Here is a 55,440-nt window from a genome sequence, read left to right on the forward strand (position 1 = left end):
GCACCTGGATGAGATCAACCACATCCAGCTGGCGGACAACCCGGGGCGTAACGAGCCGGGAACCGGGGAGATCAACTATCGCTTCCTGTTCGAGCATCTGGACCGCATTGGTTATACGGGTTGGGTCGGCTGTGAATACAAGCCGTTGACCACGACTGAAGCGGGTCTTGGCTGGCTCAAGAGCCACAACGCTATCTGATTGAACAAACACGGACCAAATGTGGGAGCGGGCTTGCTCGCGAAAGCGGTGTATCAGTCGACATCAATGCTGAGTGTCAGACTGCCTTCGCGAGCAAGCCCGCTCCCACATTGGATGTCCTGTGTTTAGACGGCCGTGCCAGGCCCATACACCTAATAAAAAGAGGATTTTGATCATGGCTAAAATCGGATTTATCGGCACCGGCATCATGGGCGAACCCATGGCTGCGAACCTGCAGAAAGCAGGTCACCAACTGTTCCTCTCCGAACACCACGGCAAAGCCCCGCAGGCCCTGATCGACGCGGGCGCAGTGGCCCTGGCCAACCCGCAGCAAGTGGCGCAGGAAGCCGAGTTCATCATCGTCATGGTGCCCGACACTCCGCAGGTCGATGACGTGCTGTTCCGCAAGGATGGCGTCGCGGCCGGCCTGTCGCCGAACAAGGTGGTGATCGACATGAGTTCGATCTCGCCCACCGCCACCAAGGCGTTCGCGGCGAAGATCAACGAAACCGGCGCGCAGTACCTTGACGCCCCGGTGTCCGGCGGTGAAGTCGGCGCCAAGGCCGGCACCTTGAGCATCATGGTCGGTGGCGAGCCGCAGACCTTCGAACGCGCTTTGCCCCTGTTCCAGAGCATGGGCAAGAACATCACCCTGGTCGGCGGCAACGGCGATGGCCAGACCGCCAAGGTCGCCAACCAGATCATCGTCGCGCTGAATATTCAGGCGGTGGCCGAAGCGCTGCTGTTCGCCTCGAAAAACGGCGCCGACCCGGCCAAGGTGCGTGAAGCGCTGATGGGCGGCTTTGCTTCCTCGAAGATTCTGGAAGTGCATGGCGAGCGCATGATCAAAGGCACCTTCGATCCGGGCTTCCGCATCAACCTGCACCAGAAGGATTTGAACCTGGCACTGGCCGGTGCCAAGGAGCTGGGCATCAACCTGCCGAACACCGCCGGTACGCAGCAGGTGTTCAGTACCTGCACGGCGATTGGCGGCGGCAATTGGGACCATTCGGCGCTGATCAAGGGCCTGGAGCACATGGCGAATTTTTCGATTCGCGATAAGTAACCCACACCGCTCCTCCCGTTGAAATGCGGTCGAATGTGGGAGCGGGCTTGCTCGCGAATGCGCCAGGTCAGTCAGCACGGATGTTGAATGAAAGACCGCATTCGCGGGCAAGCCCGCTCCCACATTTGATCGCATTCCACATTCGACATTGATGCACCTCTAATAACAAAAATTTCCGGGAGCCCGCTTATGTCGGTCGATCCGCAACACCTGCTTCGCGAGCTGTTTGCCACAGCCATCGACGCCGCCCACCCCCGGCAAGTGCTTGAACCTTATCTGCCCGCCGACCGCAGCGGCCGTGTGATCGTGATCGGCGCCGGCAAAGCCGCGGCGGCCATGGCTCTCGTGGTCGAGGAGTGCTGGCAAGGCGACGTCTCGGGCCTGGTGGTCACCCGCTACGGCCACGGCGCACCGTGCAAAAAAATCGAAGTGGTCGAAGCCGCGCATCCGGTGCCCGATGCCGCCGGCCTGGCGGTGGCCAAACGCGTGCTGGCACTGATCGGCAACCTCACCGAAGACGACCGCGTGATCTTCCTGCTCTCCGGTGGCGGTTCGGCCTTGCTGGCCTTGCCCGCCGAAGGCATCACCCTGGCCGACAAGCAGACCGTCAACAAAGCCCTGCTCAAATCCGGCGCGACCATTGGCGAGATGAATTGCGTGCGCAAGCACCTCTCGGCGATCAAGGGCGGGCGCCTGGCCAAGGCGGCTTGGCCGGCAACGGTCTACACCTACGCGATCTCCGACGTGCCGGGCGATCAGGCCACCGTCATCGCCTCCGGCCCCACCGTCGGCGACCCCAGCACCTCGCAGCAAGCCCTGGCAATCCTCAAGCGTTACAGCATCGACGCGCCCGCTTCGGTGCGCAGCTGGTTGCAAGACCCCGCGTCGGAAACCGTCAAGCCCGGCGACCCGGTGCTCGCGCGCAGCCACTTCCAACTGATCGCCCGCCCACAGCAGTCGCTGGAAGCCGTGGCGGTGAAAGTGCGCCAGGCCGGGTTCAGCCCGCTGATCCTCGGCGACCTCGAAGGCGAAGCGCGGGATGTGGCCAAGGTGCACGCCGGCATTGCCCGGCAGATCGTGCAGCATGGCCAGCCGCTGGCGGCACCGTGCGTGATCCTCTCCGGCGGTGAAACCACCGTCACCGTGCGCGGCGATGGCCGTGGTGGGCGCAATGCCGAGTTCCTGCTCAGCCTCACCGACAGCCTCAAGGGCCTGCCCGGCGTCTACGCCCTGGCCGGCGACACCGACGGCATCGACGGCTCGGAAGACAACGCCGGCGCGATCATGACCCCCACCAGCTACGCCCGCGCCGAAGCCCTGGGCCTGTCGGCCAGCGACGAGCTGGACAACAACAATGGCTACGGCTATTTCGCCGCCCTCGACGGCTTGATCATCACCGAGCCGACCCGCACCAACGTCAATGACTTCCGCGCCATCCTGATTCTTGAGACTGCCAAACATGACGCCTGACAAGAAGGTCAAAATCCTCGCCACCCTGGGCCCGGCCACCGACGGCATCGATGACATCCGCGAGCTGGTGGAGGCCGGGGTGAATATCTTTCGCCTCAACTTCAGCCATGGCGACCACGCCGATCATGCCCAACGCTACCAGTGGATCCGCCAGGTGGAGCGCCAGCTCAATTACCCGCTGGGCATCCTGATGGACCTGCAAGGGCCGAAGCTGCGCGTCGGCACGTTTGCCGAGGGCAAGGTGCAACTGGTGCGTGGCCAGGCGTTGCGCCTGGACCTGGACCCAACGCCGGGCGATCAATGCCGGGTCAACCTGCCCCACCCGGAAATCATCGCGGCGCTGGAGCCGGGCATGGACCTGCTGCTCGACGACGGCAAGCTGCGCCTGCGGGTGATCACCAAACATGCCGAGGCCATCGACACCACCGTGCTCAATGGCGGCGAACTGTCCGACCGCAAAGGCGTGAACGTGCCACAAGCCTTGCTGGAACTCAGCCCGCTGACCGCCAAGGACCGCCGCGACCTGAGCTTCGGCCTGGAGCTGGGCGTGGACTGGGTGGCGCTGTCATTCGTGCAGCGCCCGGAAGATATCCGCGAGGCCCGCGAGTTGATCGGCGACAAGGCGTTTTTGATGGCCAAGATCGAAAAACCGTCTGCCGTCCTACGCTTGCAGGAAATCGCTGAGCTGAGTGACGCAATCATGGTGGCCAGAGGCGACCTGGGCGTGGAAGTGCCCGCCGAAAGCGTGCCGCAGATCCAGAAAGACATCATCAGCACCTGCCGCCAGCTGGGCAAACCGGTGGTGGTGGCCACGCAGATGCTCGAATCCATGCGCTTTTCGCCTGCGCCAACCCGCGCCGAAGTGACGGATGTGGCCAACGCGGTGGCCGAAGGCGCCGACGCGGTGATGCTGTCGGCGGAAACCGCTTCGGGTGAATACCCGCTGGAAGCCGTGCAGATGATGAGCAAGATCATCCGCCAAGTGGAAAACGGCCCGGACTACCAGACGCAGCTGGACGTCAGCCGGCCGAAGGCGGACGCCACGGTGTCAGACGCGATCAGCTGCGCGATTCGGCGTATCAGCAGCATTCTGCCGGTGGCGGTGCTGGTCAACTACAGCGAGTCCGGCAGCTCCAGCCTGCGCGCGGCGCGGGAGCGGCCGGTGGCGCCGATCCTCAACCTTACGCCAAACCTGTCCACAGCGCGGCGCTTGAGCGTGGCGTGGGGCGTGCATTCGGTGGTCAACGATCGACTGCGCCAGGTGGATGAGGTGTGTTCCACGGCGCTGGAGATTGCTCAGGCGCAAGGCATGGCGCAGCGCGGGGATACGTTGGTGATTACGGCGGGGGTGCCGTTCGGGCAGCCGGGGTCGACCAACTCGTTGCGCATCGAAACGTTGATTTAGCGTCTGTAAGTGCCCCATCGCGAGCAAGCCCGCTCCCACATTTTGATCTGTAATGCATTCAAATGTGGGAGCTGGCTTGCCTGCGATTGGGGACGACTCCGTCTCACTGACTAACCACCATGCACAACCCAACCTGCCCCGACTGGGCCGAAGCCCTGCTCAACGGTTTCAGCCAGATCTTCCTGCAACGCCAGCCACTGTGTGGCTTGCTGTGCCTGCTGGCCATCCTGATCGGCGCCCCGGCCTTATTCGGCGGCGCATTATTGGGTGGCGTCGCCGGTTTGCTCACGGCCCAGCGCCGGGGTTATCCCAAGGCCGAACGCCAAGCTGGCCTTTACAGCTACAACGGCGTGCTGCTGGGCTTGCTGATCAGCCAGCACTTCGCCTGGTCGGCCTTATTGCCGCCGCTGATCCTGGCGTGCGGCGGCCTGAGTGCGATGCTCACGCGGCAATGGTTGAAACACGCCACTGCGCCGCATGACTTGCCCGCCTACACCGCGCCCTTTGTGGGCCTCGGCTGGTTGCTGGTGGGCACAGTGCCTGACAGCACATTCACGCTCACCGCACCCGACACCCTGGACGTGCTCACCGCACCCTTCACCGGGCTTGCGCAAATCATGCTGCTGGACCGGCCGTTGGCTGGCGCGCTGATTGCGCTTGGCCTGTTGCTGGCCAACCGCCGCGCCGCGCTATGGGCACTCACGGGCGCCGCTACCGGCGTGTTGATCGCCCTGTGGCTGGACGAACCGGCCAGCGCCCTCCTCGGTCTACACAGCTATAACCCGGCGCTGGCCGCGCTGGCGTTAAGCCAGTCATGCCGCCGACCCTGGCAGCCGCTGCTCGGCATCCTTCTGGCGGTCATCCTCACGCCCGGTTTCACCGCCCTGCACCTGCCCGCATTGACGGCCCCGTTTGTCCTGGCCTGCTGGCTGGTACGCGCCAGCCAGCGGATGTTCAAAGCCCGCGTGGACAGCCCGTTCGAATCCCCCTAGGCTTGCCCGATATTCGATTTGGGCGGGTTTTATGGACAGCAACAACGACTGGCGTCAGCGCCTCTATGTAATGGTGTTCCAAAGCGACACCGTGGCCGGCCGGCGCTTCGACAGCACCCTGTTGCTGATCATCCTCGCCAGCCTTGTGATCGTGATCCTCGACAGTATCCAGACCGTCCACGATAACTACGCCGACGTGCTGGCCTATATCGAGTGGGGCTTTACCGTCATCTTCGCCATCGAATACGGCCTGCGGCTGTATTGCTCGCCCAAGCCGTTGCGCTATGCGTTCAGTTTTTATGGGCTGGTGGATTTACTCGCCATCGTGCCCGGCATCCTCGCGCTGTATTACAGCGACGCGCAGTACCTGCTGATCATCCGCATTATCCGGATGCTGCGGATTTTCCGCGTGCTCAAGCTCAGCCCGTACCTCAAGCAAGCCAACTATCTGATGGCGGCGCTGCGTGGCAGCAAGCAGAAGATCGTGGTGTTTCTGCTGAGCGTGTGCACCCTGGTGACCGTATTCGGCACGCTGATGTACGTGATCGAAGGCCCGGAACACGGGTTTACCAGTATTCCCAAAGGCATCTACTGGGCGATCGTGACGCTGACCACCGTGGGCTTTGGCGACATCGTGCCGAAGACTCCGCTGGGCCAGGTCATCTCGTCGCTGGTGATGATCACCGGTTATTCGATCATCGCCGTGCCCACGGGGATTTTTACCGCTGAATTGGCCAGTGCGATGCGCGGCGAACAGCTGCAGCACGATTGCCCGGTGTGCAAGAAAGACAACCACGAGCCCAACGCAGCGTTTTGCTCGCGCTGTGGCAGCAATCTGTTTCGCAAAGTGGAATAAGCAAAGTTCGTTTTAATCTTTAAACGTCTATACGGGCGCGGCTATAGTCGGTGGCAAAATGCCCCCCACTCAATCGACAACCTTCTCGAACAACAAGGAATGAGCAGTGAAAAAACTCGTTAGCGCCTCTTTACTGGCCGCCGGCCTAGCCCTGGCGGGCGCCGTACAGGCTGCCCCCGTCACACTGCTCAACGTCTCCTATGACGTGATGCGCGACTTCTACAAAGACTATAACGCCGCCTTCCAGAAGCACTGGGAAGCCGAGCACCCGAACGACAAGCTGACCTTGCAGATGTCCTTCGGCGGCTCCAGTAAACAGGCGCGCTCGGTGATCGACGGCCTGCCGGCTGACGTGATCACCATGAACATGGCCACCGACATCAATGCCCTGGCGGACAACGGCAAGCTGGTGCCGGACAACTGGGTCACCCGCCTGCCGAACAACAGCGCGCCGTTTACCTCCGCCACGGTGTTTATCGTGCGCAAGGGCAACCCCAAGGCCCTCAAAGACTGGCCGGACCTGCTCAAGGATGGCGTGCAAGTGATCGTGCCCAACCCGAAAACCTCGGGTAATGGCCGCTACACCTACCTGTCGGCCTGGGGTTATGTGCTCAAGAACGGCGGCGATGAAGACAAGGCGAAGAAGTTCGTTGGCGAATTGTTCAAACACGCGCCAGTGCTGGACACCGGCGGCCGTGCAGCCACCACCACGTTCATGACCAACCAGATCGGCGACGTGCTGGTGACCTTTGAAAACGAGGCAGAAATGATCGCGCGTGAGTTCGGCCGTGATCAGTTCGAAGTGATCTACCCAAGCGTTTCCGCCGAAGCGGAGCCACCGGTGTCGGTGGTCGACAAAGTGGTTGAGAAAAAAGGCACCCGCGTGGCGGCCGAAGATTACTTGAAGTACCTGTGGTCGCCTGAAGGTCAGGAAATCGCAGCCAACAACTATCTGCGTCCCCGCGACCCGAAGGTGTTGGCCAAGTACACCGACCGCTTCCCGAAAGTCGACTTCCTGTCGGTGGAGAAGACCTTTGGTGACTGGCGCACCGTGCAGAAAACCCACTTCAATGATGGTGGGATTTTTGATCAGATCTACAGCGGTCAGTAACTGAATAAATGCGGTAAACAATGTGGGAGCGGGCTTGCTCGCGAAGGCGGTGGTTCAATCGATTGATTCGATGACTGACACTGCGCTTTCGCGAGCAAGCCCGCTTCCACATTTGGCTCTGTGTTTTGGCCGTTACATCGGCGGTGTCACGCCGTCCTTACCAGCCGAAATCGCCTGAGCGGTAACCGTCCCATCCGCCGCCTGCGATGCAAACATCACCACCTTCACACCGGGCTTCAACAAACTGCGATCCCCTGGCTCCAGGTTGACGATCGGCACATCATCCGGCACCACAATCTTCTGCTCGCCGCCTTTGTACTTCACGGTCAAGGTGCGCCCGTTGCTGACCACCAGATCGCCGACGGTGCCGTTGGTCATGCTGCTGCCTTCTTTCAAGTCAAACGCACGGTGCCCATCGCCCGTGCCGGCCATGGCCGGTGGAAACACGTGAACTTCCAGAGCAGTCAGGGTGCCATCGGCATTCGGCATGGCGGCCGACCCGATGTAGCTGCCGGGTTTGATTTCATCAATCTTGGCCAGGGTGACGGCGCGGACCTGGGTGTCTTTGGTCAGGTGCACGGTGACGTCTGCGCCGCTGTTGACCTTGACGTGCATTGCGTCGCCATCGATCGCCGTAATGGCGCCGCGCACACCGACCCGCGGAGCCTCGGCGGCATTGGCCAAGCCAATGGCCATGGCGGCGGCCAGGGTTGAAGCCAGGATCATCTTGTTCAGCGAAATTTTCATGAAAGTGGATTTCCTGTTTCGGCAGTTGTGACTGAATGTATCATTGCCGTTCGACTCAAAAGTTAACGATTCAGTCATTAATTTGCGGCATGAGTGTTATCACCCACAGCGCCCTACTCCGGCCATGCGATTGTCTTTACTCTCGCACGCCCTCTTCCTTCGCTTTAACGAGAACACCATGAACGCTACCCCACACGCTTCAAGCACCATGACCCGAGGCATGGTGATGCTGTTTGCGTTCTGTTGCGGCGCCATTGTTGCCAACATCTACTACGCCCAACCGATCATCGAACTGATTGCACCCGACATTGGCCTGACGCCGGCGATGGCCAGCCTGATCGTGTCCCTGACACAAATCGGCTACGCCTTGGGCCTGTTTTTTCTGGTGCCGCTGGGTGACTTGCTGGAAAACCGCAAGCTGATGATCGCCACCACCGTGTTGGCCATCGCCAGCCTACTGGGTGCTGCCTTTACCGAGCAGCCGAATTTGTTCCTGCTTGTGTCGTTGCTGATCGGCTTCAGTTCTGTCTCGGTGCAAATCCTGATCCCGCTGGCGGCGCACCTGGCGCCCGCCGAATCCCGGGGCCGCGTGGTTGGCAGCATCATGGGCGGCCTGTTGCTCGGCATTCTGCTGGCACGGCCGGTGTCCAGCGTGGTGGCCGACCACTTCGGCTGGCGCGCGATGTTCATGGCCGCCGCGGCATTGATGGCCTTCATCAGCGTGGTCCTGCTGATGACCATCCCCAAGCGCCAGCCCGACCACAGCGCCAGCTACGGCCAGCTGCTGCGCTCCCTTGGCACGCTGCTGCGCCAGCAACCGGTCCTGCGCCAGCGCGCGTTCTACCAGGGTTGCATGTTCGCCACGTTCAGCCTGTTCTGGACTGCCGCCCCGCTGGAACTGTCGCGCAACCACGGCTTGAGCCAAAGCGAGATCGCGCTGTTCGCCCTGGTCGGTGCCTTGGGCGCCATCGCCGCGCCTATCGCTGGCCGCCTGGCCGACGCCGGCCACACGCACCGCGCTTCGCTGCTGGCGATGCTGTTTGCCGCCTTGAGCTTTTTGCCCGCCTTCGTGCATCCGCTGTACAGCGTGATCGGCCTGGCCGTCACCGGTGTGGTGCTGGACTTCTGCGTGCAGATGAACATGGTCCTCGGCCAACGCGCCATCTACGCCCTCGACGCCAACAGCCGCAGCCGCTTGAACGCGCTGTACATGACCAGCATCTTCATCGGCGGCGCCTTCGGCTCGGCGATTGCCAGCAGTGTGTATGAACACGGCGGCTGGCTGGGCGTGATGCTGGTGGGCAGTGCGTTCCCACTGGTGGCGTTGTTGCGGTTCCTGAGTGCTTCGCGCACGGTGGCCGTTGCCACAGCCTGACCGCAACCAGGCGCGCACCAACTTCTCCAGGGCCGCATCCGCCAGAAATGACGAGCGGCTTTTAACCTTGTGCTCGCGCACATAGCGGTCGATTCGTTGGTTGCATGAATGCTCTGCTCAACACTGAAACAGCCCGGCGCGTTTCCTGATGCTTTTGACGGTGCCCAGGGGCACGTCCTTCTTGGCCCGGCTTGATAAACGTAACCCTGGAGTTATTTGCTCAAGCGCAGATTGCTTTAACGGGAGTGGCGGCTGTATGTCTAAAGGGTAGAAATAAGCGGTGTTTATTCCCGCAGGGCATAATTGCTATGCGCCTCACCCTGCTTCTTCGCCCGCCCCGCCGCGCCCATTATCCCTCCCGCCAACTCGGCTTATCTCCTGAGGGAATATCGCAATGACACTTCAAGCCACACTTGATGCCTTCCGTGCTGACTTCAAAGCCGGCAAGCCTCCCTACAACGCGCCGGCGCATATCCATCCGATCATGGAACGCGCCACAGCCGAGCTGATTGCGTCCGGCGCCGCACAGCGTGCGTTGAAGGTGGGTGACAAGGCGCCGTTGTTCAGTCTCAAGGATGCCAACGGTACGTGGGTGTCTTCAGCCGATCTGTTGGCCAACGGCCCCTTGGTGCTGACGTTCTACCGCGGCGTGTGGTGCCCGTATTGCAATATGGAGCTGCAAGCGCTGCAAACCTTTTTGCCGACGTTGAAAGACCACGGCGCGAGCCTGCTGGCCCTGTCGCCGCAGACTGCCGCCAACAGCCGTAAATCCGAACGCATCACCGAGCTGGGTTTCCCGATCCTCAGCGATACCCACAACGACGTTGCCGATGCATTCGGCCTGCGCTTTCAACTGCCGGACTACCTGATCGAACTCTACAAGGCCCTGGGCAACAACTTGCCGCTGATCAATGACGACCCGGCCTGGACCCTGCCGATGCCAGCGCGCTACGTGATCGGCCAGGACAGCGTGATTCGTTACGCCGAGGTCAACCCGGATTACACTCAACGCCCAGAACCGTCGGCGATGCTCGACGCCCTCACCCAATAACCCAAGGACACCCGATGGACCGCCTCACCGCCATGGAAACCTTCGTGAACGTGGTCGAAACCGGCTCGTTCTCAGCTGCCGCCAAACGCTTGGGGATAGGCCAGCCTGCTGTCTCCAAAAGCATCGCGCAATTGGAAGCGCGCCTGGCGGTGCGGTTGGTGTTGCGCTCCACGCGCGGCCTGACACCGACCGAGGCAGGCCTGGTGTTTTTCGAAAAAGCCAGGCGCGCCATCGACGAAGCCAACGAGGCCGACGACGCCGCGCGCGGTGCAGGCGCCGGGCTGTCGGGCAACTTGCGCATCAGCGCCGCAACCACCTTCGCCCGGTTGCACATCATTCCTCACCTGGGCGCGTTCCTGGCGCAATACCCCGCCGTGAACGTCGAAGTGGTGCTCAACGACCACAGCCTCAACCTGGTGGAAGAAGGCATCGACGTTGCCCTGCGCATGGGCAACTTGAGCGACTCGGGCCTTACCGCCCGCAAGATCGGCCAATCCCCGCGGCAAATCCTCGCCACCCCGGCCTACTTCGAACGCTGTGGCGAGCCGGCCACCCCGGCGGATTTGCTGCAACACCAGGCAATCATCTACAGCCTGGGCGGCGGCTCAAACTGGACGTTCAGCCAGGGCGACAGTCACTACCCGGTCGTCGCCCGCGGCCGCATCCGCGTCACCGCCGCAGAGGGCGTGCGCGCCGCGGTGCTGAACCATTTGGGCCTGACCATGGCATCGACCTGGATGTTTGCCCCGGAACTGGCGAGTGGTGAGGTCAAGCCCGTGCTGACCGATTGGCAACTGCCGCCGATTGATTTATGGGCAGTGTTCCCCACTGGCAGGATGGCGAGTGCCAAGGCACGCGCGTTTGTGGAGTATGTGCAAACCCTGATCAGCGCCGATGCGCAGTCAGGCCAAGCACATCCTGGGGCTTGATCAAACGCGCGCTCTTGATCAGGAAGTCAGACCGGCGGTGGCCCAGCAGGTCGATGCCCACAACGTAGCGGCCGCTCTGTGGGTGGTAGTTGATCACGGTGTCGCCAACGTGCCCCGTATAGTCTTGCACCAGGCGCAAGGGGGTTGCGTACTGTTTGGCCAGTGCCCTCAGATCGACAGTGTCCTCGCCACTGGCGAAATCCATGAGCACATCGGCATCGTGACCGGTCGAGTCACTGGCCTGGTCATATTTGAACGTGTTTCTACCGCCCACACCCCAGAGCACATCGCCGCCAGCACCGCCAGTGAGGACGTTGTCCACCGCGTTGCCAATGAGCGTGTCCTGGCCGGAGCCGCCAATCGCATTCTCCACGACAACGCCTTTGGCGATGGCGACGTTGTTGCGCAGACCGCCCACACTGGAGGCGGAGTTATGGCGCAAATCGATGGTTTGGTGATGCTCGAAACCGGAAAAATCCAGGGTGTCATTGCCACCCGCGTCCTGTACCAGGAAACGCGGCGCGCCGCTGCCGGCATGCAGGCTGCTTGAGCGGTCACCGCTGTTGGCGTTGAAGCCATAGACGGTATCGTGCGCCTTGAGGCCCGATGGAAGCCCCGGCGTGGAGCTGCGTTGGCGTTTGATGCCCGTCAGCCCAAGCCCGGACCCGGTGCCCGTGACAATGTCACTGGCGCGAATCCTCCCCACACTGTTGAGAAACAAATCGGCTTTGCCCTGGCCGGTAAGGTCAAGGCTCAAACTGCCAGCGCCACTGCTCTGGTCATGGCTGAGGACGATCTCGCCGGCTCGTCCCGTGAACTGCTCAACCACGTAAAAATGCCTGAAGGAGGTATTTTTCAACAGGCCGGAAAGATCGATTCTGTCGGTGCCACTGCTGAAATCAAGAATCTCGTCTGGCTGGCCAAGCGTAGAATCGCTTGCCCTGTCGTACACAAAAACATCCGCGCCGCCACCGCCGCGCAACCTGTCCGCGCCCGCGCCACCGCGGAGCCTGTTGCCCACCTCGTTGCCGTTGATTTGGTCGTTGCCCGAACCGCCGACAGCGTTTTCCAGCGTAACGCCTTTGGCGATGGATACATTGCCCTTCAAGCTGCCCACACTGGAAAACGACTCAGCGTGCAGGTTGATGACCTGATCCTGGGAAAACCCGGAAACGTCCAGCGTGTCATTGCCGCCCCCATCCCAAATGCAAAAGATCGGCGCATCGTTCGCGGACTCAAGGCTCAAGTGATCACGGCCCGTGTTGGAGTTGAACCCGTAGGTCGTGTCGGTAGGTCGCGTATTGAAATTGGCACCGTAGAGTTTTTGTATCGCGCCAATGTCATCTTTCATCGGCACGCACGGATGGCGCCGTTGGAAGTCATGGCCCGGTTGATTGGTTTCATCCCAATAACTCATTACGCTGCAGGCCTTGGTGTCTTGCTCGTATGCGGTCTGTGCATAGGTGTGCACTCGCTTGCCATATTCGCCAGGGTGACCAAGGCCCAGGGCGTGCCCCAACTCATGAACTGCGGTAAATAAAAAGTAATCGCCGTGAGCGGGGACTTCGCGAGCGCCCTGCGTTCCAATGGTGGTTTTCATGTCACCGTAATACTGATTGGGTAACTGTGACACGCCACCACTGGTACGAGGATCGGCTGCAATGGTTATTGAACCGTCGGCGCAGGTTGAATTTTCTTTGAATATAATCGTGGTCACGTCTTGCCACATTTGAAGTGCCTGGCGAATGGACACTTTTTGTTGGGCAGAGAACTTTTCGTCAAGGGTAAAAGACAATTCGATTTTACCGTCGCCATCGCGATCGTAATGGCGATAGCCTCCCCGCAGGATCTGGTTGGCGGCCTCCTGCGTGCCAAAAGCGGGCTTCTGGGCTGGCGCCATGGAGACGTGGGCAGGGTGTGTGAAAGCCGGTGCACTGGATTCAGGCAATTTAGGCTGATGTAGATGATGGGCAACAAATGAAGTGGCAACGCGCATATAACATCCTTTGAAAACATTAAGCCGACCCGAAACAGGGCCCAGGACGCGGCAACCCACTTAACCGCCAAACTAACCTCCCACATCAAAAAACCGCGCACCAGCCCTGACTATGTTTCACGCCCAAACATATAACAACTGGATACATACACTTCACATCCACACACAAGAATAATCATATACGCGCACTACACACTCAAACCCTCGCCCGAAAACAGGGACTTTAAAACACTGTAAAACATATAAAGTTTAGAAAACCCTCACGCGTCAAACTCGGCATGGAAACAAAGCCCTACACACTTGATCGCCTGGAAGCGGCTCGCGTTACGGATATAGGCCTGCACATTCAAACCGCGGGATGCGCCCATTCAGCGACGGCCAGTAACCGCATTGGCGAGCATCGGCCCAGACGCTCGGCTGGCGCAATAATTCGCGCAGCGCTTGCGATGCGATGTTCAACGCGAGCGCTTGCCCAGGGCAGTGGTGTTTGCCAACGCCAAAGCTGAACAAGCGCCGGCCGGGTCGCTCAAGCAGAATGCTGTCCGGGTCAGGGTTTGCATCGGGGTCCCGGTTCGCAGCGGCCAGCAACACGAGAACGGTATCGCCCTTCTCTAGAAAGCGATTGCCAATCGAGCAGGGCCCGGCCGCAAATCGCCGCGTGTTCTGCACCGGCGAGTCATAGCGGGCCACCTCCTCCACCAGCGCTGGCACCAAAGCCGGCATGCGCTGGATGTGCGCCAGCAGGTCAGGCCGCCGGGTGAGTGTGACCAGCGTATTGCCAATCAGGCCGGCACTCGCTTCACACGTCTGGGAGAGCAAGCCGATCAGGTTAGGCGTCAGTGCATTCGGGTCACCCCACTCGCCGTGGAGAAGCTGCTCGAGCAACCCGGTCTGCTCGAGCACCGCACCGAACAGCTGCCCCAGGTGTACAGCGCCAGCATCGGCGGCGCGCAAATGAGCCTGGCTGCTCAGCGGCGAAAGACACGCGACAAAATCCCGGGTCAACGCGGCGACTCTGTGCAACCGCTCGCCAGGCACACCCAGCAGCGAACCCACCACAGCGACCGGCAATGTAAACATCCACTCATCGAGGCTGTGCAGGCGCCTGCTGACTTGCCTCACCACCCTGGCGATATGCACCGCGTCCAACCTGGCCAGTGCAGGTTCGACCACCGCCCTGGGGCACTGGTGGGCCGCGCCCTCGTTCATGCGCATCAACCTGGCGAACACCTGACCCGCCGCACCGTTCGCGATCGCCGCAGGCACCGGCTCGTGTGACGGGCGTACCAGGCAGTCAGGGTGCGTCAGCACGGCCTCGACAGTCCTGGCGCTACTGGCGATCCACAGTCCCAGTTCAGCATCGAACGACAGCTCATCGTTGCGCCTGAGGGCCGCGTAATAGGCGTAAGGGTCGGCATGGGTCGCGGCTTGCAGCGGTGTCATCGGGCACGTCCTGTTTGCAAAAGAAGCGTTACTATCTGCCCTCTCACATGGCAACGATTCGCTCAGGAACGAAATATGCACGCTCAGAACGAGGACACGGCGCTTTCACACGTGGCGGGTGCGATTGCGGAGCCCGCGCGAACGAAAATGCTCTGTGCGCTGATGGATGGCCACGCACGAACCAGCACCGAGATGGCGGCAATTGCCCAGGTCAGCGCCTCGACCGCCAGTGCCCATTTGGCCAGGCTCAAGAACGATGGCCTGCTTACGCTGCACACCCAGGGACGTCATCGCTATTACAGCCTGGCTGGGCCGCACGTGGCGCAGGCCATCGAGGGCCTGATGCAGATCAGCCGTAACACCAGCAGGGGTTTCGTCTCGACCACGCCCACGCGTTTGCAGTTTGCGCGCACCTGCTACGACCACATGGCCGGTACCCTGGCCGTGCACCTGCACGACCATTTCATCGCTAGCGGCTGGTTGATGGGCGACGGCACTTACCAGCTCAGCGCGCCTGGCGAACAAGCCATGACCGAGCTGGGCATCGATGTGCCCGCACTGCGCACGCAGCGCCGACGTTTCGCCTGTTCGTGCCTGGACTGGAGCATGCGCCGCCCGCACCTGGCCGGTGCTTTGGGCGCGGCATTGCTGCAAAGTGTTATCCGCCGTGGATGGGTGACCCAAGACCTGGACAGTCGCGCGTTGGGGTTGACGGCCAAGGGACGCAAGGCGCTGGCAAGCCGATTTGGAATGGAAATCTGCAGACAATAAAGATCACAGTGTGGGAGCGGGCTTGCTCGCGAAAGCGCGGGATCAGTGAAGAATCCCTCAACTGACACACCGCATTCGCGAGCAAGCCCGCTCCCACAGACGTCATGCTGTGTTCAAAGAACCCGGCCATCCCACGCCACTGTCACATGCCTGGGCAACTCGCGCCGATGTTCCAGCAACCACGCGTCCAGCGTATGCCCCACGTGCGTCAGTACGCCCAATTGCGCACCTGTTTGCTCAATGCTGCGCAATGCCAGCGTCACGTCATTGTGATTGCGCGGTGCCTGGGGCTGCGGCGGCATGGAGCAATCGAGCACCAACACCTCCAGTGGCGCGCGTTGCAGCCAGGCCAGGGTGGCAGGCGGCAGGCCGACCGTGTCGGTGAGGTAGGCGATGCGCCGACCTTCGCCTTCCAGCAGATAACCGAAGGTGGGTTTGGAGTGCTGCAATGGCAGCGCCGTCACGCGCAACTCGCCAAATTCGCGGGTTTCGAATGCGCTAAACGGCTGGCTGAAATCCAGAATCCCCGGGTGCTTGTAAAGGTCGGACAACCCTTGCGGGTCCGCCGGCCCGTGCACCGGAATCACCAGCCCCTGGCCCCAGCGCAAATGCAGCAAACCTTGCGCATGGTCAGCGTGGTAGTGGGTCTGGAAAATCCCGTTGAAACTGCGCGGCGGGAAGCGTTCGGTCAGGTCCGGCAAACCGCTGTCGATCAACCAGCGCTGGTCGCCACATTCGATCAACGCGCTGCACGGTCGGCGGCGTAACCCTTCATCGCTGTGCGCCAGGGCGCAGGCAGCGCATTCGCAGCCGTACACCGGAACTTGCCGCGCGTCACCGGTGCCAAGCAAGGTCAGGCGCATGCCGAGTGCCCGTGATCCAGGCAGCACAGCAAGCGCTCGACGGTATGCACCAGCGGGCCGGAGTTATCCAGCACCAACAGCCCTGCACCATTGCCGGCGATCAGGTCTGCGGTGAACCGTGCATTGCGTGCCAGGCGCTCCTCGATATCGGCCAACGACTCACGCCCCCGCGCGATCAAGCGCTGGCGCAACACGGTTTGATCGACCGTCAGCAACAGCACCAGCACCGAGGGATAGCGTTCGCGGGTTTGTGCCAGGTGCGCGCGGGACCCATTGACCAGCACGTCTTCCCCCGCCGCCAGCCAGTCGTCGATCACACGCGGGATGCCGTACGACAACCCATTGGCGTGCCAGCTGAGGGCAAACGCGTCCTCGGCCTGCATCGCGGCGAACTGCTCCGGGCTCACACCCTGGGCCGCCTCGCCCACCGCTTCGGCCGAACGGGTGATCACCCGCCGCACAATGCGGCAGCCGCGCTCGGTCAAGCGCGGGCGGGCGGCATCCAGCAGGCTGTCCTTGCCCGAACCCGATGGCCCGATGAGATAGATCAACCTGCCTGCCATCAAAACACCCTCTTCGCTTGTCGCCACACTTGTTGCACCACGGGCAGCCCTTCGCGGCGCTTGGCCTGGACCAGATCAGCACGCAGGCCCACCGCAATTTCACCGCGATCGGTCAGGCCCGCCGCGTGCGCCGGTGCCAGGCTGATCATCTTGACCGCGCGCGCCAGGTCGCCGCCGTCCTGCTCATCGGCCAGCACGAACGCGGCCTGCAACAGGCTGGCCGGGTAGTAGTCGCTGGAAAGTATATCCAGCAATCCCTGCGCAGCCAGGCCGGCGGCGGCCACATTACCCGAGTGTGACCCGCCGCGCACCACGTTCGGCGCACCCATCAACACTTTCATGTTCAGCGCCTGGCAGCCCTGGGCTGCTTCAAGCGTAGTGGGGAATTCGGCAATGGTCATGCCGTAGCGCGCCGACTCTTCAACATGCGCCAACGTGGCGTCATCGTGGCTGGCTACCGACAACCCACGCCCCAGGCAATGTTCGACGATGGCCGCGCGATAGCGGTCGCTGTACTCGCGGGAGTTGGCCATTTGCAACACGATAAACGCGTCCATGGTTTCGTCGTTGAGGTGGTACTTGCCCATGTAGTACTCACGGTACTTGGCTTCGAGAACGAACTGGCGCTGACCCGGCGAATGGTCCATCACCGACACCAGACGCACCAGCGGGTTTTCCACCAGGTCGCGGAACACGCTCAGGGTGTCCGGGTGGCACAGCTCGCAGCGCAGGTGCAAGTGGTGCTCGGCGCGGGTCAGCCCGGCGCCCTCGGCCGAGGCGATGGCGTCGAGCATCGCCGGCAGTTTCTTCATGCGGTTGCCCTTGGGGTTCACATCGCCGATGGACACCGCGTCGAACACCGTGGTGATGCCCGCCGCGATGATCTGCGCGTCATGGCTGAGCACCGCCGAGGTCGACGGCCAGTCCACGCCGGGGCGCGGGGTCATGTGTTTTTCCAGGTTGTCGGTGTGCAACTCCACCAGCCCCGGCAGCAGGCAATCACCGCCCAGGTCCTGGGCCTGGGGCAACTGGCTGCGGCCTTCGGCAATGTCGACGATCTGGCCGTCGCGCAGCACCACCGAACCGAGGAACACACGCTCAGCCGTAACGACCTGGGCATTACTGAGGATCTGTTCAGCGGGCATGGGCGTATTCCTCTGCGGCAACGGGCGTGGGGGTCATGTCGAAATGGCGGTCGGCAACCGCTTCACGGGCGGCGCGGTCGTGGAAGATGCCGATCAGTGCGGCGCCGCCAGCCTTGGCTTCGTTCATCAGTTCCAGCACCACCTGGCGATTGTTGTCGTCAAGAGACGCGGTGGGTTCGTCCAGCAGCATCACTGGCCACTCGACCATGAAGCCACGGGCGATATTCACGCGCTGTTGCTCGCCACCGGAGAAGGTGCCGGGCGCCAGTTGCCACAGGCGTTGGGGAATATTCAGGCGTGTCAGCAAGTGCTCGGCGCGTGACTGCGCATTGGCCTTCGACCAACCACGGGCGAGCGCGGGCTCCATCACCACGTCCAGGCAGGCCACGCGTGGGATCACCCGCAAGAATTGACTGACGTAACCCAGGGTTTGCTGGCGCACCTGCAAAATGTCACGCGGCTCGGCGCCGACCAGCTCCAGCCACTCACCGGCATGCCTTACGCGAATGCTGCCACCTGCCGGTAGATAGTTGCCGTACAGCGTGCGCAGCAAGGTGCTTTTACCCGCGCCGGACTGGCCGTGCAGCACCAGGCATTCGCCGCCCTGCACACTGAATTCCACGCCGCGCAGCACGTTGAGCACCACGCCGTTCTGCTGGTGCAAGGTGAAGGTTTTCGAGAGGTCGCGAACCTCGATCAAGGCATTCATCATGGCTGCAATACCGAAGACACCAGCAGTTGAGAGTAAGGGTGCTGTGGATCGTCGAGGATCTGGTCGGTGAGCCCCGTTTCCACCACGCGCGAACGGCGCATCACCATCAGGCGGTCGGCCAACAGACGGGCCACGGCCAGGTCATGAGTGACAATCACCACCGCCAAATCCAGCTCACGTACCAGGCCGCGCAGCAGGTCGAGCAAACGCGCTTGCACCGACACGTCCAGACCGCCGGTGGGTTCGTCCATGAACACCAGGCGTGGGCTGGAGACGAGGTTGCGGGCGATTTGCAGGCGCTGCTGCATGCCGCCCGAGAAGGTGCGCGGCAGGTCATCGATGCGCTGCGGGTCGATTTCCACCTGGCCCAGCCAATCCAGACCGGCGCCGCGCAGTTGCGCATAGTTGCGCACGCCCTGGGCCATCAGGCGCTCGCCAATATTGGCGCCGGCCGACACACCCATGCGCAGGCCGTCACGGGGGTTCTGCTCGACAAAGCCCCACTCAGTGCGCAGCAAGGTGCGGCGCTCGGCTTCACTGGCGCTGTAAAGATCGAGCCATTCGCCGTCCTTGCTGCGGTAGCCGATCGTCCCGTCTTGCGGTGGCAGACGCCCGCTCAACAGCGACAGCAAGGTGGATTTACCCGAGCCGGATTCGCCGACAATCCCCAGTACTTCGCCGGGGTACAGGTCGAAGCTGACACCCTGGCAACCCTTCTCCGGGCCGTACAGCAGGGACAGGTCACGCACGTGCAATAACGGCTGGCTCACTGGCTGTTCTCCTTCACCCGTTGGGCGCAATACCACGTGTCAGAACACACGAAACTCTGGGTACCCGCGTCGTCGAGAATCAGCTCATCGAGAAACGACTCATGGCTGCCGCAGATCGCGCAGTTGTGTGCCCACTTCTGCACCTCGAACGGGTGGTCTTCAAAGTCGAGGCTGGTGACTTGGGTGTACGGCGGCACTGCGTAGAGGCGCTTTTCACGCCCGGCGCCAAACAGCATCAGTGCCGGGCTCATGTCGAGCTTGGGGTTGTCGAATTTGGGGATCGGTGATGGGTCCATCACGTAGCGCTCATCGACCATTACCGGATAGGCGTAGCTGGTGGCGATGTGGCCGAAAGTGGCGATGTCTTCGTAGAGTTTTACGTGCATCACCCCGTAATCGTTGAGCGCGTGCATGGTGCGCGTCTCGGTTTCCGACGGTTCGATAAAGCGCAGCGGCTCCGGGATGGGCACTTGGTAGACCATGATCTGGTCGGCCTGCAGCGGCGTTTCCGGGATGCGGTGGCGGGTCTGGATCACGCTCGCCTCCGGCGTGGCTTCGGTGGTGGCGACACCGGCCGTGCGCGCAAAGAAGCGCCGGATCGACACGGCGTTGGTGGTGTCGTCGGCGCCCTGGTCGATGACCTTGAGCACGTCATCGGCGCCGAGGATCGCGGCGGTCAATTGCATGCCGCCGGTGCCCCAGCCGTACGGCAACGGCATCTCGCGGCCCCCGAACGGCACTTGGTAACCGGGGATGGCCACGGCCTTGAGCAAGGCGCGGCGGATCATGCGTTTGGTCTGCTCGTCGAGGTAGGCAAAGTTGTACGCCGGGTCACGCGCAGGTGTTTGAGTCAGGTCATTCATGGCGCGTGCCCTCGGCCGGTTTGCGCAGTTTGCGGATCAATTCCAGCTCGGACTGGAAGTCCACGTAGTGAGGCAATTTGAGGTGCGAAACAAAGCCCGCGGCCTCGACGTTGTCGCAATGGGCCAGCACGAACTCTTCGCGCTGAGCCGGCGACACCACCTCTTCGTTGTATTCCTCGGCGCGCAGCGAGCGGTCCACCAGCGCCATGCCCATCGCCTTGCGCTCGGCATGCCCGAACGCCAGGCCATAGCCACGCGTGAACTGCGCCAGCTGCGTGGCCGAACCAACGAACTGGTTGACCATCTCGCACTCGGTCACTTCGATGCTGCCCAGGCACACCGGGAAGCCCAGTTCTTCGGGGTCGATCCACACCTCTACGTCGCCGATGCGAATCTCGCCGGCAAACGGGTGATTGCGGCCATAGCCGCGTTGGGTCGAGTAACCCAGCGCCAACAGAAACCCCTCGTCGCCACGGGCCAGGGCTTGCAGGCGCTCGGCGCGGCTGGCCGGGTATTCCAGCGGGTCGCGGGTGATGTCGGCGACGCTGGCGTTGTCGTCAGCTTCGTTTTGGATCAGGCCTTCCTTGGCGAGCAAACCGAGCACCCGCGGGCAGGCTTCGATGCGCGCATCCACCGTGGTTTGCGGGCCTGGGTATGCACCTTCGGCCAGCAGCGAAAAATCCAGCAGCCGGTGGGTGTAATCGAAGGTCGGGCCGAGCAGCTGGCCGCCGGGCACGTCTTTGAAGGTGGCCGACAGGCGTCGACTCAATACCATGTGCGCCGTATCAATCGGCAGGCTCGGGCTGAAGCGCGGCAGCGTGGTGCGGTAGGCGCGCAGCAAGAAGATTGCTTCCACCAGGTCGCCCGCCGCTTGCTTGATCGCCAGCGCGGCAAGTTCTTCGTCGAACAGCGAGCCTTCGGTCATCACCCGCGCCACGGCCAACGGCAGTTGTTCGCGGATTTGTGCAACGCTGAGTTCGGGAATGGCGGTATCGCCCCGGCGTTTTTTCGCCAGCAGGCGGTGGGCATTGTCGATGGCTTGCTCGCCACCTTTGACGGCTACGTACATCAGGCGTGCTCCTGTGCAATGCGGCTGCTGCGTGGCAGGCCAATCAGGTGATGACCTGCGCTGAACACCACGTCCAGGCCACGCGGGAAGGCTTCGCGGCGTTGGCGTTCCAGCCAGAAATCCTGCGGCACCGGCAGGTTCACCCGGCGTTGCGTCTTGATGCCGGGGCCATGCCAGTGCAGGCCGCGACCGGACTCCAGATCGGTAAGCTGAACCAGCAAGGTGCAGGACTGGTCGGGGTAACGGTCGTTACCGTGGTCGAAGCCGCTGAGGTCGAGCAGGTCTTGTTCGCCGAGCAACGCAAAGGCCGCTTCTTCGCGCTTATCCGTCAGTGGGCAGCCGCAGTGAAAGGCCAGGTTGGCGCGGATCAGCGGCGTGTCGAAGCTTGGCGCCAGCCACACTGGCGTGTCCCCATCCAGCAGCGCCAGGCACAGCGCGTAGGTGGCGGGTGCCAGGCCATCCAGGCGCGGCGCTGAAGGCAAGTGCTGGATCAGGCCCGGTTCGGCCAGGGCTTTGAGCGCCGCGCGAAAACCGCGCTGGGCATCGAGTACCGGGTCGACAAACGCCGGTTGCAACAGGTGCGCATTCATCAGTTTTCTCCTCGCACCAAGGTGAAGAACTCGACCTTGGTGGCGGCAGTGTCGGCTTCTTTTTGCGCGCGGCGTTTGGCTTGGGCAGCGGCCAGCGCGGTGATCAAATCGCTGAGCCACAGGCTCGGTTGCGTGCCTTGCAGGTGCGCGTCGGCCAGGGCGGCCAACTCGGCGCGGGCTTTGTCGCGCCCGGCCAAATAGCTGTAGCCGGTGCGGCCGTCAGCCAGGCGCACCACGCAACGGGTCACGCTCATTTCACCGACGTTGAAGGCGGCGCCATCCCCGCCCATGCGGCCACGCACTAACGTCATGCCGATTTCAGGGGCGCGAATCAGCTGGTACTCGGCGTCCTTCAAAGCCGCTTCGTGAGGTTGCAATTCATTGAGTTGGGCGCGGGCAAGCACACCCATCCAATGCTGACGCGGGGACAGGTTCATCGGGGTCTCCATCAGGTCACCACTTGGTACTGGAAGCGATCCGAACGGCTGGTGGACTGCGCCAGCTCCACCGGGCGGCCGTCGCGATCGCGGGAAAGGGTGAATACGGTGAGGGCCGGCAAGTGCCGGGGCATCATCAGCAGCGCGGCTTCGTCACGGTTGGGCAAACGCGCGCCGATCAGGCTTTGCGTGCGGGTCAGTGGCAGGTCTCGCTCGCGCAAGTACTGGCGCAACGAGCCGCCGGTGTAATCGGCCAGCAGCGGCGCGCGGCTGGCGCAGTAGCGATGGCGGATCAGGCTGACGGGCTGGTGGTCGAGCTTGCGCAGGGTTTGCAGTTCGATCATCGGCGCCATTTCGGCGATGCCCAACTGCAGCGCTTCGTCTCGGCTGGCGTAGCAGTAGCGGCGCTTGAGCAGCACCGCCTGCACGCCCATGCCCTGGGCCGACAGCGATTGGCTGTAGGACGTCTCGGCGCCCATCGGGTAAATCAGCGGGCGGTCCAGCACCTGAGTGCCCTTGCCCTGGCGGCGCAACAGGCTGCCTTCGAACACCAGTTCGTCGATGGCACGGCGCAAAGTATGGCGGTTGACGCCAAAACGCTCGGCCATGTGCACCTCGCCGGGCAGGAAGTCGCCGGCCTGGTAGCTGCTCAGTTCACGGCGCAGGATGTCCGCGAGTTCGCGGTACACCGGCTCATCTTGTCTAGACAACTGCATGCTTAAAAAAAGCGCCGCGCGGGCACCCCTCTGGCGTCAGATGAACTGCTTGCGCAGGCGTTGGGACAGCACGTCGATACAGCTCACGACAACGATGATCACCAGCAGCACCGCGCAGGTCTGGACGAACTGGAAGGCGCGGATGTTTTCCCAGAGGATCACGCCGATGCCGCCGGCGCCGACCATGCCGACCACCGTGGCCGAACGCACATTGGCTTCGAAGCGATACAGCGCGTAGCTCACCCACAGCGGCATCACTTGCGGGATCACGCCGTAAATCACTTCCTGCAAGGCGCTCGCGCCGGTGGCTCGCACGCCTTCGACCGGGCCTGGGTCGATGGCTTCGACGGCTTCGGCAAACAGCTTGGCGAGCACGCCGGTGGTGCTGATCCACAGGGCCAGAACGCCCGCGAAAGGACCGAGGCCGACGGCGACCACGAACAGCATGGCGAACACCATTTCATTGATGGAGCGGAACGCATCCATCACCCGGCGCAGCGGTTGGTGCACCCACCAGGGGGTGATGTTGTCAGCGCACAGGATGCCCAGCGGCACCGAGCACACAATCGCCAGCACCGTGCCCCAGAGGGCGATTTGCACGGTGACGATCATCTCTTTGAGGTAGGAGCGCCATTCGTGGAAGTCGGGCGGAAAGAAGTCGGCGGCGAAGGTCGCCATGTTTCCAGAGTCGCGGTACAGCGCCAGCGGGTTCATCTCCGCGCCGTGCCAGGCCCAGGCCAGCAGGACCAGGAACAGGCCCCAGCCGAGGTATTGCGGCCAAGTGCGTTTGCCTACAGCTTCAGCGTGCAGAGTTGTCATGGGTCACTCTCGGTGTAGGGTTGGAACCGGGCTTGAAGTGGGAGCGGGCTTGCTCGCGAAGGCGGTGAATCAGTCGCCGGATGCGTTGAATGACACACCGTATTCGCGAGCAAGCCCGCTCCCACATAGAGCCCGGTTCCTACAGGGGTTAGCCGTTGGCTGCAGTCTTCTTGTCCAGCTCGCTGATGCGCTGCTGCAGCTTGGCCAGGTCGGCGTCGATGTCCGCCAGCTTCTTGGCCTTGTCAGCGGCTTCGAGGTGGTCGTCAGCGCTGATGGTGGTGCGCTGCTTGAACAGCTCAAGCTGGCGGATCGGCAACAGCTGGTCATCGCTCGACGGCAGGAACTTGCCCAGCTGCATGTTCTTCAGCACGGCCTTCTCTTCATCGGTGTCGCCGTAGTAGGCGAAGAAATCGCGGATCTTGGTCTTCTCGCTGTCGCTCAGCGCCTTGCTCCACACCATCGGGTCAGCCGGGATCAGCGGCGATTTCCAGATCACCTTGAGCATGGCGGCCTTGTCCGGCTGTGTGACTTCAAGGCGGTCCCAGCTTTCGGTGTTGAAGGTGGCAACGTCCAACTGCCCTTTGGCCACGCTGAGTGCGTTGACTTCATGGCTGGAGTTCAGCGTGCGTTTGAATGCGGTGGCGGCATCCACATTGTTCTTGGCAAACACGTAGTAGCCCGGCACCAGGTAGCCCGAGGTGGAGTTCGGGTCGCCGTTGCCGAAGGTCAGGTTCTTGGCGTTCTTGAGCATGTCGTCAACGTTGTTGATCGGGCTGTCCTTGCGCACGATCAGCACGCTCCAGTAACCGGCGGCACCGTTGGCGGCGGCGGTCTGGGCGAAGATCTCGCCGTTGGAGCGGTCCACGGCTTCCATCGCCGCCTTGTTGCCCAGCCAGGCCACGTCGACCTTGTTGAAGCGCATGCCCTGGATCAGCCCGGCGTAGTCGGAGGCGAAGGTGGCGTTGATGGTCAGGCCGGTCTTCTTGTGCATGTCATCCAGAAACGGCTGCCAGATGCTCTTGAGGTTCTGCGAGGACTCGGTGGACATGATGCCGAAGTTGATGGTTTTGTCGGCGGCCTGGGCGCTGCCCAGTGCGACGCCGGCCAGCAACACCGCAGACAGAAACACGTGGCCGATACGGTTCAACATGGAAGGAATTCCTGTGGGTCGTGAGTAAGGTTTCAAGCGCGCGCCAGGGCCAGCCGAGGGGTAACGTCGGTGTGGCGGGTCTGGTCGGAAAACATCAGGCTGGTGTCGACGTCGGCACCGTACAAATCGTTGAGGAACTGGCTGCTCATGGCGCTGCCCTGCCCGTCGAAATGAATCCGTCCACCTTTGAGGGCCACAGCCCGCGGGCAATAACGCATGGCGTAATCGACTTGATGCAGGGTCACCACCACGGTCTTGCCGTCGCGGCGGTTGATGTCGGCGAGGATCTCCATGACCTTGCGCGCCGACTCCGGGTCCAGCGACGCGATAGGCTCATCGGCCAGAATCACTTCGGCGCGCTGGGTCAAGGCACGGGCAATCGCCACGCGCTGCTGCTGACCGCCGGACAAGGTCGACGCACGTTGCGCGGCCAGATCGGCCAGGCCAACACGGGCGAGGGATTCGAGGGCAAAGGCCTTTTCCTCGGCATTGAACAAACCCAGGTTGCCGCGCCAGCGCGGCATGCGGCCCAGGCAACCGAGCAGCACGTTGTCGAGCACGCTCAGGCGATTGACCAGGTTGAACTGCTGGAAGATGTAGCCGATGTCTGCACGCAGCCGCCGCACCTTGCCATTCAACCGTCCACTGGCCTGCACCTCCCGGCCCAGCACCTTGACGCTGCCGCCGTTGCTTTTGTCGCAACAGGCCAGGCCTGCCAAGTGGCGCAGCAACGTGGACTTGCCGGACCCGGAAGCGCCAATCAGCGCGACCATCTCACCGGCAGCAATGGTGAGTTCGAGGTCGACCAGTGCGGATTTCTTCGCAAAGGTCTTGTTCAAGTGATCGACATGGATAGCGTGAGTCATGGGCATCTCTGTCTGGTTTGAACAGCCAGGGGATGGCTGCGGTTGAGTTCAAACGACAGTAGGCGCGCCAGGTGTCAGTGCTATTACTTGCACATGACTGGCGTGCGGCGGTTTGATGAAGGTTTTGTGAAAGGTTGGAGGTGGGTATCCAGTGGTCTGCGGCGAAGACGTCTGGCACACTTCGCGCCATCAACTAGCCACTACTCGATGGCACTCCCGCAGCGTTAAAGGAAAAACACGGATGTTCACTGACAAAACACGTCCTCTGGCCTATCACCGACTGTGCGGGCTGACGCTCGCCAGCCTGCTCCTCGCGGGTTGCGCCACCCCTGCCCCTCAACCACCGCCGGTGGCTGTACGCGATCAGTGCTTGGATAAAGGCTCTGCAGCAAGTGCGGCATTCGAGCGTTGCGTGGCCGACCGGCAAGCGCAAAAAGCGAAAATGCTCAAGGACGTCCTCGCCGTGCTCGACACGACGCCCGGTCGCCAACCTTCGGCTGATGCGGGCCCGGACGGTTATCAGCCAGCCGACTTCCCGGAAACGCCCAAGGTCCTGAGCTACCAGGGCGAACGCTCGATCTCGGTCGCTGAAAAACAGGCGCTGCCTTACAAGGTCAGGATCACCTGGCAATACGACTCACCTTTCCCCGTGCCTTTACCGGGCGACGTCTACAGGATGGGCCAGATGCGCCAGCAGGTCGTGCCGGCCGTGGAGGCGCAAGGGCTTGCGAAGTTTGTGTGCACAGTGACGGCTGACCAGCAGGTGCAGTGGATTTTCTACGCCAAAAGTGAGGAGGCGTTCATGGCACGGGTGAATGCCGCGCTGGCCAAGAGCGAGCCTTACCCTCTGATATTCACGGCGACTGAAGAGCCCGCGCTGAACAGTGAAATGGTCAAGACGGGGACACTGCGCATCACGCCAAAAACCTGCATGGAATGATGATCGCGGACACAGCTTGCCTTAAGGTATTCAGTGTTGACCGATCGTTCCCACACTCTGCGTGGGAACGATCGATACAACGACAGCTGAACAAGACTTTCCCTACGCTCAGTCATTTAACCGCTCTGCATTATGTGGGCCGAGCCGTACGCAGGAGGGCCAAGCCCTGCCGGGTCTCCCATTCCCCGGTCGACCAACCTGCGTATGGCTCACCCTTTGCAACCTGCTTTGGGGCGGCTGTGCACGGGAGGCTTCGGCCTGCCGGGTTTCTATGACCGGTCTACCACCCCACATACACCACCCGACCTCATCTTCACCCTCCGCCCCGGCCTCAGCATCGAAGTTGCCCTGACCACTGCCAGCGAGATGCTGGAATCGGCGACGGTGTGTGTGCGCACGACTGTGCCGAGCATTTGGAGGGCACAGGCCGCAAGCAGGTGCTGGCGGTGGTGCAGATGATTGAGATTGCTCAGCTGTCAGTAGATCAGGTGCTGGATAGGGAGTGTCCCGCCGCTTGATAGCGCGGTGATTCCTGTGGGAGCTGGCTTGCCTGCGATGGCGGTGGGTCCGCTGGCGGACTTATGGCTGACACACGGCTATCGCAGGCAAGCCCGCTCCCACACTGGGTGTGGTGTACATCAGGGGATTTCTCGCACGATGGCGAAACAGACCTAACATTCAGATCTGATAGAGCTCAAAACTGTGGGAGCGGGCTTGCTCGCGAAGGCGGTGGGTCAGTGATTGATAGGCTGGCTGACACTGCGCCTTCGCGAGCAAGCCCGCTCCCACATTTGGCCTCCAGTGGATGCAAGAATGCATTCCACGGGTATGAAAAAGGCGACCCGAAGGTCGCCTTTTTTCATTGCGCGTATTGCTTGCTCAGCCCCGGCGGTACGCCGTGCACATCGGTCTCTTCCCACGGCCCGTTCGGGCTGATGGAGCGGCTCCAGCCGTTGCTCCAGCGGTAATAGGTGCGCTGGCGGTAGAAGGTGTCGGGCTGTTCTTCCAGCACGTACACCTGCATCTTGCCGTCCCAGTGGCTGGCGGCGCCCGGTGGTGGGGCGAAGGTCGGCGATTTGCTTGGCAGCGGTTTCGGCGGCGGGGTCACCGGGCCGGACGGTTGGGTGCTTGGCTGGGTCGAAGGGCCCGACGGCGGGATGGTCGGGCCGGTGGGTGCCGGAGGTGGCCGGTGGACCGCACAAGCGCTCAGGCCGAGTACCAGGCTGAGCAGGGTGATGCGTGCAAAGGCGGTCATAGGCGTTTTCCTCGATTTACTTGTCCGGACTGTCGATGGTCAGCTGCTGCAGCGCAGTGGCAGTGCTGGCCAAGGGTTGGCTGCGGCCGATCCACTCGCCAGCGGTCGGTTGACCGGCCCGGGATATGCGCGCAACCAGTTGGACTTCGGGGAAGTTCGACAGTTTCAACTGCGGCATCATCGCGTCCGCATCGCCCAGTTCGACGGTGACAGGCAGTTCGGCGACGGTCACGCGCTTGGCCGCCAGCGGTGCAGGCGGGCCGGAGACGGCACGGGCGAAGATGAACACGCTGTCGGTGGGCAGGGCTTTGGCCTTCACCTCGGCGGACAAATCCACGCGCACTTTAAGAACAGCCTTGGGCGCTTGAGCGACAGTACCGCCGCTCTCCCTGAGCTTTTCCGCCGCTCGGTCGATACCACCTTGCAGCGCGACCCTGGAATTGTCTTCCGGTGGCAGCTGCGCCAACAGGCGGTTCCAATAGTCGATGGCGTCCTGATAACGCTGGCCTTCAAAGGCGGCAATACCCAACAGGCCAAGGCTGGTGACTTCCTTGGGGTCCAGCTTCAAGGCTTCATCGGTCAGCGCCTGCACCTTGGGCGACCACTGTTTGTTGTCGGCAAAATACTGCGCCTGCGCCCACTGGCCGAGCAGTTCCGGCTGGCGGCCGGCCAAAGCCACGGTGCGCTCGAAGACTTTGGCCGCATCGGCGGAACGGTCCTGGGCCATGTAGGCGCGACCGAGGAAGTACAACCCTTCCGGCGAATCCGGCTGGGCAGCGGCGGCGCGTTCCAGGCGCTGGGTCATGTCTTGCATCGACACCGGCGGCTGGGAGAATTCGCGGGTGAGTTCAACCTTGTCACTCGCCCCGTAATGCAGGTACAGCGCAACGCCCAGGACCGGCACCAGAAACGCCGCCAAAAACGGCAACGGTTTGCCCAGGCGCGATTCGCGAGGCGTTTCCGCGCCTTCGGTATCGGCCAGCAGCTCACGGGCCGCTTCGGCGCGGCCGGTGTCGAGTTGCGCGGCATTCAGCACGCCTTCGTCCTGCTGCACTTGCAACTCGGCGACGCGTTCCTGGTAGAGCGCTACGTTCAGCGCGGTGCGGTCCTCTTCACGCTGGGCGCGACGGCCGCGCAATACAGGGATCAACAGGAAACTCAGGGCAATCAGGAGCAGCAACCCTGCTGCGAGCCAAAAATCAATCATCAGTCTTGGTGTCCAGCAATTGGTCGAGGCGTTTGCGCTCTTCGGGGGATAAGGCGTCGGAGCCATCGGTAGGCGCGGCGCGGCGGCGGCGGACGATCACGGCCATGACCACCACACCGGCCAGCAGCAGCCCGGCGGGACCGAACCAGAGCAGCGCGGTCTTGCCGGTAAGGGCCGGTTTGTAACGCACGAAATCACCGTAGCGCTCGACCATGAAGTCGATGATCTGCTGGTTGTCCTTGCCCTCACCCAGCATGCGGAAGATCTCTTTGCGCAGGTCGGCGGCGATGGGCGCGTTGGAGTCGGCGATATCCTGGTTCTGGCACTTGGGGCAGCGCAGTTCCTTGGTCAATTCGCGAAAACGCTCACGGTCACCGTCCTTGGCGAATTCGTAGGTGTCGATGGCCGCATGCGCGACGCCGACCAATCCAAGCGCAAGAACAGCAGCGGCTAACAGACGCTTCATGGCTTGGCCTCATCGACCAGCGCCTGGTACTTGGCGGCCAGTTGCTCGCGCCAGACCACTTCATCGATCACGCCGACGTACTTGTCACGAATCACGCCTTTGGCGTCGATAAAGAAGGTTTCCGGAGCGCCGTACACGCCGAGGTTCAAACCGAGGTTGCCGTCTTCATCGCGGATATCCATCAGGTACGGGTTGTGGAACTCCGCCAGCCACTTCAGGGCCGCCGCATTGTCGTCCTTGTAGTTGATGCCGTAGATCACCACGCCCTTCTCGGCGAGTTTGTTCAACACCGGGTGCTCGACGCGGCACGAGATGCACCAGGTCGCCCACACGTTGACCAGCGCCGGCTTGCCCAGCAGGTCGGCCTGGGTCAGGGTCTTGTCGCCCTGCACGGTCTTCAGGCTGAACGCCGGGAATGGCTTGCCGATCATCGCCGAAGGCAGCTCGGCCGGGTCCAGGTACAAGCCGCGATAAAGAAACACCGCCACCACCAGAAAGGCCGCCAGCGGTAACACCATCAACCAACGCTTCATGCCGGCGCTCCTTGCAGGCCGAGGGCTTCACGCACCCGGCTTTTTACTTTGACGCGATAACGCCGGTCCAACGCGGCCAGCAAGCCACCCACGCCGGTGAGCAACCCACCGAACCAAATCCAGCGCACAAACGGTTTGACGTGCACGCGCACCGCCCAGGCGCCGTCGCCCAGCGGCTCGCCCAGCGCCACATAAAGGTCGCGGGTGAAACCGGCGTCGATGCCGGCTTCGGTCATCATCGAACTCTGCACGGTGTACAGGCGTTTTTCCGGGTGCAGCACGGCCACTTCCTTGCCGTTGCGCACCACACGAATAGTGCCTTTGTCCGACGTGAAGTTCGGGCCTTCAAAGTGCTTGGCGCCTTCGAAGATGAAGTGGTAACCGGCCAGGTCCATGGACTCGCCGGGTGCCAGGCGCAGGTCGCGCTCGGCGCTGTTCTGGCTGGAGAGCACCACGCCGAGGGCGCACACGGCGATGCCGAGGTGCGCGACCTGCATGCCCCAATAGCTGCGGGTCAATGTCGGCAAGCCTTTGATCAGGCCTTTATGGCGGGTTTTGTCGACAATGTCGCGCACGCCGGCCAGCAATACCCAGGCGGCGAGCAGGAAGGTCGCGAGCACCGCCCAGTTGAAGTCGCCATAGGCAAAGCCTGCGATCACCGCCAAGGCCACACTGCCCAGCAGCACCGGCATCAGCATGCCAGCCAGCCATTTCACCGGGGTGTCTTTCCAGCGCACCAATACGCCGACTGCCATCACCACCATCAGCAGGCCCATCAGCGGGATAAACAACGCGTTGAAGTACGGCGGGCCAACCGACAGCTTGGCGCCGCTCAGCGCGTCCAGCACCAGCGGGTACAAGGTACCGAGCAGGATCATCGACGCGGCCACCACCAGCACCAGGTTATTGCCCAGCAACAGCGTTTCACGCGACCACAGGTTGAAGCCGACCTGGCTCTTGACCACCGGCGCGCGCAACGCAAACAGGGTGAGCGAGCCGCCCACCACAAACAGCAGGAAGATCAGGATGAACACGCCCCGCGCCGGGTCGGACGCAAACGCATGCACCGACGTCAGCACGCCCGAACGCACAAGGAACGTGCCAAGCAAACTGAGGGAAAACGCGGCGATGGCCAGCAACACGGTCCAGCTTTTGAACACGCCGCGTTTTTCGGTGACCGCCAACGAGTGAATCAGCGCGGTGCCCACCAGCCACGGCATGAACGAGGCGTTTTCGACCGGGTCCCAGAACCACCAGCCGCCCCAGCCGAGTTCGTAATAGGCCCACCACGAGCCCAAGGTGATGCCGATACCGAGAAAGGCCCAGGCGACGATGGTCCACGGCCGCGACCAGCGCGCCCAGGCGGCATCCAGACGCCCGCCGAGCAAAGCGGCGATGGCGAAGGCAAAGGCCACCGAGAAACCCACGTAACCCATGTAGAGCATCGGCGGGTGCACGATCAGGCCGATGTCTTGCAGCAATGGGTTGAGGTCATGCCCGTCCACAGGGATCTGCGGCAGGATGCGGCTGAATGGGTTGGAGGTCATGATCAGGAACAGCAGAAAACCAATGCTGATCATGCCCATCACCGCCAGCACCCGCGCCAGCATGACTTGCGGCAGTTGGCGCGAGAACACCGACACGGCGAAGGTCCAGCCGCCGAGAATCAAGGCCCACAACAGCAACGAGCCTTCGTGGGCGCCCCACACGGCGCTGAATTTGTAGTACCAGGGCAGCGCGCTGTTGGAGTTGTTGGCGACATAGGCGACAGAAAAGTCGTCAGTCATGAAGGCATAGGTCAGGCAACCAAACGCGAACAACAGAAAGGCAAACTGGCCCCAGGCGGCCGGCTGGGCCAGGCTCATCCACAGGCGGTCGCCGCGCCAGGCGCCAAGCAACGGCACCACGGCCTGCACGACGGCAAAGCACAGGGCGAGGATCATCGCCAACTGGCCCAGCTCGGGAATAAACAGTGCGGACGTCATCAACTTAGCCCTCCTTTGCTGGGGTTGGAGCGGGTTGGCCGCTGTCTTTCAGGGCCTTGGTGACTTCCGGCGGCATGTATTTCTCATCGTGCTTGGCCAGCACTTCATCGGCCACCACCACGCCGTCGGCATTGAGCTTGCCGAGGGCGACGATGCCCTGGCCTTCGCGGAACAGGTCCGGGAGGATGCCGCGATAGGTGATGGTTACGGCCTTGTTGAAGTCGGTGACCACGAAGGTGACGTCGAGGGAATCACCGGAACGTTTCAGCGAGCCCTTCTCCACCATGCCGCCCGCGCGAATGCGCGTGTCTACCGGCGCTTCGCCGTTGGCGATCTGGGTCGGGGTGTAGAACAGGTTGATGTTCTCCCTCAGGGCGCTCATCGCCAGGCCCACGGCAACACTCACACCGACCAGGATGGCCAGGATGATCAACAGACGCTTTCTACGCAGCGGATTCACTTATCGGTCTCCCGGCGCAAACGGCGCGCCTCTTGTTGCAGGTAACGCTTGCGGGCCAGGATCGGCGCGGCGACGTTGAGGGCCAGCACTGCCAGGCAGATGCCATAGGCCGTCCAGACATACAGGCCGTGGTGGCCCATGGCGAGAAAATCACTGAAAGAGTTGAAACTCATCCCCGCGCTCCCAGGCTGTTTTGCACTTCAGCCTTGACCCAGCTGGTGCGGGCCTCACGCTTGAGCACTTCCAGACGCATGCGCATCAGCAGCACGGCGCCGAAGAAGCAGTAGAACCCCAGCACCATCAGCAGCAGCGGCGCCCACATTTCCACGGGCATCGCCGGTTTTTCGGTCAGGGTGAACGTGGCGCCCTGGTGCAGGGTGTTCCACCACTCCACCGAGTATTTGATGATCGGGATGTTGATCACGCCGACAATCGCCAGCACCGCGCAGGCCTTCGCGGCGCTGTCGCGGTTGCTGATGGCATTGCCCAGGGCGATAAGGCCAAAGTACAGAAACAGCAGGATCAGCATCGAGGTCAGGCGCGCGTCCCACACCCACCATGAACCCCAGGTCGGCTTGCCCCAGATGGCGCCAGTGACCAGCGCCACGGCGGTCATCCACGCGCCGATGGGCGCCGCGCATTGCAGGGCGACGTCGGCCAGCTTCATCTTCCACACCAGCCCGACCACGCCGCACACGGCCAGCATCACGTAGCAGGACTGCGCCAGCATCGCGGCAGGCACGTGGATATAGATGATGCGAAAGCTGTTGCCTTGCTGGTAGTCCGGCGGTGCGAAGGCCAGGCCCCAGACCAGGCCGATGCCGATCAGCAACACGGCGGCGACGCTCAACCACGGCAGCAGCTTGGCGCTGATGCCGTAAAACCATTTGGGCGAGCCGAGCTTGTGAAACCAGGTCCAGTTCATTGCTGTTTCCATCACGGTGGTTTCTCGTCTTGGCGAGAAACTCAGGGTCTTTACTGGTTAATAACGCTTAACCAGACCTTATTATTCGCCGACGCTGATCTTCAGGCCAGCCGCTATAGCAAAGGGTGTCAGGGTTACCGCCAGGGCGGTCAGGCTGCCAAGCCACAGGAGGTAACCGGTCGCCGGCATGCCCATGAGCGCGGCCTGCAAGGCGCCGCTGCCCAGGATCAACACCGGGATATACAAAGGCAGAATCAGCAGGGCCAGCAACAGGCCACCCCGCTTCAAACCGACGGTCAACGCTGCGCCCACCGCCCCCAACAGGCTGAGCACCGGCGTACCGAGCAACAAGGACAGCAACAATACCGGCAGGCATTCGACGGGCAAGCCCAGCATCATCGCCAGCAACGGTGAGAGCAAGACTAGCGCCAAGCCGGAAAAAGCCCAGTGTGCCAGTACCTTGGCCAGAACCAGAAGTGGCAGCGGGTGCGACGAAAGGACCCACTGTTCGAGGGAACCGTCTTCGAAATCGCTGCGAAACAGCCCGTCCAGCGAGAGCAGCACCGATAAAAGCGCAGCGACCCACACCAATCCTGGGGACAAGGTTTGCAACAGTTTAGTCTCGGGACCGACCGCCAACGGGAACAAGGCGATGACGATGGCAAAGAACACCAGCGGATTGGCCAATTCAGCCGGGCGACGGCACAACAGCCGTGCTTCACGGGCGACCAACAGCGCGAACACACTCATACCGACCACCGGCCCAAATCCAGATCACGGTAACCGGCGGGCATGCGCGTCAGCGTGTGGTGCGTGGTGAGCACCACTGAACCGCCCTGCTCGCAGTGCCGGGCCAGGTGTTCTTCGAGCTGGGCGACGCCTTGTTTGTCGAGGGCGGTGAACGGTTCGTCGAGAATCCACAGCGGCGGGCCCGGCAGGTACAAGCGCGCCAGCGCTACGCGGCGCTGCTGGCCGGCGGACAGGGTATGGCAGGGAACATCTTCAAAGCCTTTGAGGCCGACGGCCGCCAGGGCTTGCCAAATGGCATCACGGGAGGCCGGGTGATGCAGGGCGCTGAGCCAGCTGAGGTTCTCTTCCGGCGTGAGCACGTCCTTGATGCCGGCGGCGTGGCCGATCCAGACAAGGTTGCGGGCCAACTCAGTGCGTTGTTCGTTGAGCGGCTTACCGTTGAGACGCACACCCCCTGCCGTCGGCTGCATCAAACCGGCCAGCAGGCGCAGCAAACTGGTCTTGCCGCTGCCGTTGGGGCCGCTGATTTGCACCATGTCGCCGCCCGTCAGACGCAGTTCGAGGTGTTCGAACAGCATCCGCAGGTCGCGTTCACAGGCGAGCGCTACGGCTTCAAGAAGAGGGCTGGTCAAGAGATCGCGGGCCTTTACGGTTCAAGTCGGCGGTGCAGCGGCCGTTATAGAGAGATGCACAATAACGGCTTTGGCGACCGATTTTAGAGAGCTGGATCAAATAGTTGTGAGGTTTTTACCGCTCTCTTTGCAGACGGGCGGCATTATACATGTGATGCCCTACTCTAAAGAGGGCAATTTCCCCAGAGACGATGCGCACGATGACCGGTGAGATCAACCTTCCTACGCTGCCTCCTGCCCCGGCGCCCGGGCCTGCCCCGCTGCCGCCGACCGGCGAGTTGCTCAAACTGCTGGAGCCGCAGGCCGGACTGATCGACCCTGGGAAAACCGCCAACGCCGAGGTGATCGCGCTTAAACAAGGCGGCGATGCGTTTCAGCTGTTGCTCAAATTGACCCTTGAAGGCGGCCGCCAGACCCTGGTGCAAGCCAGCAGCGCCCAGCCTCTGCCGTTGGGCAGCAATGTAGCGGTGAGCCAGACGCCAGCCGGCAACCTGACGCTCTCGCTGCAGCAGGCCTTGAGCGCCAACGTGGCCGCCCTCACCCGTATCGACACCACGCAAATGCCGGTGGGCACGCTGTTGCAAGCCAAGGTGCTGACCACCCAGATGTTGCCGCAAGGCACCACGCAACCGGCGATCTACCGCTCGCTGGTGACGGTGCTCAACAACGCCCTCGCCGGCACCACGCTGACGTTGGAAAGCCCGCAGCCACTGCGGGTGGGCAGCTTGCTCAGCGCCGTGGTGCAAAATGCGCAGACCTTGAACTTCGTGCCGTTGAGCGGGCTCAAGGATCAATTGGCGGTGGCCCAACAGCTTTCCACCCAGCAAAGTCGTCAAGGCTCGCTGGACGTGGTCTTCACCGCCCTGCAAAACCTGCCCACCGACGACAGCACGTCCACCGACCTGCGCGCCGCGGCGGCGCGGTTGCTGGCGGCGTTGCCCGACCTGGCACAAGTGAGTAACCCCAAGGTGTTGGCGCAGCTGGTACAGAACAGCGGCGCGTTTCTGGAGGCCAAGTTACTCGCCGGGCAAAACCCGCAAATCCCGCCGCTGGACATGAAAGGCGCATTGCTGCGCCTGGTCGCCGACTTGCTGCCGGCACTGCCCAGTGCCACCAACCTCAATGCCATCCTCGCCGCCAATACCCTGGCCCAGGTACTGCCCAATTTTGTGCGTAACCCGCTGAATACGCTCGGCCAGATCGGCGCGCGCCAGGCACCCGCCGGCTTTCCGCTGCCGGATCGGTTGATGCAGCGCCTGGAAGGCGAAAGCGACCTGGAAAACCTGCTGCGCCTGGCCGCCGGTGCGATTTCGCGCCTGCAGAGCCATCAGCTGTCGAGCCTGGAGCAAACCGGCACCACCGCCGATGGCCGCTTGCAAACCACCTGGCAACTGGAAATCCCCATGCGCACCTTGCAGGACATCGTGCCGTTGCAGGTCAAGTTCCAGCGCGAGGAACCGACGCCGGACAAGGACCAGCCCGAACGCAAAGACAAGAAAGACCCCAAGCAGATGCTCTGGCGCGTCGAGTTGGCGTTCGACATGGAGCCGCTGGGGCCATTGCAGGTTCAGGCGCAACTGACCCAGGGCAAACTGTCCAGCCAGCTATGGGCAACCCGGCCCTTTACCGCCAGTTTGATCGAAAGCCATTTGGGCCATTTGCGCGAGCGCCTGGTGACCTCGGGCCTCAACGTCGGCGACCTGGATTGCCACCTCGGCACCCCACCGCGCGGACCAAGAACCGGCCTGGAACAACGCTGGGTGGATGAAACCGCATGAAAAATCCAACCCCACCACGCCAGGCGATTGCCCTCAAGTACGACGGCCAGCAAGCACCGACCCTGACGGCCAAGGGCGACGATGCATTGGCCGAAGCCATTCTGAAGCTGGCGCGGGAAAATGAAGTGCCGATCTATGAGAACGCCGAGCTGGTGAAGCTGCTGGCGCGCATGGAGCTGGGCGACAGCATCCCCGAAGAGTTGTACCGCACGGTGGCAGAAATTATCGCGTTTGCGTGGACGCTGAAGGGCAAGTTCCCGGTAGGCTACGACCCGAACGCCGAGCCGGTGGAGCGGGATGTGACTGAGCGTGGGGATGATTACTGAGCATCTCAGACATTCACGCATACACATGTGGGAGCTGGCTTGCCTGCGATAGCGGTGTGTCAGCTTGCTCATCTGGAACAGGTAGACCGCTATCGCAGGCAAGCCAGCTCCCACAGTAATTCTCTATTGTCAGTTCAGGACTTCACTCAGGGGAATGAAATTGACCCGATCCCCAATAGCCAGCGTCGTCCCCTCCAACACCTCCACAAACCCTTCTGCCCACGCCGCGCTGCGCAGCACGCCGGAGCTCTGGTTGCGGTAGATGATCGCCTTGCCTTGCTCGATACGCCCGCGCAGGTACTCGCGGCGGTTGCCCGGCTTGGGCCAGGTGAAACCCACCGGCACTTCGAAACGCAACGGCTCGACATCTTGCACGCCTTGGCGGCGCAGCAGATAAGGCCGCGCCAGCAGCGCAAAGGTCACCAGGGTCGAGGCCGGGTTGCCGGGCAGGCCGATCACCGGCACACCGCGAAAATGCCCAAAGGTCAGCGGTTTACCTGGTTTGATCGCCAGCTTCCACAGGGCCAACTCGCCCTCCTCACGCAGGGCGATACCGAGAAAGTCAGCCTCGCCCACCGACACACCACCGGTCGACAGAATCAGGTCGACAGTGCCCAGGTCCGACAGGCGTTTGCGGGTTTTCTCCAGGTCATCCGGCAGAATCCCGGCGTCGATCACCTCGCAGCCCATGCGCGCCAGCCAGCTGCATAGCACGCGTCGGTTGCTGTTGTAGATCTGCCCCGGGCCGAGCGGCAAACCGGGCTCGATCAACTCGTCGCCGGTGGACAACACGGCCACGCGCACGCGGCGCACCACGTTCAAGCGGTCGTGCCCCAGTGAGGCGGCCAGGCCCAGCTCGATCGGGCCCAGGCGAGTGCCGGCGCTCAACACCAACTCGCCGACGGTGGTTTCCTGGCCTTGCGGGCGGATGTTCTGGTGCGCCTGCAACGGCTCGGTAAAGCTCACGCGTTCGTCGGCGTGGACCACGGCGTTTTCCTGCATCTCTACGCAATCGGCGCCTTCGGGCACCGGCGCACCGGTAAAGATGCGCGCGCAGGTGCCGGCGGCCAACGGCTGCGGCGCCTGGCCGGCGAAGATGCGCTGGCTGACGGGCAACGGCTCGCCGTTCCAGTCCGCCAGGCGCAGGGCGTAACCGTCCATGGCGCTGTTCGGCCAAGGCGGCAAGTCGAGCGTAGAGATCAGGTCTTGCGCGAGCACGCGGCCGTCGCAGTCGGCCAGCGGCACCACGTGCGGCTCACGGATCGGCGCGGCTTCGGCCATGTCCAGCAGTTGGCGCAGCGCGTCTTCCACTGGCATCAGGGCGCCGGTTTTGCCGGGCTTATCCACGGGATTCGCAGGGTTCGGCCTGCTTCAAGTGAGGAACGAAGTTGCAGGGGCGATGACGGTTGTCCAGTTGCTCGGCGAGGATGCCGTCCCAGCCGGTACGCACCGCGTTGGTCGAACCCGGCAGGCAGCACACCAGCGTGCCATTGGCCAGGCCGGCCAGGGCGCGCGATTGCACGGTGGAGGTGCCGATATCGGCCACGGAGATCTGGCGGAACAGTTCGCCAAAGCCGTCGACGTGTTTGTCGAGCAGGCAGCTCACCGCTTCGGGCGTGCTGTCGCGCCCGGTGAAGCCGGTGCCGCCGGTGATCAGCACCACTTGCACCACGTCTTCGGCGATCCAGTGGGCGACTTTCGCGCGGATTTTGTAGAGGTCGTCCTTGAGCAGCACGCGCTCGGCCAGGGTGTGGCCGGCGGCGGTCAGCCGGTCGACGAAGACCTGGCCCGAGGTGTCGGTGTCCAGGGTGCGGGTGTCGCTGACAGTCAGTACAGCAATATTCAGGGGTACGAAGGGCGCATCAGCCTTGGCATTCATGGCTCGGTCCGGTTGTCGAAGGAACAGCCCGATGTTATATCACAGGGCCCTATTACCTGCCGCAGCGGAACCGCCATGTCTCTCGATTCTTCGCCCCTGCCCTGTTCGATTCTGCTATTGGCCGGTGGCCGTGGCCAACGCATGGGTGGTCAGGACAAGGGCCTGCTGGCGTGGCACGGCCAGCCGTTGATTGCCCACCTGCAACGCCTGACCCGGGCGCTGACGGATGACCTGATCATCTCGTGCAATCGCAACCATGACCTGTATGCGCCCTACGCCGACCAGTTGGTGAGCGACGACAGCCCGGACTTTCCCGGCCCGCTGGCAGGCATCCGCGCCGGGCTCGCCGCCGCGCGCCATGCGCAGCTGCTGATACTGCCCTGCGACGTGCCAAACATCGACGCGGCGCTGCTTGCCGATCTGCGTGAAACTGCACGCCGCACGCCGCAGGTGCCGGTGATGGTGCGCCAGGGCGAATTCTGGGAACCCTTGATTTGCATCATCCCAACCCACCTTAAAACTGAGGTCGAACGGGCCTGGGACGCTGGTGAACGCAGCCCGCGCAAGATTCTGCTGCAACTGGGCGGCGTGGGCCTGGAGTGCCCGGCCAATGACCCGCGCCTGGCCAACCTGAATACACCTGAACTGTTGCACGCAGCCTGCGGCGTGTCAGAATGAACCTCGCACAAGGAACTTTGTCGACGCGCCGCGCGTCACAAGGTCAGCAATTTCAAAGCATTCTCTCGGAGACACACTCATGACTCAACGGACCATCGCCGCTCTCATGCTTGCACTGGGCCTCGCTACTCTCGCCGGTTGCGCCTCGCCTACAGTGATCACCCTGAATGACGGTCGCGAAATCCAGGCCGTCGACACCCCTAAATTCGATAAGGCTTCGGGCTTCTACGAGTTCGAACAACTTGACGGCAAGCAGACTCGCATCAACAAGGATCAGGTTCGCACCGTTAAAGACCTGTAAGTCTTAACGCTGGACCCACAAGGCCCGCCTCGCGCGGGCCTTGTCGTTTCCGCAATTACCAGTCGAGGGTGATCAGGCTGCGGAAATCGCGTTGCTCACCGGTGACCGGGTCGATAAACCGCACGCCCTGGGCCAGCAGTTTGAGCGGGTTGGCGTAATCGTCCTCGGCGTCCTTGATGACGTCGGGGTAGAACGGGTCATTGCAGATACTCGCCCCCAGCGCGGTCATGTGTACGCGCAACTGGTGTTTCTTGCCGGTCACGGGGAACAGGCCGTAACGCCACAGGTCGGCGTTTTTCTCACGGACTTCTACCGCCGTCTCGGTGTTGCTGACGCCGGGGCCTTCCTGCATGCGAAAGAACGGTTCGCCCTCCACCAGACGGCTTTTGTGAACCATGGGGAAGGTCAAATCAGGCAACGCGGGAGCGATGGCTTCATAGAATTTGTCGATGCGCCGTGTTGGAAACAGCTGTTGATAGGCTGAACGGCTGCGCGGGTTGGCCGAAAACAGCACCAGCCCTGCGGTGTGCCGGTCGATGCGGTGCAAGGGCACCAGAGCAGGGTTATCCAGGCGCCGGATCAAGCGGCGCAACAGGGTCTGTTCAACGTACTCGCCCGCCGGGGTTACCGGGAGAAAATGCGGTTTGTCGGCGACCACCAGGTGCTCGTCGGCATACAGGATGGTTTCCTCAACCGGAATGACTTTCTCATTCGGCACTTCACGGAAGTAGTAAATGCACAGGCCTTCCTTGTAGGCCAAATCCATTTGGATCGGCGTGCCGTTGATGTCGAGTACACGGCCACGGGCGATGCGGTCCAGCCAGCGTTCACAGCCAATCGCAGGGAAATGCTCACACAGACACTCCAGCACCGTCGTCCACGGGCCAGGTGGCAAATACAACGTGCTGGCTTGGTGTTGCGACGCGGAAAAACCGGAAGATGACATGACAATGCTCGAGGCCTGGAAAATCAGGCGGGCATTATCCCGCATGGAGCGCGATGGAGCCTAGGGCGGATCTCAGGCCTTGGCCAATTGCGCGCGCAGGATCGGCGAAGCGCTGGCCGCTTCGGTGAACTCCTTGAGCCAACGCAGTACGTCCACCGCTTCCCAGCGACCGGGATCGTAAAGCGCGTACAACAACCCTTGGTAACCCACTACATCCAACTGTTTGTGATAGCCGGCGCGCTGGAACAACGCTTCGATCTCGGCAAAGCAGGTATTGAAATGCACTTTGTTAAACGGCGTCTTGCCTTCCGTGACCAGGCCGTCGAGGCGCAGCTCGTTCACCGCGTCGCGCACGACGTCGGCGGACATGCGATTGACGCTGCTTTTCAATTGTTCAACATTCACCACGGGCGTTCCCTCTATTCAATCGCTGTACAAACATACAGTAACGTAATATTTGGAAACTCGCCATCGGAGAACGCCTAGGACAGGAAGGCAACCACCTGTGCTGTGTCGAATGGCCAGTCCAGCTCGGCCCCGGTATCCACCCGGCGAAGCACCGGAATCCGCAGGCTGTAGGCGTCTGTAAGGTCATCGGGATCGGTGATATCCACCAGTTCCACCAGCAACCCGTGTTCGACGAGCGGCATGATTTCGACTTCGGCAATCTCACAAAGATGGCAACCCAGGGTGCCGAACAACTGGCATTCAGGAAGCATGGCGAATTGGCCTGATCAGGAAACAGGCAACCATTCTAAGCCTGCCAAATACCGGTGGCGAGCGGGCTGATCTGCGTTGGTTGGCGAAACGGCTCAGGCGGCTGGTGTGTTTGTTCAGGATGGACTCGCAGGCAGGCTTCAGGGGCGCTTCGCGCCCCAACGCGGGGCAAGCCCGCTCGCCACAGCAAGCCCGCTCACCACGACGGGCCCGCTGGCCACAACTCGCCCGCTTGGAATGGAAAGCCTGACCCAGATCACCATGGCCTATAACTGATTCAGCGATTCTCGCGCCTTTTTGTCCGCTCAACCTGCAAGGAAGCCGCCTGTGTTTGCCAATCTGCTGATCATTCTGGCCTCATCCCTGGTGGTGATAGCGCTGTTTCGCCGCCTGCAATTGCCGCCCGTGCTGGGTTACCTGTGCGTGGGCCTGGCGTTGGGGCCCACCGCTCTGGATTGGGTGAATGACAGCGAAGAGCTGCCCGACCTTGCCGAATTGGGGGTGGTGTTCCTGCTGTTTTCTTTGGGGTTGGAGTTTTCCCTGACCAGGATGCTTGCCCTGCGCAGCGTGGTGTTTGGCTTGGGCAGTTTGCAGGTGCTGGGGTGTGCAGCCTTGCTGGGAGGGCTGTTGATGGGCTTCGGTCTGTCGCCAAGCGTCGCGCTGATGCTCGGCGCGGGGCTGGCATTGTCCTCCACCGCGATTGTCAGCAAGGAGCTGAGCAGCCTGGGGGAAATCTTCAGCAGCCACGGCCAGAACGCGATTGGCGTATTGCTGTTCCAGGATGTGGTGGCGGTGTTGCTGCTCACGTTGGTGCCGGTGTTTGCCGGCAGCAGCGAACACGCCTGGTATTGGGCGCTGCCGCTGACGCTGGGCAAAACCGTGCTGTTGTTCGTCGGCTTGCTGTTCGCCAGTCGTTGGTTGCTGCCCCGCCTGTTCCACGAAGTTGCCGCGTCCCATTCGGCTGAACTGTTTGTGCTGTTGGTGCTGGTGATCGTCTTGCTCACCGCCTGGCTCACGCATTTGCTCGGCCTCTCCCCTGCCCTCGGGGCTTTTCTGGCGGGCATGCTGTTGGGGGAAAGCCATTACCGGCATCAGATTGAAGCGGACATACGGCCATTTCGCGACATTCTGCTTGGGCTGTTTTTCGTCAGCATCGGCATGCTTATCGACCTGCAGCTGTTCGTCAGCCACAGCCTGCTGATCCTCGGCCTGACCCTCGCGCTGATGCTGATCAAGGGCTGTGTGGTGGCAGCCCTGGTCAAGCTGCGCGGCAGCGACGGTGAAACCGCATGGCGCAGCGGCCTTGCCCTGGCGCAAGGCGGCGAATTCTGCTTCGCGTTGATGGCGCAGATGCAGCAGAGCCGGCTGATTCCGGACGAATTCAACGGTTTGCTGCTGGCCGCCACCTTCTGCTCGATGCTGCTGACCCCGCTGTTGCTGCGCGCCGCACCGGGCGTCGCCCTGCGCCTGCACCGCAAGCCCAACCAGCAGGTGCAACTGGAGGAAATCACCGCGCTCAATGCCGACTTACATGGCCACGCGGTGATTTGCGGGTATGGCCGCGTCGGGCAATCCATCGGGCGCTTTTTGCGCCGGGAACATCAGGCGTTCATCGCCCTGGATGACGACCCCGAGCGCGTGAAAGAGGCCGCCACCGAAGACAGCAGCGTGCATTACGGCGACTGCCGCCGTGGGGCGCTGCTCAGTGCGGTCGGCCTGGAGCGCGCGCGGCTGGTGGTGATTGCCGTGGATAACAGCGATGTGGCCCTGACCGTCCTGAAAGAAGCCAGGAGGATCAACCCGCACGTCCCCGTGCTGGTGCGCACGCGCGATGACAGCCAACTGGCCGAGTTGAAAGCTGCGGGCGCCAGCGAAGTGGTGCCCGAGCTACTGGAATCGAGCCTGATGCTCGCCTCCCACGCCTTGATCCTGCTGGGCCTGCCGGACCACCAGGTGCAGGCGCGGGTGGATGAGGTGCGCCATGACCGTTATCGCCTATTGCACGGCTTTGATGCGCAGACCGAAAAACCGATCAATCCTGACTGACCGCCCCAATCTTGTGGATCGACAGGTCCGCGCCGTAGTACTCCTGCTCCTGGCTCAGGCGCAGCCCGTGCACGCGCTTGATCACGCCGTACACCAACAGCCCGCCGACCAGCGCCACCGCCACGCCCAGTGCCGTGCCGATCAACTGGCTGATCAGGCTCACACCGCCCAGGCCGCCAAGGGCCGTCTGGCCAAAGATGCCGCACGCAATGCCGCCCCACACGCCGCACAAGCCATGCAGCGGCCATACACCCAGCACATCGTCGATCTTCCAGCGATCCTGGGCCGCGATGAAGAACCACACAAACAATCCACCGGCCACCGCACCGGTTGCCAGCGCGCCCACCGGGTGCATCAGGTCGGAACCGGCGCAGATCGCCACCAGCCCGGCCAACGGGCCGTTATGCAGGAAGCCTGGGTCATTGCGGCCGATCACCAACGCGGCAACGGTGCCGCCGACCATGGCCATCAACGAGTTCACGGCGACCAAACCGCTGACGCCATTGAGAGTCTGCGCGCTCATCACGTTAAAGCCGAACCAGCCGACAATCAGGATCCACGAGCCCAGCGCCAGGAACGGAATGCTCGACGGCGCAAAGGCCACCAAGCGCCCTTCCCGGTATCGACCATTGCGCGGTCCCAGTAGCAGCACCGCCGCCAGCGCCAGCCAGCCGCCCATGGCATGCACCACCACGGAACCGGCAAAATCGTGAAAGCTGGCACCAAAGGTTGCCAGCAGCCAGGCTTGCAGGCCGAAGTTGCCGTTCCACACCATACCTTCGAAAAACGGGTAGATAAACGCCACGATCAGCGCGGTGGCACACAGCTGCGGAGCGAACCTGGCGCGCTCGGCAATCCCCCCGGAAATAATCGCCGGAATCGCCGCTGCAAACGTCAGCAGGAAGAAAAACTTCACCAGGCCGTAGCCATGATCGGCGCTGATCACCGCCGCCGGTTGCATGAAGGTCACGCCGTAGGAGATCCAATAGCCTATAAAGAAATAGGCCAGGGTAGAGATAGCGAAGTCGCTGAGGATCTTCGACAGGGCATTCACCTGGTTTTTCTGGCGTACGGTACCGACTTCCAGGAACGCGAAGCCGGCGTGCATGGCCAAAACCATGACCGCACCGATCAGGATGAACAGGGTGTTGGAGCTGTGAACAAGCGTGTCCACAGCACTTTGCATATTTTCCATGGAGGTTGGCAGGCCTGCATTAAAGGCAAAAAGCACCAAAGCGGTTCAAGCCAGGGTGTCGCGCACTAAATTGGCACCACCGGTCCCACCTCTGTGCAGAAGGTGTGAACCGCTTTAGCGCAGCGATCAACACAACAGGCCGTTGCCGACAGGGTTTTTCCGCGGGTTTTGTTGATTTAGGGTAAGGTTTTTCAAGGCATCAGCCTCGGGTCGCCCGGATTCAGCGCATACCCTGGGGCAGGCGCACCAAGGCAAAGCAAAAGCTGTACCAGACAATTGCAGTGAACCTTCACCGTTACCGGTGACTCGAAAACAAACGTAACGCACCAGACGCACAGATCAGCCAATCACGGAGATAACCATGGCCCGAAGAACTGCAAAGACTGCTCAAGAAATACTGATGGCGGATTTTCAAACCTTGGTCAGTGACACTGAAAGGTTGCTGGACGACACCGCGGTATTGGCCGGCGACCAGGCCGACGAGCTGCGCACAAAGATCCACGACAGCCTGCTCAAGGCCCGCGAAACCCTGCAACTGACCGAAGATTCCCTGCGTGAACGCGGCCAGGCGGCTGTCACCGCCACCGAAGATTACGTGCAAGCCAACCCTTGGCAGTCAGTCGGCATTGCCGCCGGCGTTGGCTTTCTGATCGGTCTGCTGGCTACAAGGCGCTAATACCATGTCTATCGGCGAATCCGGCTCGTCCACGAGCTCAAGCTCCACTTCCCGACGCCTGGGCGCGGCCGTTCTGGGCTTGCTGCACAGCCACGTCGAATTGTTTGGCATCGAGTTGCAGGAGCAGAAATCCCGCACGGTCAGCTTGCTGCTGTTTGCAGGCCTGGCGCTGGTGTTTGCCCTATTGTTGCTGGTGGGGTTATCGGCGCTGGTGATGATTCTGGTCTGGGACACTTACCGTCTCACCGGGATTATCAGCCTCTGCGTGTTCTACAGCCTGGCCGCAGCATTTTGCGGAGTGCGCTTGAAAGCGGCGATATTCGATGAATCCACGCCCTTCCACGCCACCCTCGAAGAGCTGGCCAATGATCGGGAGCGCCTGCTGCCATGAGCATGACTGAAATCCCGCAAAACACCTCCCGCCGGGAAATGCGCAAGGCGTTGATCCGCCTGCGCATGGAAATGCACCGTCAGGAAATCCGCCATGAGTCTCAGCAACTGATGGTCCCGCTGAACAAAGTGCGTGACCTGCGCCATAACTGGCAGGACAGCCTGGGCATCAAGCATGCGCCGCTGTGGGGCGTGGCTGCAGTGACGCTGATGGGCTTTTTTACCGGCAAGGGCGCCAAGGCCGGCAGTATCAGCAGCGTGACGCGCTTGGTGCGGCTGGGCGCCGGTTTGATCCCGTTGATCAAATTGGCCATGGCAGGGCGCAAGGGTTAATCGCGACTGGCTGCATTCTTGCAAACAGAATCGGCCCGGCCCTCGTTACTGAGGGCCGGGCCTTTTTTCGCCAGCTCTCTTAAGGAGGCCCCGTGATCGACGGGCAACCGCTCGCCTGTTTCCAGCCATTCATCGACACTGCCACCGGGCGCATCGCCGGCGTCGAGGCACTCGGCCGTCTGCGCCAGGCTGATGGGCGCTTGCTGTCAGTCGGCCCGCTGTTTGCCGACCCGCGCACGCCAGGCGTGGCCTTGCGCCGCCTCGACCGGCAGATCCGCGACAATGCCTTGAGCCGCCTGCATGAAGCGCCTGCAGACTGGTTTCTGAGCCTGAACATCTCGCCCCGCTGGATCAACCGTCTGCGCCCCGGCCAAGCCTTGCCCAGCCTGAAGCAGGTGCATGCGCATGGCGTCGATCCGCAGCGCATTGTGTTCGAGATCACCGAACTGGGCGGTGACATCCAGCGTCTGGCCGAGGTGGTGGCGCGCTATCGTGAGGCCGGTGCACGCATTGCCATTGATGACTTCGGTGCCGGCTACTCCCAGCTTGACCGCGTGCTCGCGCTGCAGCCGGATATCCTCAAGCTGGACATGCGCCTGTTCCAGGAAGCCGCCAAGGGCGGACCAAGCAGTGAGGTCGTGCGTGCGCTGGCGCAAATGGCCGAAAAGACGGGCTGTTGGATCATCGCCGAGGGCGTGGAAACCGAGGCGCAGCTGAGCTTCGCTTTGGAATGCGGCGCGCGGTACGTACAGGGTTACCTGTTTGCCCAAGCGCAACTCGACTGGTTTGCCACCGATGCCTTCGTGCCGCAGTTTGCCCGGCTGCGCACGGTATACGTGCAGCAAAAACTGGCTGAACGCGGCCGCATCATGCAGTTGCGCCTGCAACTGGCCCAGCTGACGCTGATCCTGCAGAACTGGGCACAGGGCCAGGCGCCACTGGAACAGTTACCTCAATTGCCGGATTTCCCATGGCTGCTGCGCTTTTATCAGTGCGACCGGCATGGTACCCAGCTGACGCCCAACTTCGAATGGCGCCAGGACGCCTGGCAGGCCGACAGCCGCTACCTGGGGCATAACTGGTCGTGGCGCCCCTACTTCTATCACCTGCTGGCCGAAGGCTGGGAGGAGCGACGCCTGACTCTCTCCCAGACTTACCGCGACGCCACCACCAATCAGTATTGCCTGACCGCCGGACAATTCTTCGATAACGGTCAGCGTTTGCTGTTAATCGATATAGACGCGGCCGGCTTGTAGATTTTCGCTTGCCCCGGTGCAGCTGAACCGGGAAGCTGGGAGGGTCATTCACCGCACGGAGAGTACCCGCCTTGGATTGGCCCACCCTGCTTACCCGCGAACGTCTTGGAAAGCCTCTGCACAGCCCGGAAGAACTCGGCCGCAGCCCGTTTCACAAAGACCATGACCGTATTATTTTCTCCGGCGCCTTCCGCCGCCTGGGCCGCAAGACCCAAGTGCACCCGGTGTCCAGCAACGATCATATTCATACGCGCCTGACCCACTCCCTGGAAGTCAGTTGCGTCGGCCGTTCCCTCGGCATGCGCGTGGGCGAAACCCTGCGCAGCGCCCTGCCCGACTGGTGCGACCCCAGCGATCTGGGCATGGTCGTGCAATCGGCTTGCCTGGCCCATGACATCGGCAACCCGCCATTCGGGCATTCCGGCGAAGATGCCATCCGCCACTGGTTCCAACAGGCGGCCGGACGCGGCTGGCTGGACGACATGAGCAGCGCCGAGCGCAATGACTTTCTCAATTTCGAAGGCAACGCCCAGGGTTTTCGGGTGCTGACCCAGCTTGAGTACCACCAGTTCGACGGCGGCACTCGCCTGACCTATGCCACCCTCGGCACCTACCTGAAATACCCCTGGACCGCCCGCCACGCCGACTCGCTGGGCTACAAGAAGCATAAGTTCGGCTGTTACCAGAGCGAGCTGCCGATTCTTGAGCAGATCGCTCACAGGCTCGGCCTGCCGCAACTGGAAGAACAACGCTGGGCCCGTCATCCACTGGTGTACCTGATGGAGGCGGCAGACGATATCTGCTACGCCTTGATCGATCTCGAAGACGGCCTGGAAATGGAGTTGCTCGAATACGCCGAGGTCGAGTCGTTGTTGCTCGACCTGGTCGGTGACGACCTGCCCCAGACTTATCGACAACTGGGCGCGCAAGACTCGCGCCGGCGCAAGCTGGCGATTTTGCGCGGCAAGGCCATCGAGCACCTGACCAATGCCGCCGCCCGGGCTTTCGTGGAACAGCAGGATGCGTTGCTGGCCGGCACACTGCCGGGCGATCTGGTGGAGCACATGCATGGCCCCGCCAAGCGTTGCGTGCTGGATGCCAAGGACATGGCCCGCAAGAAAATCTTCCAGGACAAGCGCAAGACCCTGCATGAAATCGGTGCCTACACCACCCTCGAAATCCTCTTGAATGCGTTTTGCGGTGCCGCGCTGGAGCAACATGGCGGGCGCACGCCGTCGTTCAAGAACCGGCGCATCCTCGACCTGCTCGGCAACAGCGCACCGGACCCGGCGTGGCCGTTGCACGCCTCGTTCATGCGCATGATCGACTTTATTGCCGGCATGACCGACAGCTACGCCACCGAGATGGCACGGGAGATGACCGGGCGTTCGAGCCCACAATGACGCTTTCGATCACGCCGCCTGTTCCCCGAACAGAATCTGCCTACGAAGGGAACAGAGCTGCCTGATCGAATTCGTACACTCATTCAAGGAATAATCACGCCCGCTTCTGGCGGACCTGGCGAGCAATTCCTACGCGCCACCCCATCGACGCTTGACTGACCCGTGTGCCCCTATGCCCAGACACCCTCTTCGAATCCTATTGGTGGAGGATCACCCCTTTCAGCTTCTGGCCACCCAATGCCTGCTTAACACCTTCGGCTTCGACCACCTGACTCTGGCAGAAAATGCCGAACAGGCGATCCGCGCGATGTCTGAGTCCAAAAGGCCGTTTGACCTGATGCTGTGCGACCAATGCCTGCCTGATTTACTCGGCCTGGAGCTGGTGGAAATCGCCAGTCGCCAACATTTTATAACCGGCGCCATTCTGCTGAGCGGGCTGCCTTCCTCGGAACTGTTCAACCTGACCACCCAAGCCCTGCAGCGTGGTTTGCCGCTGCTTGGTTATTTGTCCAAACCGTTGAATAAAGACGAACTCGAAAAATTGATTGCATCTCTGGTCCGATTATAAATGTAGGACTTTAAACTCTGCCCACCTACGAAAACATACCTGAACCAATCGCTGAATCGCCGGCACTGCCAATGACCTTACTGATTTAAAACTTGCTTACATCCAGCGTCACAAAGCCTTAACAACTGGTAGGCAACTACCTTTTTTCATGTAGGAATTCTCCTGTTTTATACCTGTTCCCACCATGGTTCATGCTCCTCCCTCTTCTTCTGAGCTAATGTGCCCGCTTTATTTGCACTTGCATGGAATGTGATTATGAACACGGTTTTTATCATTGATGACCACCCCGTTATCAGGCTGGCGATCCGCATGTTGCTGGAACATGAGGGTTATAAAGTCGTCGGTGAAACGGACAACGGTTGTGATGCGATACAAATGGTTCGCGAATGCCTGCCGGACTTGATCATTCTGGATATCAGCATTCCCAAACTTGACGGCCTCGAAGTGCTGTGCCGATTCAACGCCATGAACACATCGATGAAAACCCTGATTCTGACCGCCCAGAGCCCGACGCTGTTTGCCACGCGCTGCATGCGCTCGGGCGCGGATGGCTATGTCTGCAAGGAAGGCGACCTGAGCGAACTGCTGAGTGCCATCCGCGCCGTATTGTCGGGCTACAACTATTTTCCCAGCCAGGCGCTCAATGGAACTGCAGACGGCACAGACACGCTGGAACTTGAACTGTTTAAAACAGTGAACGATCGGGAACTGATGGTCTTACAACTTTTCGCACAGGGCCGTACCAATAAGGAAATCGCCAAAGGCATGTTTTTAAGTAACAAAACAGTAAGCACTTACAAAAAAAGGCTGATGCAAAAACTTAAAGCCAAGTCCTTGGTAGAACTTATCGAGATGGCAAAACGAAACGCGCTAGTGTGAGAAAGCGGATGCCCAGCCGTATAAAGGACTATTTGATTATATTAATCGCCGGTGTGTGTTTCAGCACGACGGTGCCTGCGGACCCCGCTCCCGGCCCGGAACACTTCACGCTGTTGAGCCGTGCAAGTGCGGTACAACTGGATGTTCAACTGGACAAGGCCCAGCGCCAGTGGTTACAGAACAAACGCGAGTTGGTGCTCGGCACTTCGGCTCCGGACTACCCGCCCTTCGACCTGACCTCCAGCGGCCGCGACTATGAGGGCCTGACCGCCGATTACGCAGGGCTGTTGGCCCAAGCCCTGGCATTGCCCGTGAAGGTGGTGCGCTACCCCACCCGAGAAGCATCGATCCAAGCGCTTGAAACGGGCGAAATTGACTTGTTGGGCTCCTCCAACGGCTTTGAAGCCGCCAACCCGAATCTCATCCTGTCGCAGCCATACGCGGTGGACCAACCCGTGCTGGTGACCCGTGAGGGTGAAACCTACAACCTGGGCAATGGGCTGGCCGGACTGCGCTTGAGCCTGGTCTACCACTACCTGCCGTTGAGCGAAGTGCAGAAGCTGTATCCAAAGGCCAACATCCGCGCCTACCCCTCGTACCAAAACGCGTTGAATGCGGTGGCGTTCGATCAGGCCGACGTGTTTTTGGGCGACACCATTTCCACCCATTACATGATCAACAAGGGCTACCTGAAAAACATCCGCATGGCCAACTTCGGCAAGCATGAAGCCTACGGCTTCAGCTTTGCGCTGCGCCAGGATCAGCGCACTTTGCTGAGCATCGTCGATTCGGTGCTGGCCGCCATCCCCATCAATGAACGCGACAGTATCGCCAAGCGCTGGAGCGCCGGCAGCGATATCTTGCTGACCGACAAGAAACTGCAGTTGACCCAGCGCGAAGAGCGTTGGCTCAAAGACCATCCGGTGCTGACAGTCGTCGTCAATGAGACCTTCGCCCCGCTGACGTTTTTCGACGCCGAAGGCAATTTTCGCGGCATCACCGCAGACTTGCTGGAACTGATACGCCTGCGCACCGGGTTACGTTTCAAGATCCTGCGCAGTCGCGAAGTCAACGCGATGATCGAGCAGGTCACCACCGGTAAAGCCGATATCATCGGGGCCATTGTCCCCAGCGTTGAAAGGGAGGCTTCGCTGAGTTTCAGTCGCCCTTACCTGGAAAACTCCTACGTCCTGCTGACCCGCAAAGAGCCCGGCGCGCCCTCGAACCTGGAGCAGATGGCAGGCAAGCGCCTGGCGATCACCGTGGGCAACCCCTTGGAAAAAATCCTCACGCAGGACTTCCCGCAGATTCGCCTGGTGGAGGTCAGCGACACCTTCAAGGCATCCGAAATGCTGGCCCAAGGCAATGTGGAAGGTGCCGTCAACTCGCTGGTGATCGCCAACTACTTCCTGTCCTCCCAGGTTTTCCAGGACAAACTGCAGATCAGCACCAGTATCGGCACCCTCCCCGCCACCTTCGCCCTGGCAACACCTCGCCGCGCCGTCGAATTGAGTTCAATCCTGGACAAGGCCCTGCTGAGCATTGCTCCAGACGAAATGGGCGTGATCAACAGTCGCTGGCGAGGCTACACCGCCGCCCCCGACAGTTACTGGCGCAATTACCACCAGTTGATCGCGCAAATCATCGTCGGCACCGGGCTGTTGCTGCTGATTTCACTGACCTGGAACGCCCACATGCGCCGCCAGATCAAACATCGAAAAATGGCCGAGCGCGCCCTTAACGATCAGTTTGAGTTCATGCGCGCATTGGTCAACGAAACCCCGCACCCGATCTATGTGCGTGATCGAAACGGCCTGTTGCAAACCTGTAATGACAGTTACTTGCAGGTCTTCGACGTCAAGCGTGAAGACGTGATCGGCAAGAGCGTGATCCAGATGGACATGGCCCGGGAATCGGAAGCCGCGCAATACCACGCGGACTACCAGCAAGTCGTGGCGCAAGGCAACCCACTGATTCTCGACCGCACCCTGCACCTGCACGGAAAAAAACTGACGATCTATCACTGGATTCTTCCTTACCGTGACTCCGTCGGTGAAGTCCAGGGCATCATCGGGGGCTGGATCGACATCAGTGAGCGGCGCCAGCTGTTCGACGAGTTGCGCGCCGCCAAGGAACGCGCCGATGAAGCGAACCGGGCCAAAAGCACCTTCCTTGCCACCATGAGCCATGAAATCCGCACGCCGATGAATGCAATGAGAGGTGTCATTCGTAGAATACTGGCAGAGTATGCCACGCTGTACGTTTTCTGACCATTCGGAGGTTCAACCCATTTTCTTTTGGAATGGCATGGATTATTCTCAACCCACAAATCAGGAGGATGTGCTGTGGGCGAATGGTCAGATTATTTCGAAGATTTTCCAGAAGAAAACCCCGCAAATTACGATAGGAATGGTTCTTATGACCCAGATGGAGTTTTGAAGAAGGAAAGAGAGAAAAACATACAAGCTCATGAACGATTAGATGAGCTATTAAAAAATAAAGGAATTGTGATTAGACCAAAATGATTTGTAAGTTAACAAATGAAATTAACTAATTTTGTTCTGTTTTTGCTTTTGCCCTAGATTTTGAAAATACCTAACTGCTAAAAATCAAAATCTATTAAACAGGACAAAATTGGTCGCGCTTTTTATTAGCCTTTAAATTCGCTTTGTGAATTTCTACATTAGCATGATAAACCTCCAAGCTGTCAGGTTTTCCATACTTTTTCCAAGACGTTTTTCCTATCCCAAGTTTCTCCCAAGGTTTATTACGATTATCTGAATAGATCTGCTCTTTCATTCCTCTTGCTCGTCTATCTGCATACTTGCGAGCTTTCGCTCTACGGTTAGACTCTTCTTCGCCAATAATGGTTTTCAAATGGGTTTGTTCTTCAGGTGTAATAGAAAAGGTGCTAATCAGCTTTTCATTTGAAATAATGTACAGCGGGCTTGAACTACGTTCGCCTTTCTTATGAAGATGGTGCGTATCATTATATTTCTCAACCCGCTTTTCAAGCGACGAGAGAGCGCCCATATCAAAGCTATCATCTCCAAATATAATATCACCGAGCTTTTTCGCCTCACTATGGAAATTGTCAGGTTTTACATACCCTAAACCCGCCCTGAAACATAGCATATATAGTAAATAATGCATTCTGTAGCCTTCTTGGGCTTTGCCACCACGCATTTTAATTATCGCCCACAAATCTACTTCACGGTTGATCTGTAATTGTTTCAGGTCTTTAGGTATAAGATTTTTACTAACAGGCTTATCGGATAGTGGCTTTTCTTTTTTAACATATTCAAATTGTTCTTTAGGTTCAGTAGCTAAAGCTTCTTTGACAGGCTTGATTTTGATTTGAGGGACAATCTCATTAATATCTTCTTCATGAGTATGAGGTTCAAGAAAATTAAGCATATCTTCAAAAGAAACAGTTTCACGACACTCTAAAACCTCTGCACGCTTTCCCTCGTTCCCATCTATAACAGTTTTACCGTTGATCGTTCCCGCCATTCTCAAAATCCTGGAGATGTCAGTAGCTTTCATATCTGCACCAAAATCGAGGAATATTTTATTGATTACACGCTGGGCTATTTTCCAACTGTCGATTTTAGTTATTATTCGCTTATCGTATTTTTTTCTCTGATCCTTATCGATTATATCCCTTCTGCTGACTTTTATTTTTTGACTGAAGATCCACTTTAGGTAATATCCTTTACCGGAGAACATAATTATTGTTGGGATTGGTAAGTTTTTTTCAAGGCACAATGATTTAACATCACGGATTAACTCTTCGTGAGTTGTATCGGCATATTTTTCGCTCTTATAGGTGTCGAGGTCGCAGGTAAGCATAACCAGACCATTAACATTCTCTGAAGGTCTGCCAAATGTGAATTGGTTTGTAGTCATATACCAGTTTGTTTGACCTTCAAGCCAAGGCAGTACTCTCTCTAGTAGTGATAACTTAACGCTTTCTTGAGAGAACTCATCATTAGGACCTTTATGGCATATTGAGACAGTGGATTTATCAGGTATCTTTTCGGTGCCGTCAAGAAAGTGATAACTTAACGGATCTAAAATATTTGAAATTATTTCTTTAACGGTATTGTTTTGCGGATTGCAAATGATATAATTTGACTGTGGTAGCATGTTAAATTGTTTTGTGGTGATTCAATTATAACTTTTTAAAACAAAAAGAAAGAGCTTAACGGCTCTTTTTTCTCGTCTTTTGTAAAGTAATCACCGTTTTAATGGTTAAGTCATATATTTCCGAACCTATATGTTACGATTGTTAGATAACAATAGAGAAACAAATGGAATATGCAGAACGAAAAAAAGCGCTTGGCGGAATTGGTGGGAAAATATCAGGTCTTAAAAGACGCTGGAGACAATCGGCAATAATTAACTTCATTCAATATCTTGAAATGCAAGAAGTATATAGATTTTCTCAAACGCTGGCGCAACGTCTGGCATTTTCGTTTTGCGGCAAGACAATCAATAGTAAAGTTTTAGTTATCAACTTCAAGTCGCACAGAGATGCTTCAAATAAATTTGACGTGGCAGGCATCGTCAATGATTTGCGTAATAGATACTCAGATGAGTTTGAAGAGTATTGGAAGGGTTCAGAAGAGTCTTTATCGTATGTGGTAAAAGAAGAAACCGAGAGGCTCAAAGGGTTGAGTAATATATGACTGAACCAATATAGATGCTTCGAACAAACAAAAGAGCCTATTGGCTCTTTTTTGTACAGCGAAATGGCACAGTCAGGCTTTTGGCTTACCTTTTAACCTGTTAATCGTTTCCTTCAGCTTTTCTTCCTCATCAAAGTCATCAAAGTACTTTTGAGCTTTAGAATCATTAGGCGCGGTAACGTTGCTTTTTTTTACTAAATTTTCTGGCACTTCCTTTAGATTAAAATCCTTTGCCACATACATTTTTCTTT

Annotated in this window: 61 protein-coding genes and 2 pseudogenes (2 of these 63 running past the window's edge); 28 read left to right on the top strand and 35 right to left on the bottom strand. The window is 60.6% G+C overall.

Translation table 11 applies throughout. The annotated features are described in order from the left end of the window. The 7 genes from hyi to AACW30_RS19140 all read left to right on the top strand — a co-directional run. Positions 1–199, top strand: partial view of a hydroxypyruvate isomerase gene (hyi, locus tag AACW30_RS19110; protein ID WP_124416852.1) — the 3' end only. 584 nt of this gene lie to the left of the window's left edge; 199 of the gene's 783 nt are visible here — the last part of the coding sequence; the start codon falls outside the window, past its left edge; it ends in the stop codon at positions 197–199. Between the two features lie 175 nt (positions 200–374). After that, positions 375–1,265, top strand: coding sequence for a 2-hydroxy-3-oxopropionate reductase (locus AACW30_RS19115; RefSeq protein ID WP_145165023.1), 891 nt, complete (start codon positions 375–377; stop codon positions 1,263–1,265). Positions 1,266–1,454: 189 nt separating this feature from the next. Then, the gene (locus AACW30_RS19120; RefSeq protein WP_200623033.1) at positions 1,455–2,735 is read left to right on the top strand and encodes a glycerate kinase type-2 family protein; all 1,281 of its coding nucleotides are present in this window, start codon (positions 1,455–1,457) and stop codon (positions 2,733–2,735) included. After that, on the top strand, positions 2,725–4,140 hold the full coding sequence (gene pyk, locus AACW30_RS19125) for a pyruvate kinase (RefSeq protein WP_106576763.1): 1,416 nt from the start codon (positions 2,725–2,727) through the stop codon (positions 4,138–4,140). The genes AACW30_RS19120 and pyk overlap by 11 nt, the downstream gene beginning before the upstream one ends. Before the next feature lie 119 nt (positions 4,141–4,259). Beyond that, positions 4,260–5,132 carry an urea transporter gene (locus tag AACW30_RS19130; protein WP_200623035.1) on the top strand — a complete coding sequence of 291 codons (873 nt, stop codon included), beginning with the start codon at positions 4,260–4,262 and terminating at the stop codon, positions 5,130–5,132. A 31-nt stretch (positions 5,133–5,163) separates the two neighbouring features. Then, the gene (locus tag AACW30_RS19135) at positions 5,164–5,988 is read left to right on the top strand and encodes an ion transporter (RefSeq protein WP_124416849.1); all 825 of its coding nucleotides are present in this window, start codon (positions 5,164–5,166) and stop codon (positions 5,986–5,988) included. A 106-nt stretch (positions 5,989–6,094) separates the two neighbouring features. After that, complete coding sequence (locus tag AACW30_RS19140) at positions 6,095–7,099, top strand: sulfate ABC transporter substrate-binding protein (protein ID WP_106576766.1); 1,005 nt, start codon at positions 6,095–6,097, stop codon at positions 7,097–7,099. A 132-nt stretch (positions 7,100–7,231) separates the two neighbouring features. Here the strand turns inward: AACW30_RS19140 and AACW30_RS19145 are convergent, their stop codons facing one another. Then, a complete protein-coding gene (locus AACW30_RS19145) occupies positions 7,232–7,846 on the bottom strand; it encodes a DUF5666 domain-containing protein (RefSeq protein ID WP_106576767.1) in 615 nt (204 codons plus the stop codon). A gap of 178 nt (positions 7,847–8,024) precedes the next feature. On the opposite strand from AACW30_RS19145, the gene AACW30_RS19150 reads away from it, so the two are divergent. After that, the gene (locus AACW30_RS19150) at positions 8,025–9,221 is read left to right on the top strand and encodes an MFS transporter (RefSeq protein ID WP_106576768.1); all 1,197 of its coding nucleotides are present in this window, start codon (positions 8,025–8,027) and stop codon (positions 9,219–9,221) included. 12 nt (positions 9,222–9,233) lie between these two features. Here the strand turns inward: AACW30_RS19150 and AACW30_RS19155 are convergent. Beyond that, positions 9,234–9,320: pseudogene (locus tag AACW30_RS19155) on the bottom strand (type II toxin-antitoxin system HicB family antitoxin); the annotation flags it as partial. Positions 9,321–9,615: 295 nt separating this feature from the next. Here AACW30_RS19155 and AACW30_RS19160 point away from each other — a divergent pair. Further along, positions 9,616–10,272: a peroxiredoxin-like family protein gene (locus AACW30_RS19160; protein WP_106576769.1), complete on the top strand. Its 657-nt coding sequence runs from the start codon at positions 9,616–9,618 to the stop codon at positions 10,270–10,272. Between the two features lie 14 nt (positions 10,273–10,286). Beyond that, complete coding sequence (locus AACW30_RS19165) at positions 10,287–11,201, top strand: LysR family transcriptional regulator (RefSeq protein ID WP_200623037.1); 915 nt, start codon at positions 10,287–10,289, stop codon at positions 11,199–11,201. Here the strand turns inward: AACW30_RS19165 and AACW30_RS19170 are convergent. Together AACW30_RS19170 and AACW30_RS19175 are read right to left on the bottom strand one after the other, a co-directional pair. Next, positions 11,158–13,197, bottom strand: coding sequence for a M10 family metallopeptidase C-terminal domain-containing protein (locus AACW30_RS19170; protein ID WP_200623039.1), 2,040 nt, complete (start codon positions 13,195–13,197; stop codon positions 11,158–11,160). The genes AACW30_RS19165 and AACW30_RS19170 overlap by 44 nt on opposite strands. A gap of 324 nt (positions 13,198–13,521) precedes the next feature. After that, on the bottom strand, positions 13,522–14,640 hold the full coding sequence (locus AACW30_RS19175; protein ID WP_200623041.1) for a cytochrome P450: 1,119 nt from the start codon (positions 14,638–14,640) through the stop codon (positions 13,522–13,524). A 75-nt stretch (positions 14,641–14,715) separates the two neighbouring features. Between AACW30_RS19175 and AACW30_RS19180 the strand changes: the two genes are divergently transcribed. Then, complete coding sequence (locus tag AACW30_RS19180; protein WP_200623042.1) at positions 14,716–15,411, top strand: ArsR/SmtB family transcription factor; 696 nt, start codon at positions 14,716–14,718, stop codon at positions 15,409–15,411. Between the two features lie 113 nt (positions 15,412–15,524). Here the strand turns inward: AACW30_RS19180 and phnP are convergent, their stop codons facing one another. The 13 genes from phnP to phnC all read right to left on the bottom strand — a co-directional run bounded on the left by phnP (position 15,525) and on the right by phnC (position 25,974). Beyond that, on the bottom strand, positions 15,525–16,274 hold the full coding sequence (phnP, locus tag AACW30_RS19185) for a phosphonate metabolism protein PhnP (protein WP_200623043.1): 750 nt from the start codon (positions 16,272–16,274) through the stop codon (positions 15,525–15,527). Next, on the bottom strand, positions 16,265–16,837 hold the full coding sequence (phnN, locus tag AACW30_RS19190) for a phosphonate metabolism protein/1,5-bisphosphokinase (PRPP-forming) PhnN (protein ID WP_200623045.1): 573 nt from the start codon (positions 16,835–16,837) through the stop codon (positions 16,265–16,267). Before phnN ends, phnP begins: the two co-directional genes overlap by 10 nt. Next, positions 16,837–17,982, bottom strand: a complete 1,146-nt coding sequence (locus AACW30_RS19195) for an alpha-D-ribose 1-methylphosphonate 5-triphosphate diphosphatase (RefSeq protein ID WP_200623047.1) — start codon at positions 17,980–17,982, stop codon at positions 16,837–16,839. Before AACW30_RS19195 ends, phnN begins: the two co-directional genes overlap by 1 nt. Continuing rightward, positions 17,972–18,691 (bottom strand): phosphonate C-P lyase system protein PhnL, encoded by a 720-nt coding sequence (gene phnL, locus AACW30_RS19200; RefSeq protein WP_200623326.1) that lies wholly within the window; start codon positions 18,689–18,691, stop codon positions 17,972–17,974. The genes AACW30_RS19195 and phnL overlap by 11 nt, the downstream gene beginning before the upstream one ends. After that, positions 18,691–19,500: a phosphonate C-P lyase system protein PhnK gene (phnK, locus tag AACW30_RS19205; protein WP_200623049.1), complete on the bottom strand. Its 810-nt coding sequence runs from the start codon at positions 19,498–19,500 to the stop codon at positions 18,691–18,693. The genes phnL and phnK overlap by 1 nt, the downstream gene beginning before the upstream one ends. After that, positions 19,461–20,327, bottom strand: a complete 867-nt coding sequence (locus AACW30_RS19210; protein ID WP_200623051.1) for an alpha-D-ribose 1-methylphosphonate 5-phosphate C-P-lyase PhnJ — start codon at positions 20,325–20,327, stop codon at positions 19,461–19,463. Before AACW30_RS19210 ends, phnK begins: the two co-directional genes overlap by 40 nt. Next, entirely contained in the window at positions 20,320–21,396 is a 1,077-nt protein-coding gene (locus AACW30_RS19215; RefSeq protein WP_200623053.1) for a carbon-phosphorus lyase complex subunit PhnI, read from the bottom strand. Before AACW30_RS19215 ends, AACW30_RS19210 begins: the two co-directional genes overlap by 8 nt. Beyond that, on the bottom strand, positions 21,396–21,986 hold the full coding sequence (gene phnH / locus AACW30_RS19220; protein ID WP_119739519.1) for a phosphonate C-P lyase system protein PhnH: 591 nt from the start codon (positions 21,984–21,986) through the stop codon (positions 21,396–21,398). The genes AACW30_RS19215 and phnH overlap by 1 nt, the downstream gene beginning before the upstream one ends. Then, positions 21,986–22,423: a phosphonate C-P lyase system protein PhnG gene (gene phnG, locus AACW30_RS19225; protein WP_119739517.1), complete on the bottom strand. Its 438-nt coding sequence runs from the start codon at positions 22,421–22,423 to the stop codon at positions 21,986–21,988. The genes phnH and phnG overlap by 1 nt, the downstream gene beginning before the upstream one ends. A gap of 11 nt (positions 22,424–22,434) precedes the next feature. Beyond that, entirely contained in the window at positions 22,435–23,139 is a 705-nt protein-coding gene (phnF, locus tag AACW30_RS19230; RefSeq protein WP_164487918.1) for a phosphonate metabolism transcriptional regulator PhnF, read from the bottom strand. 36 nt (positions 23,140–23,175) lie between these two features. After that, positions 23,176–23,958 carry a phosphonate ABC transporter, permease protein PhnE gene (gene phnE / locus AACW30_RS19235; RefSeq protein ID WP_017136208.1) on the bottom strand — a complete coding sequence of 261 codons (783 nt, stop codon included), beginning with the start codon at positions 23,956–23,958 and terminating at the stop codon, positions 23,176–23,178. Between the two features lie 148 nt (positions 23,959–24,106). Continuing rightward, positions 24,107–25,108 (bottom strand): phosphonate ABC transporter substrate-binding protein, encoded by a 1,002-nt coding sequence (phnD, locus tag AACW30_RS19240; RefSeq protein WP_200623055.1) that lies wholly within the window; start codon positions 25,106–25,108, stop codon positions 24,107–24,109. Between the two features lie 32 nt (positions 25,109–25,140). Next, positions 25,141–25,974, bottom strand: coding sequence for a phosphonate ABC transporter ATP-binding protein (gene phnC, locus AACW30_RS19245; protein ID WP_119739515.1), 834 nt, complete (start codon positions 25,972–25,974; stop codon positions 25,141–25,143). A gap of 241 nt (positions 25,975–26,215) precedes the next feature. Here phnC and AACW30_RS19250 point away from each other — a divergent pair, with 241 nt between their 5' ends. Further along, positions 26,216–26,914, top strand: coding sequence for a DUF695 domain-containing protein (locus AACW30_RS19250; RefSeq protein ID WP_234452474.1), 699 nt, complete (start codon positions 26,216–26,218; stop codon positions 26,912–26,914). A gap of 437 nt (positions 26,915–27,351) precedes the next feature. Next, positions 27,352–27,432, top strand: coding sequence for a hypothetical protein (locus AACW30_RS31605; RefSeq protein ID WP_442793490.1), 81 nt, complete (start codon positions 27,352–27,354; stop codon positions 27,430–27,432). 341 nt (positions 27,433–27,773) lie between these two features. Here AACW30_RS31605 and AACW30_RS19255 read toward each other — a convergent pair whose 3' ends face one another. The 10 genes from AACW30_RS19255 to ccmA all read right to left on the bottom strand — a co-directional run bounded on the left by AACW30_RS19255 (position 27,774) and on the right by ccmA (position 35,127). Next, complete coding sequence (locus tag AACW30_RS19255) at positions 27,774–28,169, bottom strand: hypothetical protein (protein ID WP_179606983.1); 396 nt, start codon at positions 28,167–28,169, stop codon at positions 27,774–27,776. 16 nt (positions 28,170–28,185) lie between these two features. Continuing rightward, a complete protein-coding gene (gene ccmI / locus AACW30_RS19260) occupies positions 28,186–29,376 on the bottom strand; it encodes a c-type cytochrome biogenesis protein CcmI (RefSeq protein ID WP_200623057.1) in 1,191 nt (396 codons plus the stop codon). Continuing rightward, complete coding sequence (locus AACW30_RS19265) at positions 29,369–29,842, bottom strand: cytochrome c-type biogenesis protein (protein WP_124416835.1); 474 nt, start codon at positions 29,840–29,842, stop codon at positions 29,369–29,371. The genes ccmI and AACW30_RS19265 overlap by 8 nt, the downstream gene beginning before the upstream one ends. Then, entirely contained in the window at positions 29,839–30,375 is a 537-nt protein-coding gene (locus tag AACW30_RS19270) for a DsbE family thiol:disulfide interchange protein (RefSeq protein ID WP_119739509.1), read from the bottom strand. Before AACW30_RS19270 ends, AACW30_RS19265 begins: the two co-directional genes overlap by 4 nt. Further along, positions 30,372–32,360: a heme lyase CcmF/NrfE family subunit gene (locus tag AACW30_RS19275; protein WP_169368564.1), complete on the bottom strand. Its 1,989-nt coding sequence runs from the start codon at positions 32,358–32,360 to the stop codon at positions 30,372–30,374. Before AACW30_RS19275 ends, AACW30_RS19270 begins: the two co-directional genes overlap by 4 nt. 4 nt (positions 32,361–32,364) lie before the next feature. Continuing rightward, positions 32,365–32,820 carry a cytochrome c maturation protein CcmE gene (gene ccmE / locus AACW30_RS19280; protein WP_106576791.1) on the bottom strand — a complete coding sequence of 152 codons (456 nt, stop codon included), beginning with the start codon at positions 32,818–32,820 and terminating at the stop codon, positions 32,365–32,367. Next, complete coding sequence (gene ccmD / locus AACW30_RS19285) at positions 32,817–32,993, bottom strand: heme exporter protein CcmD (RefSeq protein ID WP_106576792.1); 177 nt, start codon at positions 32,991–32,993, stop codon at positions 32,817–32,819. The genes ccmE and ccmD overlap by 4 nt, the downstream gene beginning before the upstream one ends. Then, complete coding sequence (locus tag AACW30_RS19290) at positions 32,990–33,745, bottom strand: heme ABC transporter permease (RefSeq protein WP_106576793.1); 756 nt, start codon at positions 33,743–33,745, stop codon at positions 32,990–32,992. The genes ccmD and AACW30_RS19290 overlap by 4 nt, the downstream gene beginning before the upstream one ends. An 81-nt stretch (positions 33,746–33,826) precedes the next feature. Beyond that, complete coding sequence (gene ccmB, locus AACW30_RS19295) at positions 33,827–34,495, bottom strand: heme exporter protein CcmB (protein WP_003189951.1); 669 nt, start codon at positions 34,493–34,495, stop codon at positions 33,827–33,829. Then, positions 34,492–35,127, bottom strand: coding sequence for a cytochrome c biogenesis heme-transporting ATPase CcmA (gene ccmA / locus AACW30_RS19300; RefSeq protein ID WP_106576794.1), 636 nt, complete (start codon positions 35,125–35,127; stop codon positions 34,492–34,494). Before ccmA ends, ccmB begins: the two co-directional genes overlap by 4 nt. Before the next feature lie 200 nt (positions 35,128–35,327). Here ccmA and fliK point away from each other — a divergent pair, with 200 nt between their 5' ends. Then, entirely contained in the window at positions 35,328–36,905 is a 1,578-nt protein-coding gene (gene fliK, locus AACW30_RS19305; RefSeq protein ID WP_106577282.1) for a flagellar hook-length control protein FliK, read from the top strand. Next, complete coding sequence (locus AACW30_RS19310) at positions 36,902–37,231, top strand: EscU/YscU/HrcU family type III secretion system export apparatus switch protein (RefSeq protein WP_053255183.1); 330 nt, start codon at positions 36,902–36,904, stop codon at positions 37,229–37,231. Before fliK ends, AACW30_RS19310 begins: the two co-directional genes overlap by 4 nt. Before the next feature lie 129 nt (positions 37,232–37,360). On the opposite strand, the gene AACW30_RS19315 is transcribed toward AACW30_RS19310, so the two are convergent. Together AACW30_RS19315 and moaB are read right to left on the bottom strand one after the other, a co-directional pair. After that, a complete protein-coding gene (locus AACW30_RS19315) occupies positions 37,361–38,548 on the bottom strand; it encodes a molybdopterin molybdotransferase MoeA (protein WP_200623328.1) in 1,188 nt (395 codons plus the stop codon). 22 nt (positions 38,549–38,570) lie between these two features. After that, positions 38,571–39,110 (bottom strand): molybdenum cofactor biosynthesis protein B, encoded by a 540-nt coding sequence (gene moaB, locus AACW30_RS19320; RefSeq protein WP_169368563.1) that lies wholly within the window; start codon positions 39,108–39,110, stop codon positions 38,571–38,573. A gap of 75 nt (positions 39,111–39,185) precedes the next feature. Here moaB and mobA point away from each other — a divergent pair, with 75 nt between their 5' ends. Together mobA and AACW30_RS19330 are read left to right on the top strand one after the other, a co-directional pair. Beyond that, entirely contained in the window at positions 39,186–39,788 is a 603-nt protein-coding gene (gene mobA / locus AACW30_RS19325; RefSeq protein WP_124416829.1) for a molybdenum cofactor guanylyltransferase MobA, read from the top strand. 79 nt (positions 39,789–39,867) lie between these two features. Then, a complete protein-coding gene (locus AACW30_RS19330; protein WP_065901933.1) occupies positions 39,868–40,089 on the top strand; it encodes a YgdI/YgdR family lipoprotein in 222 nt (73 codons plus the stop codon). Between the two features lie 55 nt (positions 40,090–40,144). On the opposite strand, the gene AACW30_RS19335 is transcribed toward AACW30_RS19330, so the two are convergent. The 3 genes from AACW30_RS19335 to AACW30_RS19345 form a co-directional block, all read right to left on the bottom strand. Next, the gene (locus AACW30_RS19335) at positions 40,145–41,035 is read right to left on the bottom strand and encodes a pseudouridine synthase (RefSeq protein WP_200623058.1); all 891 of its coding nucleotides are present in this window, start codon (positions 41,033–41,035) and stop codon (positions 40,145–40,147) included. A gap of 72 nt (positions 41,036–41,107) precedes the next feature. Then, a complete protein-coding gene (locus AACW30_RS19340) occupies positions 41,108–41,443 on the bottom strand; it encodes a hypothetical protein (RefSeq protein WP_017529348.1) in 336 nt (111 codons plus the stop codon). A gap of 74 nt (positions 41,444–41,517) precedes the next feature. After that, on the bottom strand, positions 41,518–41,754 hold the full coding sequence (locus tag AACW30_RS19345) for a glutaredoxin family protein (RefSeq protein WP_106576797.1): 237 nt from the start codon (positions 41,752–41,754) through the stop codon (positions 41,518–41,520). Between the two features lie 325 nt (positions 41,755–42,079). Here AACW30_RS19345 and AACW30_RS19350 point away from each other — a divergent pair, with 325 nt between their 5' ends. Beyond that, entirely contained in the window at positions 42,080–43,798 is a 1,719-nt protein-coding gene (locus tag AACW30_RS19350) for a cation:proton antiporter (protein ID WP_200623060.1), read from the top strand. Here AACW30_RS19350 and AACW30_RS19355 read toward each other — a convergent pair. Continuing rightward, entirely contained in the window at positions 43,785–44,993 is a 1,209-nt protein-coding gene (locus AACW30_RS19355; RefSeq protein ID WP_200623062.1) for an ammonium transporter, read from the bottom strand. The two genes, AACW30_RS19350 and AACW30_RS19355, sit on opposite strands and share 14 nt — an antisense overlap. A 361-nt stretch (positions 44,994–45,354) precedes the next feature. Between AACW30_RS19355 and AACW30_RS19360 the strand changes: the two genes are divergently transcribed. The 9 genes and pseudogenes from AACW30_RS19360 (at position 45,355) to AACW30_RS19400 (ending at position 53,023) form a co-directional block, all read left to right on the top strand. Beyond that, positions 45,355–45,669, top strand: a complete 315-nt coding sequence (locus AACW30_RS19360; RefSeq protein WP_106576799.1) for a DUF883 family protein — start codon at positions 45,355–45,357, stop codon at positions 45,667–45,669. Positions 45,670–45,673: 4 nt separating this feature from the next. After that, positions 45,674–46,060 (top strand): phage holin family protein, encoded by a 387-nt coding sequence (locus AACW30_RS19365; protein ID WP_064451560.1) that lies wholly within the window; start codon positions 45,674–45,676, stop codon positions 46,058–46,060. After that, on the top strand, positions 46,057–46,392 hold the full coding sequence (locus AACW30_RS19370) for a hypothetical protein (protein WP_106576800.1): 336 nt from the start codon (positions 46,057–46,059) through the stop codon (positions 46,390–46,392). The genes AACW30_RS19365 and AACW30_RS19370 overlap by 4 nt, the downstream gene beginning before the upstream one ends. A 92-nt stretch (positions 46,393–46,484) precedes the next feature. After that, on the top strand, positions 46,485–47,648 hold the full coding sequence (locus AACW30_RS19375) for an EAL domain-containing protein (RefSeq protein ID WP_200623066.1): 1,164 nt from the start codon (positions 46,485–46,487) through the stop codon (positions 47,646–47,648). A gap of 71 nt (positions 47,649–47,719) precedes the next feature. Continuing rightward, entirely contained in the window at positions 47,720–49,051 is a 1,332-nt protein-coding gene (locus AACW30_RS19380; protein WP_106576802.1) for a deoxyguanosinetriphosphate triphosphohydrolase, read from the top strand. A 172-nt stretch (positions 49,052–49,223) separates the two neighbouring features. Beyond that, positions 49,224–49,619 (top strand): response regulator, encoded by a 396-nt coding sequence (locus tag AACW30_RS19385; protein WP_200623068.1) that lies wholly within the window; start codon positions 49,224–49,226, stop codon positions 49,617–49,619. A gap of 255 nt (positions 49,620–49,874) precedes the next feature. Further along, positions 49,875–50,498 carry a response regulator transcription factor gene (locus tag AACW30_RS19390; RefSeq protein ID WP_200623070.1) on the top strand — a complete coding sequence of 208 codons (624 nt, stop codon included), beginning with the start codon at positions 49,875–49,877 and terminating at the stop codon, positions 50,496–50,498. Between the two features lie 8 nt (positions 50,499–50,506). Further along, positions 50,507–52,738: pseudogene (locus tag AACW30_RS19395) on the top strand (transporter substrate-binding domain-containing protein); the annotation flags it as partial. A 105-nt stretch (positions 52,739–52,843) separates the two neighbouring features. After that, on the top strand, positions 52,844–53,023 hold the full coding sequence (locus AACW30_RS19400) for a hypothetical protein (protein WP_169877159.1): 180 nt from the start codon (positions 52,844–52,846) through the stop codon (positions 53,021–53,023). A gap of 94 nt (positions 53,024–53,117) precedes the next feature. On the opposite strand, the gene AACW30_RS19405 is transcribed toward AACW30_RS19400, so the two are convergent. After that, the gene (locus AACW30_RS19405) at positions 53,118–54,647 is read right to left on the bottom strand and encodes a hypothetical protein (RefSeq protein ID WP_200623071.1); all 1,530 of its coding nucleotides are present in this window, start codon (positions 54,645–54,647) and stop codon (positions 53,118–53,120) included. Positions 54,648–54,811: 164 nt separating this feature from the next. Between AACW30_RS19405 and AACW30_RS19410 the strand changes: the two genes are divergently transcribed. Then, positions 54,812–55,189, top strand: a complete 378-nt coding sequence (locus AACW30_RS19410; protein WP_169877162.1) for a hypothetical protein — start codon at positions 54,812–54,814, stop codon at positions 55,187–55,189. A gap of 72 nt (positions 55,190–55,261) precedes the next feature. Here the strand turns inward: AACW30_RS19410 and AACW30_RS19415 are convergent, their stop codons facing one another. Continuing rightward, positions 55,262–55,440, bottom strand: partial view of a hypothetical protein gene (locus tag AACW30_RS19415; protein WP_200623072.1) — the end only. 1,744 nt of this gene lie beyond the right edge of the window; the window shows 179 of its 1,923 coding nt (coding positions 1,745–1,923); its start codon lies off the right edge, out of view; its stop codon occupies positions 55,262–55,264.

Source organism: Pseudomonas sp. MF6747, assembly GCF_963890955.1.
Taxonomy (GTDB): domain Bacteria; phylum Pseudomonadota; class Gammaproteobacteria; order Pseudomonadales; family Pseudomonadaceae; genus Aquipseudomonas.

Excerpts from the sequence above, each read along its gene's own strand:
- AACW30_RS19215 (WP_200623053.1), bottom strand. The coding sequence starts at position 21,396 with ATGTACGTAGCCGTCAAAGGTGGCGAGCAAGCCATCGACAATGCCCAC.
- AACW30_RS19315 (WP_200623328.1), bottom strand. The coding sequence starts at position 38,548 with ATGCCAGTGGAAGACGCGCTGCGCCAACTGCTGGACATGGCCGAAGCC.
- AACW30_RS19175 (WP_200623041.1), bottom strand. The coding sequence starts at position 14,640 with ATGACACCGCTGCAAGCCGCGACCCATGCCGACCCTTACGCCTATTAC.
- AACW30_RS19150 (WP_106576768.1), top strand. The coding sequence starts at position 8,025 with ATGAACGCTACCCCACACGCTTCAAGCACCATGACCCGAGGCATGGTG.
- AACW30_RS19250 (WP_234452474.1), top strand. The coding sequence starts at position 26,216 with ATGTTCACTGACAAAACACGTCCTCTGGCCTATCACCGACTGTGCGGG.
- phnG (WP_119739517.1), bottom strand. The coding sequence starts at position 22,423 with ATGAACCTGTCCCCGCGTCAGCATTGGATGGGTGTGCTTGCCCGCGCC.
- AACW30_RS19170 (WP_200623039.1), bottom strand. The coding sequence starts at position 13,197 with ATGCGCGTTGCCACTTCATTTGTTGCCCATCATCTACATCAGCCTAAA.
- AACW30_RS19210 (WP_200623051.1), bottom strand. The coding sequence starts at position 20,327 with ATGAATGACCTGACTCAAACACCTGCGCGTGACCCGGCGTACAACTTT.
- AACW30_RS19130 (WP_200623035.1), top strand. The coding sequence starts at position 4,260 with ATGCACAACCCAACCTGCCCCGACTGGGCCGAAGCCCTGCTCAACGGT.
- AACW30_RS19330 (WP_065901933.1), top strand. The coding sequence starts at position 39,868 with ATGACTCAACGGACCATCGCCGCTCTCATGCTTGCACTGGGCCTCGCT.
- AACW30_RS19270 (WP_119739509.1), bottom strand. The coding sequence starts at position 30,375 with ATGAAGCGTTGGTTGATGGTGTTACCGCTGGCGGCCTTTCTGGTGGTG.
- AACW30_RS19165 (WP_200623037.1), top strand. The coding sequence starts at position 10,287 with ATGGACCGCCTCACCGCCATGGAAACCTTCGTGAACGTGGTCGAAACC.
- AACW30_RS19265 (WP_124416835.1), bottom strand. The coding sequence starts at position 29,842 with ATGAAGCGTCTGTTAGCCGCTGCTGTTCTTGCGCTTGGATTGGTCGGC.
- AACW30_RS19390 (WP_200623070.1), top strand. The coding sequence starts at position 49,875 with ATGAACACGGTTTTTATCATTGATGACCACCCCGTTATCAGGCTGGCG.
- AACW30_RS19385 (WP_200623068.1), top strand. The coding sequence starts at position 49,224 with ATGCCCAGACACCCTCTTCGAATCCTATTGGTGGAGGATCACCCCTTT.
- phnC (WP_119739515.1), bottom strand. The coding sequence starts at position 25,974 with ATGACTCACGCTATCCATGTCGATCACTTGAACAAGACCTTTGCGAAG.
- AACW30_RS19410 (WP_169877162.1), top strand. The coding sequence starts at position 54,812 with ATGGAATATGCAGAACGAAAAAAAGCGCTTGGCGGAATTGGTGGGAAA.
- phnH (WP_119739519.1), bottom strand. The coding sequence starts at position 21,986 with ATGAATGCGCACCTGTTGCAACCGGCGTTTGTCGACCCGGTACTCGAT.
- phnP (WP_200623043.1), bottom strand. The coding sequence starts at position 16,274 with ATGCGCCTGACCTTGCTTGGCACCGGTGACGCGCGGCAAGTTCCGGTG.
- AACW30_RS19135 (WP_124416849.1), top strand. The coding sequence starts at position 5,164 with ATGGACAGCAACAACGACTGGCGTCAGCGCCTCTATGTAATGGTGTTC.
- AACW30_RS19335 (WP_200623058.1), bottom strand. The coding sequence starts at position 41,035 with ATGTCATCTTCCGGTTTTTCCGCGTCGCAACACCAAGCCAGCACGTTG.
- AACW30_RS19160 (WP_106576769.1), top strand. The coding sequence starts at position 9,616 with ATGACACTTCAAGCCACACTTGATGCCTTCCGTGCTGACTTCAAAGCC.
- AACW30_RS19370 (WP_106576800.1), top strand. The coding sequence starts at position 46,057 with ATGAGCATGACTGAAATCCCGCAAAACACCTCCCGCCGGGAAATGCGC.
- mobA (WP_124416829.1), top strand. The coding sequence starts at position 39,186 with ATGTCTCTCGATTCTTCGCCCCTGCCCTGTTCGATTCTGCTATTGGCC.
- AACW30_RS19290 (WP_106576793.1), bottom strand. The coding sequence starts at position 33,745 with ATGAACTGGACCTGGTTTCACAAGCTCGGCTCGCCCAAATGGTTTTAC.
- pyk (WP_106576763.1), top strand. The coding sequence starts at position 2,725 with ATGACGCCTGACAAGAAGGTCAAAATCCTCGCCACCCTGGGCCCGGCC.
- AACW30_RS19345 (WP_106576797.1), bottom strand. The coding sequence starts at position 41,754 with ATGCTTCCTGAATGCCAGTTGTTCGGCACCCTGGGTTGCCATCTTTGT.
- AACW30_RS19195 (WP_200623047.1), bottom strand. The coding sequence starts at position 17,982 with ATGCCCGCTGAACAGATCCTCAGTAATGCCCAGGTCGTTACGGCTGAG.
- AACW30_RS19405 (WP_200623071.1), bottom strand. The coding sequence starts at position 54,647 with ATGCTACCACAGTCAAATTATATCATTTGCAATCCGCAAAACAATACC.
- AACW30_RS19180 (WP_200623042.1), top strand. The coding sequence starts at position 14,716 with ATGCACGCTCAGAACGAGGACACGGCGCTTTCACACGTGGCGGGTGCG.
- AACW30_RS19355 (WP_200623062.1), bottom strand. The coding sequence starts at position 44,993 with ATGGAAAATATGCAAAGTGCTGTGGACACGCTTGTTCACAGCTCCAAC.
- phnD (WP_200623055.1), bottom strand. The coding sequence starts at position 25,108 with ATGTTGAACCGTATCGGCCACGTGTTTCTGTCTGCGGTGTTGCTGGCC.
- fliK (WP_106577282.1), top strand. The coding sequence starts at position 35,328 with ATGACCGGTGAGATCAACCTTCCTACGCTGCCTCCTGCCCCGGCGCCC.
- AACW30_RS19275 (WP_169368564.1), bottom strand. The coding sequence starts at position 32,360 with ATGACGTCCGCACTGTTTATTCCCGAGCTGGGCCAGTTGGCGATGATC.
- ccmD (WP_106576792.1), bottom strand. The coding sequence starts at position 32,993 with ATGAGTTTCAACTCTTTCAGTGATTTTCTCGCCATGGGCCACCACGGC.
- phnN (WP_200623045.1), bottom strand. The coding sequence starts at position 16,837 with ATGGCAGGCAGGTTGATCTATCTCATCGGGCCATCGGGTTCGGGCAAG.
- AACW30_RS19365 (WP_064451560.1), top strand. The coding sequence starts at position 45,674 with ATGTCTATCGGCGAATCCGGCTCGTCCACGAGCTCAAGCTCCACTTCC.
- AACW30_RS19310 (WP_053255183.1), top strand. The coding sequence starts at position 36,902 with ATGAAAAATCCAACCCCACCACGCCAGGCGATTGCCCTCAAGTACGAC.
- AACW30_RS19120 (WP_200623033.1), top strand. The coding sequence starts at position 1,455 with ATGTCGGTCGATCCGCAACACCTGCTTCGCGAGCTGTTTGCCACAGCC.
- phnE (WP_017136208.1), bottom strand. The coding sequence starts at position 23,958 with ATGACAACTCTGCACGCTGAAGCTGTAGGCAAACGCACTTGGCCGCAA.
- moaB (WP_169368563.1), bottom strand. The coding sequence starts at position 39,110 with ATGAATGCCAAGGCTGATGCGCCCTTCGTACCCCTGAATATTGCTGTA.
- AACW30_RS19145 (WP_106576767.1), bottom strand. The coding sequence starts at position 7,846 with ATGAAAATTTCGCTGAACAAGATGATCCTGGCTTCAACCCTGGCCGCC.
- ccmB (WP_003189951.1), bottom strand. The coding sequence starts at position 34,495 with ATGAGTGTGTTCGCGCTGTTGGTCGCCCGTGAAGCACGGCTGTTGTGC.
- AACW30_RS19360 (WP_106576799.1), top strand. The coding sequence starts at position 45,355 with ATGGCCCGAAGAACTGCAAAGACTGCTCAAGAAATACTGATGGCGGAT.
- AACW30_RS19115 (WP_145165023.1), top strand. The coding sequence starts at position 375 with ATGGCTAAAATCGGATTTATCGGCACCGGCATCATGGGCGAACCCATG.
- AACW30_RS19255 (WP_179606983.1), bottom strand. The coding sequence starts at position 28,169 with ATGACCGCCTTTGCACGCATCACCCTGCTCAGCCTGGTACTCGGCCTG.
- ccmI (WP_200623057.1), bottom strand. The coding sequence starts at position 29,376 with ATGATTGATTTTTGGCTCGCAGCAGGGTTGCTGCTCCTGATTGCCCTG.
- phnF (WP_164487918.1), bottom strand. The coding sequence starts at position 23,139 with ATGCAGTTGTCTAGACAAGATGAGCCGGTGTACCGCGAACTCGCGGAC.
- phnL (WP_200623326.1), bottom strand. The coding sequence starts at position 18,691 with ATGAATGCCTTGATCGAGGTTCGCGACCTCTCGAAAACCTTCACCTTG.